This is a genomic window from Salinisphaera sp. G21_0, from assembly GCF_017744115.1.
Lineage (GTDB): Bacteria > Pseudomonadota > Gammaproteobacteria > Pseudomonadales > Endozoicomonadaceae > Endozoicomonas.
In genome coordinates this window covers 1-57671 of sequence record NZ_JAGHQW010000010.1, presented here as the reverse complement: position 1 = coordinate 57671, position 57671 = coordinate 1, and the positions used below count along the sequence as shown (strand labels likewise).

Below are 57671 nucleotides of genomic sequence, written 5' to 3'. Positions count from 1 at the left end.
CAACCGGGGAGCACTGCAAAAGACATTGATGCTGGTTGATCAGCTTATGCCGTCCGGCAAGTAAACATTGTTACAGTCCGGGGCGTAAGTTGGTGTTGGACGACTTGGTGGCCAGCATTGAATCCACCGCAGGATCAATATTCAGACGACTGCCGTCTACAAAATAGTAATCGTTACCGGATTGCAGCCCCTGGATGGACAATTTGCCAAGAATCCGATTCATAACCCTTTGCTGTTCTTCCAGGTCTTCATAGGCAAAGGTCTTAAGAAAGGCCTCTGCCAGAGAACACCCTTCATCCACATAAAATTTCATACGGGTTTCGCAGTTCCTGATATGCTCATCCATGACATTATCGTCCATAACCGAGTATCTACTCAGTATAGAAGAGTGGATTCAGTATCAGCAGCCATTTGACTCCAAATAAAAATGGCTCCACCAGAAGCCATTTTTACAGAAATGCCATGATGATCAGTAATTAACCACCGCACTGATCCGGAACAGACAGTTCGCCACTGGCATCCGTCATCCACTGGTTCAGCTCTTCGAGATCTGTCGGGCTGAGAGTTCCCACAGCCTGTTTGAGCTTCAGTGTATTAACGATAAAGTCATAACGGGTGTTCAGATAGTTACTGATGGAAGAGTAGAGCTGCTGCTGAGCGTCCAGAACATCAGTGATGTTGCGGGTACCCACTTCATAACCACTCTGAGTCGCTTTCAGGGCACTTTCTGACGAGATAATCACCTGACAGCTGGCATGAACCCGGTCCACATCCGAGGTAGCGGTTCTCAGCAGGTTACGGGTATTGGCATTGGTGCCCCTGAGCTGCTGATCGTAATTTTTCTGGGCTTCTTCCAGTTGATAGCCTGCCTGACGGGAAGTAGAGGTGATAGCGCCACCAGCGAAGATCGGTAGATCGAACTGAACGCCAACAACGCTATCAGTACGATCGCCAGAGAAAGTACCTTGTCCTGAGGCCTGGCTGGAATTGTTAGAGCTGTAGTTATAGCTGGCAAACGCATTAACTGTTGGAGCATGACCAGACTTGCTGGCTTTTACTTTGGACTCAGAAGCCGTTAATCCTTCCCGGGCCGCTTTTAACCCCAGGTTATTGGCCAGTGCCATGCTCACCCACTCTTCAGGATTGTTTGGCATTGGCGCAACCACTGGCATTGCCTTTTCCAGCTGGGCAATATCGGTGACATCCTGGTTGACAATGGTCCGCAGCCCTTCGTAGCTGACAGAGACCAGGTTCTCAGCCTGAATGCGGGCTACGCGGGCATTGTCATAAGCTGCACGGGCCACCAGCACGTCTGTTTCTGCAATCAGCCCCACATTGTAACGTTCACGCGCCTGATCCAGTTGCTGCTTTAATGCTCTTTCCTGGGCTTTTGCGGTCATCAGGCTGTCTTCGGACCGGAGCACATTAAAATAAGACTCTGCCACACGCAGGATCAACTGCTGCCGGGCATTGGCAAATACAGCAGAAGCCTGATCCCCGACAGACTTGGCCTGCTCATAATTGAACCAGCTGTTCATATTGAACAGTGGTTGAGTTAATGTCGCGCCCCACCCATGAGAGTTATAGTTTTCATCAGTATCTGAACCATTCGTCAACTCAGAAGATGTCTTGTTATATTGCGTGTTAGCAGACAAACCCAGGGTGGGCAGCAATGCCGAACGGCCCTGGTTAACCGTCTCCTGAACCGCTTTCATGGATGCCTCGGCCGCCGCCAGCTGGGCATCATTCTTCAGCGCCATATTGTATACATCGAGCAGATTGTACTGAGTTGGTGCAGCCTGCACGTTTAATACGGCACCCGCCAGGGCGGCAAGCAGAAACCCTCTACGACTATTTCGTGACATAATCTTGTGATCCTTGGAAAGTTCGCCAGTCATTCTTCACCGGCTAACGGTAGCCTGACTGGTTCCTGGTTGGGGATAAAATCGCTGTAGCAAACTCAGATCAAGGAAATCTACACTAATTTGCACAAAAAATGCAGTAGTGTGACGAATTCCTCTATGGATATTGCTTCTTCAGGGTGAAGGCAGGAGGACGCTATAATAGGTGCTATGAAAAGACATTCGCTGAAACCCAACTACCGTGTCAACCTGATCCGCCTGCAACAGGTTTGTGAAAGTAACTACCTGCGTTTAATGCGTCTGCTGCCTGAGTTATCAGATCAGGAACACTTTCGCCTGCCGGTTAAACACAGAAACAGTTTGGCAAGCGGCGTGGAATGGCTGGTCATTGACGTTTTGGAACGGTCACCATTTACCACTTTGTTAACGCTGCAAATGGAAGCTGACTGGGGGCAATTATTCAACATGCCAAAAGCCGAAGTGCGTCTTTATCACGACGTTAAAATGGCCGAAATTGTCTCCCGAAAAACAAGCCAGATACTACAGCCACGGTACGATTATCCCAATAGTAAAATGCATCAGCCCGATGAAAAAGAGCAGCATAATCAGTTTCTGGCTCAATGGCTTGATTACGCTTTACCTGCCTGTCGAACTTATACAGAAAAGACAGGGTAAACAGTTGTGATCCCGGTTTCGGGTTCATACTCAAAAAAACATCGCCTCCATCAAAACCCCGCACGGCTTCCCAAAACCGGCATTACTCCATTTTCAATCCTGATGTGGCGGGCTATGATGGTGCCCTGTGGTCAAGCTTGATAGGGCTGATACAGAAAACCCGTAGCCTGAGAACATCACATTCTTCCCCGGGAATAGGCACCGCTCAGGCTGGATAACAAAGACACTGATACAAACAGCCGATGAATACCGCCAGAATTCGAGTCCTGCAGATTACCGATCCTCACCTCTTTGCTGATTCCGGCTCGACACTGATGGGAGTAAATACCTCAGCGACTCTGGATGAGGTGCTGACAAAAATACAAAAAGACTACCGGGAACCTGATGGCCTTCTGGTCACCGGAGACCTGAGCCAGGATGACAGTGCCACCTCATACCATCACCTGAAAGAAAAACTGTTAAAAATCAATGCGCCCAGCTACTGGTTGCCGGGCAATCATGATCAGCCCCATCTTATGGCGGCGATAAACCCATCGGCGCTGCAAAAGCAGATTATTCTGGGTGACTGGCAAATAGTCCTGCTGAACACTCAGGTCGAAGGCAAAACACACGGCTATCTCAGGGAAACTGAGCTGGAACGGCTGGCTACCTGCTTGCAGCAGGAGCCGGACAAGCATACGCTTCTGGCTCTCCATCATCACCCGGCCCCCATCAATAGTCGATGGATGGATCAGATCATGCTGCAAAACCCGGAGGATCTGGCCAGGGTTATCACTGGTCACAACACGGTCCGGGGCATCATTCACGGCCATGTGCACCAGGCCAGAACCTATCAATTCTGCGATCTTCCGGTTATGGCAACCCCTTCGACCTGTGTTCAGTTTGCGCCAGAATCGGATGATTTTCTGGCGGATACCAGGCAACCGGGCTTTCGTGTGGTTGATCTGTTGCCAGACGGCCAGATAGAAAGCAGTGTTGTAAGAGTGGGTGATAAACCAATGAAAGTTGACCTGAAATCAAACGGTTACTGACAGGCCATCAACAATCGATGGTCAATTTTCCGCTGAATACTAAAGCACTGCCACAGTCAGCATTACTGAAGGATCTCAGAAATCTTTCAGAATTAATCGATTAGAATCATATAACCATTTTTTATTAAATAGGTCCGTATCCTTTCCTAGATTTATTGTTAGGAGCAGTAAACATAAGGATGTAGTTATGACCAGGATAAAGTCCATGCATCAGGATGATTGGGATGATGCTTTGTGGAACAGCAATCACGAACACAGAAAGGCGAAAGCACGCAAAGCAAGGCACAAGGGGCTTAAATCATCAACCATAAGAAAGGGCATTGAAGACTACTTTGAGAAAAGCAAATTGAAAAACAGTATTTCAGAAAGCTTTCAAGAGTTTGATGATGTTGACGATATCAACCAGCCCAGCTACAAACCCCGCCTCTGAATCATATCACCAGCCCAAAAATGCCACTTATTGAATGTGGCATTTTTTATTTATGGCATCGCCGATAGAAATGGTTCATAAATAAGGCATAACAACAATAGCACCAGTAGTAACGCTTTTCTGAACCAGTTGCCATAAATGTTCTGTGCTGATCAAAAATCGACTTTACGATTATGGGGTAATGACGAATGACAACACCTTCCGAACTCCAATACCTCCATGGCTTTGGTAACGAACATGAAACCGAAGCCCTGAAAGGAGCCCTCCCCATCGGGCAATTCAATCCGCAACGTGCGCCCATGGGGCTCTATGCAGAGCAATTCTCCACAACCGCATTCACCGCACCAAGACATCAAAACAGAAGGACCTGGATGTACCGGATTCGCCCGTCAGCAGCCCAGGGCAAGTATCAGCCAATAGCATCAAACCTGCTTCGCTCTGGTCCTGTAACTGAGGTGCCAGCGCCCCCGGACCCGATGCGCTGGGACGCGCTTGACCTCCCGACAGAAGAAACCGATTTTATTGATGGCCTGGTCACCATGGCGGCTAACGGTGACCTCCACACTCAGACCGGTTCTGCTGTGCACATGTACCTGGCCAACCGGGATATGACCGACCGCTTCTTTTACAACGCCGATGGTGAGCTGCTGATTGTCCCTCAACAGGGAGCCATTCTGGCACGCACCGAGCTGGGCCACCTGCATGTACCTCCCGGCGAGATTCTGGTTATCCCCCGGGGCATCAAATTTCAGATTCAACTACCGGAAGGCACAGCCAGAGGCTACATCTGCGAAAACTACGGTGCGCCACTGACTCTTCCCGAACGTGGACCGGTAGGAGCCAATGGTTATGCCAATGATCGGGACTTCCATTATCCGGTGGCCTGCTTTGAAGATATCGACGGTGAGTTTGAACTGGTGGCCAAGTTTGCCGGAAACCTGTTCAGCTGCCGCCTGGATCATTCTCCCCTGGATGTGGTCGCCTGGGTGGGCACTTCTGCACCCTATAAATACAACCTGTCCCGCTTCAATGTGATCAACACCGTCAGCTTCGACCATCCTGATCCCTCCATCTTCACCGTATTAACCTCTCAGAGTGACACCCCCGGGGTCGCCAATGTGGACTTTGTTATCTTCCCGCCCCGCTGGATGGTGGCTGAAAACACCTTCCGTCCGCCCTGGTATCACCGCAATGTCATGAGTGAATTTATGGGGCTGATTCACGGCACTTATGACGCCAAGGAACAAGGATTTGTACCCGGCGGAGCCAGCCTCCATAACTGCATGACCCCCCACGGACCCGAGGCTGAAGTGTTTGACAAAGCCAGTGCCGCAGAGCTGAAGCCTGTGCGCTACAAAGACACCATGGCCTTTATGTTTGAGTCTCGCTTTATCTATGCGCCAACCCGGTTTGCGCTGGAAAGTAATGCCCGCCAAACCGACTATATTGATTGCTGGAAAGGGCTCAAGAAGCACTTTAGCCGATAAGAATAAATAACTTGCCGTTTTTCTCACATACGCCGGAGACTGAAAGCCCATCATGCTAGCACTCAATGAAACACACGATGTCAACCTGACCAGCTGGGTTACATCAGCCAATAACAAAAACAGTGATTTCCCCATTCAAAACCTGCCCTTTGCCATCTTCCGACGTAAAGGCAGTGGTGAATCTTTTCGGGCAGGTGTCGCCATTGGCAACCAGGTTCTGGATCTTGCCGCCGTTTCCCACACAAGCATTGCTTCAGGACTGTCCAGTGAGGCCCTGGAAACGTGCGGTGATGAAACCCTCAACCGATTTATGGGGCTTGGCCTTGCGCACTGGTCATCCCTGAGATCGGCGTTGTCCAAAGCCCTGCGTACCGGAGCCCCGGAAGAAGCTGAACTGTCGGGCTGTCTGGTTGCCATGGACGAGGTGGAATATCGCCTGCCCTGCCAGATTGGTGATTACACCGACTTTTATACCTCCATCCACCACGCCACCAGCGTAGGCTCACTGTTCAGACCCGATAACCCATTGCTGCCCAACTATAAATGGGTGCCCATTGGCTACCATGGCCGTGCATCGTCTATTGACGTATCAGGCCAGAATTTTCACCGCCCCTGCGGCCAGACCAAAGCGCCCGATGCTGACACTCCCTCTTTTGGTCCCTGTAAACGGCTGGATTATGAGCTGGAAATGGGGATCTTCATTGGCCCCGGCAATGCCCCGGGAGAACCGATCACGCTGGATCAGGCTGATCAACACGTATTTGGTCTCTGCCTGTTTAATGACTGGTCCGCCCGGGATATTCAGGCCTGGGAATACCAGCCACTGGGGCCATTTTTATCCAAGAGTTTTGCTTCCACCGTTTCACCCTGGATTGTCACCCTGGAAGCGCTGGTGCCTTACCTGACCAGCTTTGAACGCCCCGCCAGTGATCCCCAGCCACTGCCTTACCTTGACTCCCGGAAAAACCGCCAGCAGGGTTCCATTGATATTCAGCTCTCTGCGCATCTACTGAGCAGACAGATGGAACAGGCAGGAGATTCACCTGCGAAACTGTCCCAATCCAGCTTTCGTCATTCCTACTGGACCATCAACCAGATGGTGGCACATCATACCGTGAATGGCTGCAACCTCCGGCCGGGTGATCTGTTTGGCAGCGGCACTCAGTCAGGCCCTGACCCGGAAGAAGCGGGTTCCTTGCTGGAGCTTTCCGGAGGCGGGAAAAAACCTCTGACTCTGCCCAACGGTGAGACAAGAACATTCCTCGAAGATGGCGATACCGTTATTTTCACAGGCTGGTGTGAAAAAGCCGGACATGCCCGTATCGGCTTCGGTGAAGTGCAGGCGACAGTTTTACCGGCTCAGGCTGATTTGTCTGCCCGGGCGGATATTGGAGAATAAACACCATGAAACTCTACAGCTACTTCCGCTCATCGGCTGCCTATCGGGTAAGAATTGCCCTGAACCTGAAAGCGCTTGATTATCAACAATCGGCCATCAACCTGCTGAAAGGTGAGCAGAACTCGGAGGAGTATAAAAATATCAACCCCCAGGGACTGGTACCCACATTCACCACCGATAAAGGAATGCTCACCCAGTCTCTGGCCATTATTGAGTGGTTGGAAGAGTCATTCCCGGAACGCTCCATTATCCCCGGAGATCCCTGGAAAAAAGCCCAGCTTCGTAGCCTGGCTTACCAGATCAGCTGCGACATTCACCCGATCAATAACCTCAGAATACTGAAATACCTGCAGCAGGAACTGGCAGTGAGTGACGATGCCAAAACACAGTGGTACAAGTACTGGATTCACACAGGTTTTACCGCACTGGAAGCACAGCTGGATGACCAGCCCTTCTGCTGCTCGGCACAGCCCTCCATAGCCGACATCTGCCTTGTACCACAAGTGTTTAATGCCCTGCGCTTTAAGATAGACATGTCAGACTTCCCAAAAATCCATAAAATCTACCAGCACTGCAATGCGCAGCCTGCATTTATTGATGCGGCACCGGAAAACCAGCCGGACGCTGTGTAAGGGATTATTGTCGCCGCCCGCTTCCCGCCACCCGCTGCCCGCAAAAGCTCAGGTGGTTCAGCTTTTCGGGTAGCGGGAGGCGGGTAGCGTCTGTAGAAATACTCATCCGAAAAAGCGCAACAGTGTCCGAGTCACCAACTCTGGCTTCTGGGCGTGAACCCAGTGGCCCGCGCCCGGTATCACCCGCATAGATGCTGATGGAAAGAGTGCCAGCACCTGCTCACGGTGTTCCGGCAAAATATAGTCAGACTCACCGCCCTTGATAAACAGGGTTTTATTGGCAAACCCCGTATCAGAGTGCTGCCCAACAAGAATTTCCATATAATGCGCCATAATCACAGGCAGGTTCACCCGCCAGCGATAGTGCCCCTGCTCATCACGGTAGAGGTTTTTCAGCAGAAACTGACGCACACCTTGTTCTGGTTCATAAGCTTCCAGAAAACGGTCCGCTTCAGTACGGCTTTTCAGCGTATGCAAAGGCATGGACGACAACCCTTCAAGAATACTGTCGTGTCGCCTTTCCTGATAAGTGACCGGCGCAATATCGATCACAGCCAGCCTGGTAACGCGCTCCGGTGCCATCAAAGCAATGGTCATCGCCACTTTACCGCCCATGGAATGGCCAACCAAATGCACTGTCTCAAGCTGATTATCATCCATATAGGCCAGAACATCTTCCGCCATGACCGGATAATTCATCGCCCCATCATGGGGTGAGCGCCCATGATTGCGCAGATCCAGCCCATGAACACGAAATGATTCAGCAAGACCACGGTTGATCATCCCCAGGTTTTCCTGAGAGCCAAACAGACCATGCAAACTGATCACATCAGCCCCCTGCCCTTGCTGCCTTGCGTACAATTTCATGTTTTCATTGCTTCTCTTATAGGTTGCTGAAAAACGGTAAATACTGATCAGGAATTCTACCTAAACGCCAGTACAACCGCCTCTGCATTTGGTACAAAGATCGTAAATTGAGCTTTGCCAGAAAAGCCAGCGGCTTATTTATGATCATCATCACCGCTGTCCCGGTTCCGGTAAACAACCTAACCTCAAAGCAGGAAATATAAAGCCATCATGAGTGATCAACACTTCAATCTGGATCAATATCTGGAAGAGCTGAAGCCACTGATTAACGTCGATTGCGGAACCTGGACCCCCGCGGGTGTCAGCAAGGTTGCTGATATCATGACCGAAAAATACCAGGGCATCGGCTGGCAGGTTACCCGTCATACCTTTGATGAAAAAGTAGGCCCGGGCCTGCTGGCGACCAATAAGCCGGAAGCCGAAGAGTACGACATCATGCTGATCGGACACCTGGATACCGTTTTCCCGGAAGGCACGGTGGCCGAATGGTCCCTGACCCATGATGGTGAAAAAGCCTACGGCCCGGGCGTGGCTGATATGAAATCCGGCCAGCTCAATATGTTTAAGGCCATCAGCCAGCTGCCAGAAGACGTCGTTGGTCGTCTGAACATCTGCGTCTGTATGAATCCGGATGAAGAAATCGGCTCAATCTACTCCGGCGACTGGCTCAAGGGCATTGCCAGCAAAAGCCGTTATGTACTGGTGGCTGAAGCTGCCCGTGCTGATGGATCACTGGTTAAAGCCCGTAAAGGCATGGCCTCTTACCAGGTAGAGTTCAAGGGCAAAGCGGCGCACGCAGGCAATGAGCCCGAGAAAGGTATTTCTGCCATTACTGAGCTGGCGCACTGGATCACCACTCTGAACCGGGAAACCAACTTTGCAACTGGCACCACCCTGAACTTTGGTGTTGTTAAGGGTGGTTCTGCCGGTAACGTAGTACCTGACTATGCGTCCACGGTCCTGGATATCCGCTTCTGGGATAACGATGACTACGCCCGTCTGGAAAGTAAGATCCAGCACATGCTGGAAAACCCTTCACTGCCGGGCATTGATATCAAGCTGACCCGCGAAGCCCACAAGCCGGCCTTTACCCCGAATGAAGGCAGTGAAAAGCTGATGGCCCTGATTGAAAAAACCGGTCAGGATATGGGACTGAACATTACCTGGCAGGCAGTGGGTGGCGGTTCCGATGCCAACCTGACCGGCTCACTGGGCGTGCCCACGATTGATGGCCTCGGCCCGATTGGCGGTGCCATGCACAGCCGCAACGAGTTTCTGGTGCTGGACTCCATCGAGCCCCGCCTGAAACTGCTGCGCAATGTGCTGATCAACCTGGCGGAAACCATTGGCCGATAACATCAGAAGCCAATAAATCAGGGCTCATCAATAACCGGTGAGCCCACAAAAGTAAAAACAAAAGGAACTAACAGGCATATTTTCGGTCAAAGATTTCAATCTCATTAAATTATGTTTATTGCAATGGACCCTAAAAATACCAGTTTTCAAAACACATACTTCACTCCCCTTGCCTATAACCATCCTCTCTCTGCCACTCATGAACAGATGGAATATAACCAGTGGCTGGTAGGTCATACTCAATTACAGTTATACCACACGGGGTATCAGGTTGCGCCATCCAGCACATCCACCCCGGTTTTACAAAGACAAATGGCACTTAGAAGCCAGACGGAAAGTCATTTACCCCGTAATAAACCAACCTGTCTGCATGCTTTTTTAGAGAGCAGTGCAAATGAGCCCCCCGTCACATGGCTTAACAAGGAACAAGGTATTCTGAAAATAAATGACTGGTACCTGACAGAAGCTCAATGGAAGCAAGATCAACGTCTTAAAGGCGTCCTGAATCCCAGTGAATTACATAATGCTTTATGCCACTCAGAAGATATAACCGCCCTGTCTGGTCAGCAGTACAGACTCTCGTCGTATAAGGCCGACCTGGTTACCAAAAAGACAACTACCAAAGCATTGCGTCATCAGCATGCGCCCTACAATATACCTGAGCGACGTAAAGGGCCAGAACGATCCTTATCTACACACTCTTCGGGTACAGGACTGAACATAACCACACAGACTCAACATGAAATAGCAAGGTCACCACAGTTGTATGCCTGTACTTTTTTGGCAAGACAGGCAGATATTGGCCTATCTGTTCAATGGATTAATAAAGACCGGGGAACATTTAAAGTAATAAATACTGAGCAAGTGAAGAAAGAATGGAGTACACTTCAGCAGCAATTTAACGTAGTTAATGGCGAAACATTACAAGATGCCTTAATAAAAGAAATCAAGAATAATGATGTTGAATGTGTAGGGCTTACCGATTCATATGAAATCATTTTCCAACTTAAGTTCAAACACTACTCAGCTGATACCACCTCGTCAGTAAAGAATAACCAATCCATTGCACAATCCACTTCAAGGCAAGCTACTCCTATTACAACCCCACCTCAAATCACGATATCAACATTGGCAAATACAGGGTGCTCAACACCTGGTATGGCCCAGACCAGGAGCACACTCCCTGAGGCTCGAACAGACGCCAGGAAAACACCATTGAGTGCTCAGTCCGCCAAACAGGCTGATCCGATAAAGCCAACTTACAAAGCACCAACAACAAGAAGCTGCGAAGGCTGCCTGTCTTTTATTTTTTCAAATGCTGATGGGCAGCAAAGCTTTGCAACATGGCATGACAGAGCAGCGGGCGAGCTTATAATCGACATGAAAAAATTGACGACCAAATGGCTATCAACCAATCCATCCGGGTATCGTGAACGAACTGAGTTTGATTTTGTTGCCCGTTTTTTTGCAGTACAGAACTACTGGACCTACGATGAAAGCCGGAATATTTTTTCTTTGAATTTACGACATCCTATGGTCCTGAATGCGTTAAAAGTAACGACTCAGGAACCACTCTGGCAATCATCGTCCGTCCGGGCATCTGACCCATCGGATCTGGCCAGTCACAACAAGCCGTTATCTGCATCTGAAGCAGGAGCCAGTCATCAACCCCCGGTTACGGAAAAAACCAATCTTTTGGCGGCTCAGAAAAACCCGATGCTTGAGTGGATTAAGCAAGATGTGAATGAATACCATAAATTCACCGAATGGTATGATGTATCGAGAAATCAGCTCATACTTAATCCGATTGCGCTGCAAAAGTACTGGACTATCAACCTGAAATTTTTCAGTCTGGAAAATATTCCATCCAATGCAGCCCATCAAAGTATCTCTCAGTTGGTAGAAGAAGGCTTATGCCATTATGACCCTTGCACCAGACTTCTCACCTTAATTTAAATCCTTCGCCCCCGCTATTAATCGACAATATGATGATTAAAACCTCCGTCCTGATAGCTGAGTTACTGACTTCCAGGCTTATTTAATTTATTGTAAATCTCGACAGCCAGAAGATGCATTTCCGGCATGATTTGAAACATTAGCTGTAACTGTTGCAGCAATAAACGGGTTTCAGGCCGCTCATCGGTTAATTCTGCTATAGAAAGACCTCCACGACTTTGCACAGAGATCCCCATCAACTGTTTCTCCAACAATCGCAGATGGTTATCCATAAACTGATATTGTGCCAGCAGCCCTTCGTGAAAAGAGTCTCCAGCCAACAGCATCCGGTGTGCCCCCAGAGTGGAGATGTAACTCAGCATGGCATGGGAAAGGGTCAGGAAGCGAAAGCTCTCATCCTTTGCCCGCTGATAGCGGGCCGGTTCAGTCAGCATATTCATAATGGCGGCATTGAGCCGGGCATCCATATTGTGCGCATGACGACGCGAAAGGCGATAGGCCAATGTATCCCGTTTACCCGTCTGGTACTGCGCCATAACCTGAGCCAGATACTCTCTATGTCTGGCTATGGTCAATGCCATAATCCGATTCAGCCGCCTGGATTCCCAGTCAGGCAGAATAAACACAACCGCAGTGACGGCCAGCAGACAGCCCAGGAGGGTATCCCCCAGACGAGGCATAATCACAGCAAAGCCCAATCCCTGCTGATTAAAACAAAACAACACCAGCAAGGTAATAAACGCTGTGGCCAGATCATAGCGTACGGTACGAAATGCAAAAAACAGAATACCGCTGATCACCATCAGAACCAGCTGACCTTCCTGCCCCGGAAAAAGGTACAAAAGTGGTATGCCGGTCAGGAGCCCGGCAAGCGTACCAACGACCCTCTGGGCAAGTTTCTGCCGTGTAGCGCTGTAGCTCGGCTGACAGACAAACAGGATGGTCAGCAGAACCCAGTAACCGGGTTGCAGGTGCAACCCCAGAATGAGCCCGTAACCCAGTGTCAGCGACGTTGCCAGACGAAGGCCATGTCGGAATAGAGGGCTGTCCAGGCGACACTCATGCCAGATACACAGCAGGTGAGCCTTGATTCCCCTGGGGTTGGAATCAGCCAATATGCGCTCGTCGGCGGATATTTCTGAGTCCGGGTGTCCCACAGATGATATTTGTAATTCCACTGTCGTCAGGTTTTTCAGCAGATATTCCAGCTGAACCAGCAGAGATCGCCACTGAGGGTTTCCCTGTTGTTGCAGATATTTCAGCGACTGCTGCAGCTCATCAAGAACCGCTGCATTCTCGTTATCATGCAGATACTCTTGCCCCATGGCCAGAGAACGGGCTATGGCCCGGCATGCCTTGGCCTGAACTCGCAACATTTTCTGAAAGCGAAAAAGAATATCGCTGCGGGAAAAGTGCTCTGCCAGATCCTGATAGCGATAATGGGAGGAACTCACCCGTTCATGAATATCCTGGGCAAGAAAATATATGTGCAGGAAAGGCTGCGCGCTCACACTGTCCTGTCGGCGGACTCTCTGGAGCAAAGAAGCCTTGGCCTGGTTCAGGCCGTTAACAACACTGACATTTTTTCTGGCCAGCTCCAGGCGCAGAGGCTGAGGGTTCATATTGGTGACGGGATCAAACAGCTGACTTTTACTGTCAAGATAACCCGCCAGCTCTTTAAATATATTGGCCAGGGATTGCTGCACCGGGCGATTAGGCCAGAGAATATGCCAGACCAGAGACAGCAAACCATACCAGAGCGCACCACTGAGCAGCAGCAGCGGCTGCTCCCACAGGCTCTGGCTTGCCCCCGCACCCAGCATGGTGTAAACCGCCAGCAACAGCGAGGCAAAGGCCATACTGCTATACCTTGGCCCCATGGCACCGAGCATGGTAAATCCAAATGTCGAACTGCACAGCCCTGCAGCAAAAAGCAATGGATAATCAAACAGCAGCTCAATGGACAGTGATGCCAGCAGAAAACAGGCCAGCATCATGATCAGCGCTTTAATCCTTCCCCAGAGGTTGTCATCCACTTCAGCCAGGGCAGCGGCAATAACACCCAGAACCATGGGCGTGATGTCATCAGGTGATCCCCGATACCAGGCAGGCAGGGTAACGCCAGTCAGGGCAAAAAAGACTTTTACACTGTAATTAATCCGGTCGTTTGCCCAGTAATTGCGGAAAAAGTGGAAGATATCAGGGAAGAACATGATGGTGAGCTGGTTGCCGGACGATTGATCTAAAGTTTGTGAGCATACCCGAAAAAAGCGTTGAGACTAAGTAACGATGACCGTAACCCCAGAGCAACCACTTTTTGGCACGGGTTTTATGGCGCTTCACTCAGCAGCATCCAGCAAAAAACCGGGAAAAATCACTCAGCCCCTCACTAAAAAAACATAAAACACTAAAAATATGCCATCAGAAAAGAAAAATTATAGAAAAAACGCCTTATTTTCAGACTAAAAAACAACTAAATCATAAAAAACAGGAATTCATCCTGTTTTACTCTGGCCCTGTTTTTTTTTATTGACTGAACCCCGGTTTTACCAGAAATTAGCGCTGCAACGCCAGTTCCGCTCTCTTGTAGACCAGCCTCTGTGAACGATGGTTTGCAGATGTGGAACGGCTGTTTTCTATTTGTCTTGACTGGCATTCAGAGCAGGCAGAGATGGAAGAGTATCCAGACTTCGAAGAAGAATTTGAAAAAGCGGCCAAAGCTAAAAAGCGTTATCGCACCCGCCAGGCCGACTATGAGAAAAAACGGTCGAAAGCGGAGCTTCACCTTGAACGCAAACGGTTGCGGGAGTTACTCGGAGACGAGCACCTGGTCTTTGACCACTGGTAAACTGACCCCCGTTACTGATCAGGATCTCTCCTCTACCCAAGGGCTGCAGTTGGTCAGCCCGCTTTGATTTATATTGCTGTTGACAAGCGATTACCCGGATCTCTTTTGTGACGATGGAATAAGCGACCATGAGCAGAACACCCGGCTCATCGCCAACCATGACATGGCGACAAAGCCAGCAACAGTCGCATGCTCATAGCAAAAAACGAGTACTACTTTTATAACACAGTTTTATGTATCTGCTGGTCTGCGCATATTCAGTAAAAAGCGCTCTGGTAAGCCATACTTTTTCTCAGCCTTTTAATTTGAATCAGTCATGAACCAGGTTTTCAGCCAGAGCGCAGAATGACCTTTTATCAGGAATTACCCAATGCGAATTGCGCTACTTTCCCGTAACGAGCGGTTATACTCATCCCGCCGCATCATTGAGGCTGCAGAAGCCAGAGGTCATACGATCGATGTTATTGATATTTTGAGTTGCTACATGAATATCAATGACAAACACCCCAGTATTCATATGAAAGGGGTGGAGCTGCCTCATTATGATGCTGTGATTCCACGTATTGGTGCCTCCAACACCTTCTACGGGACTGCGGTTATTCGCCAGTTTGAAATGATGAACTGTTACTCACTGAATGAGTCCCTGGCCATTGCCCGCTCCCGTGACAAGTTACGGTCAATGCAACTGCTGTCGCGTAAAGGCGTGGGCTTGCCGGTTACCGGCTTTGCCAGTGGCCCGGGCGATATCCCTGACCTGATCGATATGGTTGGCGGTGCTCCCCTGGTGATCAAATTGCTGGAAGGCACCCAGGGTATTGGCGTGGTCCTTGCCGAGACCCGGAAAGCGGCAGAAAGTGTCCTGGAGGCATTTATGGGCCTGAAAGCCAATATTATGGTCCAGGAATACATCAAAGAGGCCGGTGGTGCGGATATTCGCTGTTTTGTCATTGGCGACAAAGTCATCGCCGCGATGAAACGTCAGGCTCCTGAAGGCGAGTTCCGCTCCAACATTCACCGGGGTGGCAGTGCCAGCCTGGTGAAACTGACCAAAGACGAGCGGGCTACCGCAGTAAAGGCGGCAAAAGCCATGGGGCTGAGGCTGGCTGGTGTGGATATTCTTCGCTCCAATCGCGGCCCCCTGGTGATGGAGGTCAACTCCTCTCCGGGGCTGGAAGGTATTGAGCGGGCAACAGCCAACGATGTAGCCAACTGCATTATCGAATACCTTGAAAATAACTATCGCCGCACCAGTAACACACGAATTACCGGATAAATCCACTTCACCAACCCACCATCACTCTGATTAAAAAAACACCCGAGTGATGCTTTTCAATCCCGGTCTCTTCCTTTCAGGCCTGATGACCGGGGCTGGAGTCTTCCATGGAAAGAGCACAACCCCTAGAGCTATTTGGCCATACCATTTTGCCAGGTACACGACAGCACCTTAATATCCCGGTCGTCCGACTCTACACCGACACGCCCATTGATCTTCGGATTGAGGTTATTCACGGTCGCAAAAAAGGCCCATGCCTGTTAGTGACGGCAGCCATTCATGGTGATGAACTCAATGGCGTGGAAATCTGCCGACAAATCCTCGGCTTTAAAAATCTGGCGAAAATCCATGGCACCCTGATTGTCATTCCCGTGGTTAATCAGCTCGGATTCATCCAGCAAATTCGTTACCTGCCTGATCGCAGAGACCTGAACCGTTGCTTCCCGGGATCCAGCAAAGGGTCTCTGGGCGGAAGGCTCGCCAACCTGATTACTACGGGCATTTTTCCACACGTTGACTACGCCCTGGACCTCCACACCGGAGCCATTCACAGAACCAACCTGCCACAGCTGAGAACCGACCTGACCAACGAGCAATGTCTTGGTCTGGCCAGAGCCTTTGGTGCGCCGGTAATCCTCCACTCATCCCTGAGAGATGGCTCTTTCCGCCATGCAGCCAATGAGTACAACATTCCGGCACTGGTTTATGAAGCCGGTGAAGCATTACGACTGGAACAGGCTTCCATCAAGCTGGGCTTCAAAGGCGTTATGCGTGTCATGCGTCATCTACATATGCTGCCCGGGAAACCCGCCAAAACACCGGCTATTCAGCCATGGGAGTGCAACCAGAGCCAGTGGCTGAGAAGCTCAAGGGATGGGTTGGTGTTACTTCATATCAAACAGGGTCACCTAGTCAAAGAAGGGGACACCATGATGACCATTGTGAATCCGTTTGACGCCAGTGACAGTGAAGGCATCACCGCACCGTTTGATGGCGTTGTTATTGGCCTTAGCCAGCTGCCACTGGCCAATGAGGGCGATGCACTGGTTCATCTTGCCAAAGTCAGCAGTACCCTGGCAGATACCGAGTATGACCAGGAAGTGATTGAAGAAGTGCTTGACCTGGGTGTTGCCCAGCTGCCGGTACCTGAAAATCACGAGTAAACCGTCATTTACCGCCTCAAAACCAGGTGCATCAACACAGCCCCGGCATATCTCAGAGTGGCAGAATAGGAATCAGCACCAGTCCTGGCCACGTGCAGAGCCCTTGTCTGAATAAAGGGATATGCTGGCGGTTTTATTGGCTGCCTCACTTGTGGCAAAGGCGATGTTGCTTTCAGCTGGCAATCAGGATTAGCAGTGGACAGATCATAACCAACGGCCGGACCTGTCGGCCACGTTCGGGCGGCAATACCGAAACCTGCAGGATTGCACCTGGGCAGAATATCAAAATTGGCAGGCATGATTAGCTGTAGTTCAGGCAGGCAGGAATCTTCAGTTTGTACCACTGAGCGCCAGGCCGGAACCGGCGTCAGCCTGTCATTTAACTGCAAGCTATTGTGGTTCAGTTTAAGCACCGGTTGCCAGCGTGCGGCATTGAGTTCCGCAAGGTATTTCTCTTTATAAACTATCCCGATGTAACAGGACTCTGCGTATATGTCCTCCATCGTCAGGTTGGAATGATCTTTATTCATCATTTCCATCACAAAGTTAATAGACAATTTACTTTGCCAGATTGAATCCATATCAACGCACCATTTGCCCCCGTGAACCTGAACCTCAGTAAATACGTAACCATAGCTTGCCATCTGGTCTGCCGAAGGCCATTTCGGAAATTTATCCAGTATGCAAATACCATCTTTGTTGTAATAAGAGCGCACTCTTAGATGGTGCTCAAAGGCTTGCGCATCCCGGAGTTCAGAGAAACCATGGAGCACGATAATATCCCGGTCGGACAGTTCCTTGATTTTTTCCGGCTTCAGGAATGATTCATGGGGTAATTGGTGTCTGAAAAGCAGTCGAGTGCCAGAGTTCAGCGGAGCAACTTTTCGTTTTCCTGAATCAAAAGAGACCAGGCAACAGCCAACATGGTCAACGGTTGCCTGTTCTATGAGATTGTTGCTGGCACCATCACTGGTAAAGGTCTTATGCCCGGAACCATGACGCCAGAATAAATCAGAAGACTGGTGATCCCGAAAAACATTTTTGTCATCGCCACCACCCCAAACTTCATGAAACATTGAGAAATGTGAAGAAATTGGTCCCATTAAAAAACTCCTCAATTTTCTTTCTCCGACTGCTCACCTTTAAAAGGTGTCAGACAGTTCAGGATTTGTCCCAGAATAACTTCATCATTATTCTCAGACTGGAAAAATGTCGCCGCCCGCTTCCCACCACAGCTGCGACCTGCCAATTTGGGTTCTGTTAATGTATTGGCAATGAACAGCGGACATCGTCCAGCACTGAATGATGTATATCAAAAAGCAGGAAGGTCTCACTTTGTATTAAGGTGCCATTGGGGTGACAACTATGTTCACATACACCGAAGGCAATTTTACTAATGTGTACTTTACCGCCGAAAAATCAGGTGCCGTAACACTTGCTCCAGCAAATTTCAGCGTGGCAAAATCGGAATCAGCAGAAGAGTCGGCCAGGTGCGAATCCTCCACAGGAGAAAACGGGTACGATTTGATTGGTTGCTTCACTTGCGGCACAAGCGATATTTCTTTCGACCGGAAAACAGGAATAGTAAAGGATGGATCACAAACAGCAACCGGCCCTGTTGGGGCGGCAAAACCTTCAGGATAGGACCTGGGCAGAATATCAAAATCGGCAGGCATGATCAGCTGCAGTTCGGGCAAGGAGGCGTCTTCAGTTTGTACCACGGAGCGCAAGGCCGAAACCGGCGTCAGCATGTTATTATTCTTCAAGCCTTTGTGGTTCAGTTGCAGAACCGGTTGCCTACGGGCGGCATTGAGTTCAGCAAGGTATTGCTGTTTATCAACATTCAGAGTAAACCTACAGGAATCTGAGTATATATCCTCAATTTTCAGGTCATCAGCATCCTGTCTTTTCATATCGTCTATCGCAAAGTTAGTCCACAATTTACTTTGCCAGATTGAATCCATATCCACGCACGCTTTGCCCTCGGGACCGTGAACCTGAATCTCAGAAAAAACGAAACCGTAACTTGCCATCTGGTCAGCCGAAGGCCATTTCGGGAATTCATCCAGTATGCAAGAGCCATCGTCGTTATAATAAGAGCGCACTCTCAGATGGTGCTCAAAGGCTTGCGCATCATGAAGTTCAGAGAAACCATGGAGCACAATAATGTTCCTGTCGGACAGTTCCTTGATTTTTTCCGGCTCCAGGAACGATTCATGGGGTAGTTGATGTCTGAAAAGCAGTCGAGTGTCAGGGTTCAGCGGAGCAACTTTTCGTTTTCCTGAATCAAAAGAGACCAGGCAACAACCAACATGGTCAACTGTTGCCTGTTCTATCAGACGGTTACTGGCACCATCAGTAGTAAAAGTCTTGTGTCCGGTACCATGACGCCAGAATAACTTGGAAGATTGGCGATCCCGAGCAACATTTTCGTCGTCGCCCCAGAATTCATGAAACATTGAGAAATGTGAAGAAATTGGACCCATTAAGAAAATCTCCTCAGGTTTCTTTCTATGTTTAAAAGGTGTCAGATAACTCACTGACCATACGATAATGAAATAGTTCCCTCCTTGATTCGCCTCTTACTGAACCCGGGCTCTCTCCGCCCCAGAGGCAACCTGCGAATTTGGAATAGTTAATGCGTTGCCAATGACCAACGAGTGGTTATCATCCAGCCAACAGGATGATGTAAATCGAAAAACAGGAAATTCTCACTATGCCCTCGGGTGCAAGGTGCAATTATTAGAGGTGAGGGTTCACGGCGATTTTGCTGATGGGGTACTTTACCGCCGCAAAATCATGCGCCTTAACACTGTCCCGGCAAATTTCAGAGTGGCAGAATGGGAATCAGCACCAGACCTGGCCACATGCAAAGTCCTTAACTGGGAAAAGGGATATGTCGACGGGTAAGATTTGACGGGTTGCCTCAAATGAGGCAGAAGCGATGTTCCTTTCGGTCGGAAAACAGGAACTGTAGAGGATGGATCATAACTAACAGCCGGGCCTGTCGGCCATGTTCGGGCAGCAATACCAAAACCTGAAGGATTGCAATGGGGCAAAATATCAAAATCGGCAGGCATGATTAACTGCAGTTCGGGCAGGCAAGAGTGTTCAGTTTGTACTACTGACCGCCAGGCCGGAACCGGCATTAGCCACTCTTTTTGCTGCAAGTTTCTGTAGTTCTGTTTAAGAACAGGTTGCCTGCGGGCATCATTGAGTTGAGGAAGATATTCCTGTTTTTCAATACAATATTTATCTCGCCGATAATATCCACCTCGCCACAAATATCCATCTCGCCAGGACTCTGAGGCTGCATCCTCAAGGGAATCTGTGTATATGTCCTCCACCGTCATGTGGGTACCATCCCATTGTTTCATATCTTCCATATCATAGCTACTATACACTTCAGGTTGCCAGATTGAATCCATATTAAGGTATGTTGCGCACCCGATGGACTGAATCCCGGCAAATACATAACCATAACTTGCCATTTGGTCTGCCGAAGGCCATTTCGGGAATTTATCCAATATGCAAATGCCATCTTCGTTATAATAAGAGCGCACTCTTAGATGGTGCTCAAAGGCCTGCGCATAATGAAGTTCAGAAAAACCATGGAGCACGATAATATCCCTGTCGGACAGTTCCTTGATTTTTCCCGGCTCCAGGAACGATTCATGGGGTAGTTGGTGTCTGAAAAGCAGTCGAGTGCCAGAGTTCAGTGGAGCAATTTTTCGCTTTCCTGAATCAAAAGAGACCAGGCAACAGCCTGGATGGTCAACTGTTACATCTTGTAAGAGGCTGTTACAGTAAAGATCAGTAGTAAAGGTCTGATGCCCGGTACCATGACGCCAGAATAACTCAGAAGACTTGCGATCTCGATATAAAGAACTATATTGACCCTCTTTGTCTTTCCAGACTTCACGGAACATTGAGAAACACGAAATGGGTCCCATCAGAAAACTCCTCAATTTTCTCTGGCCGTTCGCCATTTAAAAGTGATTGCTAGCTCAATGACCATACAATAATGAAAAAGTTTCATTTTTGACTTCGGGAGTACCTGACTTTCAGTACCGGGTGAGTGATGCCAACAGCCTCGACAACTGCAGAAACAACCGGAGTTTATCGCCATAATCCAGTTGCGCAGCCCGGGAATAACACCGGAATAATCGCCCGAGTGCCCTGGCAAAAAGTCCGTACCTGTACAATTATGCTTGTCGGCGCGGGTTTTATCGCTGCAGCGATCGCGTCCGGTGGTGCTTTTATACCTACCGCAGTTTTTACCACTGTTGGGCTTATTTGCCTGGCAACTGCACTTTGTCAAACCCTTAACCCATCGTCATTAACTCAGCGTAATATTGCGCAGCTTTCGCCAACACCGACAGCAGGCTCACCGGCTCAGGCTGAATCACTTCTTCCCGGTTCACAGGGCTTTGCAGCCAGTAATGACCGCCAGTCCGCTACCCAGCCCATCCGGACAGTCATCACCGGGAACAGCACAGAACTGCCTGCCATTACCGAAACTCTGCAGGACATCCTGAAGGCCCTTGGATCGGTTACGCAAACGTTTCCCAATTTCTCCCGGTTCTGCTCCGCAGAGGTCTCCAAACGTTTCCTGGAGCTGCGCAAAAGATCCAGAGATGTTCCCTTTGAGCAAAATCTCAATGGTGGGGCCTGTGCCAGGGCCAGTGCCGCTAACTTCCGAAATTATGCCCTCTCCAAGCACAGCAATATAAGCTGTCACGAGGCATACTGCGCCATGCCTGGCCAGGCATACCATGCCAACTACATCGACATGCATTACGGTCGTTTCATTGCGGCACAGGGGGCCGTCAACAGAACCCATAACCGTTTCCTGCAGCTGCTGGCAGTGAACGATACGGCCATCTCCGTTGCCCTGGTCACTGAGAATGAACTCAAGAGGCCTGATAACACCCGCATTGGACCAACCGACATTGATCAGCCGAAAACCATTCCTGCACTGGAAATCACCACAACAACAGGAACGGAGACATTGCCTTCCGTATCAGTAAGCCTGGTCGGTTCAATTGATCTGCCAGATATGAAGCTGAGGATTGACCAGCTGGAAATTAATGGCAAACCGCACTTTCGCATCAATGAAATGGGGTGGGTTGATGGAACAGCCAACAATCCGGTGAGGCTGGCAGCCATCACGATGATTGCCGAAACCTTGAGAAAACACCCGGCAGTGCTGGAGCGGGCAAATAATCCGATGGTGGTTAACTGTCACGCAGGGGTAGGCCGGACCGGTACATTTATTGTTGCCAGCGACATCATTCGCCACTACGGGCAAAATCCACAAGAGGACCCACTGGATATAGACAGTAAGATTCTTGCCGCCAGACAGCGCAGATCATTGAAGTTTGTGCAAAACTCCCTCCAATACCAGAACCTGGTCACATTGCAAGAGAACCGAAACGCCATACTACAGGCTATGTTTGAGGCAGGGTTATGCAAACCTCCCCCCTGAAAGGTTCACGCCTGACGAGTCAATCCGCAGGTTGCCCCACGGATAAACCACCAGGAGGCTCGCGGTTAAACGGACACAGCCGCTTTAATATGGGGATGTGCTTGATAATTCACCAGCTCAAAGTCATCAATGGAAAACTCAAACAGATCACGAATGGCCGGATTTAACTTCATCTGAGGTCGCTGGTAAGGTGTGCGGCTTAACTGCTCTTCTGCCTGTTCAAGATGATTCGCGTACAGGTGAGCATCACCAAAGGTATGAACAAAATCACCGGGCTCCAGGTCACAGACCTGGGCAATCATCATCGTCAACAGCGCATAGGAAGCAATATTAAAAGGCACTCCCAGAAAGATGTCAGCGCTGCGTTGATACAACTGGCAGGACAACTTGCCATCCAAAACATAAAACTGAAAGAGGCAGTGGCACGGTGGTAACGCCTGACGCCCCATAGCGGCATTGTCTTTTGGTGAGTAGGCGACATCCGGAAGTACCGATGGATTCCAGGCGTTGATCACCATGCGTCTTGAATCCGGGTTGGTTTTGATCTCATTCAATAGCCACTGAATCTGGTCGACCACTTCACCATTGGCCCCTTCCCAGCTGCGCCACTGTTTGCCATAAACCGGGCCGAGATCACCGTCGTCGGTTGCCCACTCATTCCAGATCCGGACACCGTTTTCCTGCAGGTAGCCGATATTGGTATCCCCTTTGAGGAACCACAATAATTCATGAATGATTGAATTCAGGTGACACTTTTTGGTGGTCACCAGTGGAAAGCCCCGGGAAAGATCAAACCGCATCTGATAGCCAAACACACTGTAGGTACCCGTGCCGGTCCGATCCGCTTTGAACGTGCCATGGTCTTTTACATGGCGCAGGAGGTCCAGATATTCTTTCATCGTTTTTTCGATCCACTATGTTTTTGCTTAAGCTCTGGGCAGTTTCTTTGCTTCGGGCTGTTATTCACCCTGGTCTTTGCCAGCCAGGTGGCGTCATCACTATTCATGCCATTTACCAGTGCATGGTGACGATAACCCCAAACCATAAACACTATACCCATAACGACCATCGGCAAAGACAACAGCTGCCCCATGGTCAGCCAGTCGAAGGCGATGAAACCAAGCTGGGCATCCGGCTCCCGGACAAACTCAACGGCAAACCTTGCCAGCCCATAGATCAGCAGGAACAGTCCGGAAATGGCCATTCTTGGCCTGGGCTTTGCTGAAAACCACCACAGCATGCCAAACAGCACGAGCCCTTCCAGGAAGAACTGATAAAGCTGGGAAGGGTGTCTTGCCATTTGACCGGGATCGGTGGGAAACACCATGGCCCAGGGCACATCGGAGGCCCTGCCCCAAAGCTCGCCGCCAATAAAGTTTCCTATTCGGCCAAGGCCCAGCCCCAAAGGTACCAGTGGGGCAATAAAGTCCGTCACCTGAAAAAAGCGTTTACCCTGAGAACGACCATAGAGCCACATGGCCACAAGCACCCCAAGCAGGCCACCGTGAAAGGACATGCCGCCATCCCACACTTTGAACAGCCAGAGCGGGTCTCTGACAAAATAGTCAAAGTGATAGAAGATGACATACCCGAATCGTCCGCCCAGGATAACCCCGACAGCCCCATAGAAAACCAGGTCACTGACCTGTTCCGGACGCCACAGGCCACCGGATCTCCGGGCACGAAGACCACCCAGCCAGAGCGCCAGTGCGAAGCCTGCGAGGTACATCAGGCCATACCAGTGCACACTCAAGGGGCCAAGGCTGAACGCCACGGGATCTATCTCAGGATACGCAATCACAAACCAGTTCCGATCAGTAAAATACAATTCAAGTGTACCAAGGTAACTGGCTTCTGAGCCAGCCGGAAACAGGATAGATTAACGCCAGATAGCGATGATACTTCCCTGCTGGAGAAGGCCGGAATAAATAAACATGGATCGAAATAACGATAAAAGACTATCTGGACTTCCGGTGTCAAAAGATCATGGCAATTTCAAAGCGGTTCAGACCGGCACAGACACCTACAGTGTGTTTGGCTATCAAATACTCATGACGATTGTTCTTCACCCTCTGGTATGAAAGATTTGCCACGGAGGCACGGAGACACAGAGGTAAAACTTTATCTTGTCTCCGTGCCTCTGTGTCTCCGTGGCAATTTTTCTTTCACGGCAAAAGAAAAGTCGTTGATGTCTTCGCCCATAAACCTGTCTTAATGGCGGGTTAATTTTGAAAATATACTGTCGTCCAGCTGTTTGGCCTGGGTGCCATCCAGTTTATAGCCAGGCAGGCCGGTATTTTTCATCTGAATCATTATATGGCCACCGTAGACCATAAACTGCTCCGTAAGACCGGTAGTACCACAGGTCGACATCGACTGTTCAACTGCTTCAGAGAGCCCGGTTCGATCTTTATTGCTTTTGCAACCGGTGAAAAGGTCCATTCCCATAATGGCGGATAGCTCTCTTAATTTTCCGGAGAAATAAAAGGGGCCTGATTGTTCGGCAACCTGTTGCAGGCCGCCAGGTGTGTTGTACAGCGCCCATAAATCATCAGCCAGCTCCTTTGCCCTGTACTGGTTGCTGGCGGATAGTACTGGCAGCTTTTTTCCCAGTAAGCCGCCGTACTGATGGTTTGAACCGACTAATTGTTGCAGTGCAGCGCCATTGACCTCCATCACCGTTTTCCAGGTGTTGGCATTAGCCATCAGTATTTTGCCAGACAATGATTTTTGCCTGTCTGCCAGGGCCAGTTTATTGCAGGGTGCAACCAGCATGATGGGCCGTGGCCTGATTTTCACGGCAGCGGACCTGCCATCAGCGTAATGGATGGTTAGCGTGCGCTCTTTATTGGACATTTCCATTAACTTTTCGTGCAGCTTTTCAGTCCATTCTTTTTCATTTTCAAGGCCTGCGGCTCTGGCAATACGGCTATCGCGGATATGATCCGGGCTCAGCAAATTCAGGTACAGGCAATCCAGCTGAATGGGTTGGTGATCGGGATTTTCCATGGCATTTTGTAACGCCGGTTTGTGGTTGTGAAGCAGAAGGGCGGTAAAGATTTCATCGAGGCGCTGATCGGTTATGCGATCTACATTCTCTCCTTTTTCCTTGTAGGCATAAGGGCAGCCGACCCGGATATGCCTGGCCGTCTCCTGACCATCAACTTGCATGGTATAGGCCAGCATATTTATTGCATGAGGCGAGTTCCGCTCCATTGAAAGAGCCAATTTGTCATGATAGCCATTTGCGAAAGGGTCTCTGTTTTCAGCATCAGCAGTGTCAGCACGGTCATCGTGGAGACGCATGGACGCTGCCGGAGTGTATTCAAGAGTGACCTGGTGCCATCGATCATGCTGATAAATATGAAGTCGACTGCTGAACGACTCGCTATCCTCTGCCAGAACCTTCATAAGTTCCTGTTCAAATAGATCGGCATTGAATCGTTTCTTTAGCTGCTTGTGCAGTCCGGTGAGTTCTTGAATGGCGTCAGGAACGCACTGAGCCATCTTGCCGGTACTGGTCAGTGCGATTGCCCTTTTACTATCGATAATTGCAGCGATTTCCCCGTCAGCCTTTTTCTTTGCAGACTGCGTGTTGGATAACCGCCTGACCACTTCGGCATAGATATCCACCTGTCTAAGATATTGCTCGCCGCCTCTGAAATCGTATTTGGCGGCATCCCGTATATATCTTTTCAAGCCCGCTATATCATCTTCAATAGCGCCGGTCATTGCTATCAGTCTTGCGCTGAGATGTTCGCTGCCACTGCCAACCAGCTGCCTTGCCTGTTGCAGTGGGCCGCCCTCAATGTATGGCCAGTGTGGCGCTATCCACCCCATATCCGGACCATTTTCCAACAATGAGCGTTGCGTCGAGCGGATGAATGACTGTACTTTTTTCCGGTGTGCCGTTAACTGGTCAGCCAGCTTTTCTATTTTCTCCGGGGTATTTATGGTTGTGATGGCAAGCTCTGCCTCCGGTGTGGATCGGCTTTGCACATCAGCAGGAGATGGTTTGCAGCTATCGGTTGTGATGCATATTGGTGGTTTTTTTATTTCGTTTAGTCTCGATATAAACGGTTCAGGGTTATTGACCCTGGGGAGTAGCTGATTGATATTTTCCAGAATTTCTTTTTTTCTGGAGGGAGGGGGTAGCTCTCTCTGCTGGCTGGCTCTTGAATCTTTTATGTCTTCAGTAAGCTGGATCGCTGTGCTAATCAGTGGTTGCAGGTTATCTATAATCTTTAGTCGGCTGTTGACAGGAATTAAACAGAATGTATCACCTGATGGCATTGTCAGGGTGATTGTTAAATCTTTAGGCAAATTAAGATTTAAGACTAAATTTTTATAACTACATAGAGCTTTTTTGTTGGAGAGATCATTATTCAGATCACCATTGTTTATGGACTCCATTAATGATTTCAGTGCTCTATCAGACTCACTGATATAGTGATTTTCTGAATTTTCCCGATGAATTTTCGCAAGCTCTCCATCCGTTGAGAGCAGTTCTTCCAATTCCTGCTCTGGTACTGGACAGTTTTTTTCATCCATAAGGGGGCTTGTACTAACTGGCTTTATTGTTTCAAAGCTTGTGATCGCTTTTGCTCCCTGCGTCCCATCATCTGCCTGTATGCCGGGCTCTTTCAGACTGACAGGTGATACATCTTTTTGGTATTTTTTTTTAGCTATTTTATTTTCAGGTGGAAGAAAATCATGGGTCAAGCTAATGAAGCCAGGCTTGTTGGGTTCAATGGGGGGGGCCATGGGTAATCCTTTTTAGCTAAAAACCGCAAAGTTCAAAAATTCAATCTCAATACTGAATGTCTGGTATATCGCCATTTTTAACACCAGCTGAACCCTGTTTCCTTCCAGCTTTACAAGCCTGATCCGCTGGCTGCCAAAAAAGAGCAGTTAAGTTTTCAAGTGTTTGGAGTTTTCGCTCAGTCAAAATTTTAAAAAAATGTGCTGGTTATAGTATTGGTATAAGCTCCTTTTTTTGTCGTTTCGGTTGTGTGGATTTGGCAGTTTAGGTGTTAGTTAACGGGCTATTTGATGACTCCATTGTAGTTCTACTGTTTGTTGGAACTGCATCGATTGCTGAAACATTATCGGTTGCTGAAACAGCATCGGGCAAATATCTGTCAATTTCATCTCCGTGGGATTCAACTCCAGTTCTGATACCTTCCAGATTATCTGCCAACATCTCTATATCCGAAAATTGCTCCTCGCTCAGCCTCTTCTTTAAAAAGCCACGCACTGTTAAACCGGGTACAAAGGGGTGATCAATATTAGCACCCAGATTGATTAGTTGATTTATAAACTGAAGGCTTGTTGAATCAAAATCTAGCTGCATGGCAATATGGCATAATGCGGTAAAACCTCTATTGGAGTCCTTGGCATCAACGCAAAGTTTATGACAATCTAATAAACGTCGAATTGTCATTTCGTAGGGATTACGAGTACGGGGATACTCTTTTTTCCATTTCTTGTAACTGCAAATGGCTATTTGCAGAGGTGTTTTTCCTTCGAGGCCGAGAGCATTGACATCTTCTTTTTTTATTAACTTCTTGATAACATACTCACCACCATTGTGAATAGCATAAATAAGTGGCGTTTCATTGTTGACTTTTAAATTATCAATGCCTAGCCGATATATCATTATGTCCAGCAGTTTTGATTGGTCAGCTTGGATAATCGACATTAATAATTTTTCTTTGTCGTTACCTTTAAGATCACTAGCCTTGAGTGCCTGCATCTTTTCTATTAATTTTTCAAGACCTGAACCCCAATTGGAGTGATGTTTACTTAGGCTGCCAATCGATTGTATTAACGACAACAGGTCAATTCTGATATCTTCCGGATTATCTGCCAATGTCTCTATATCAGAAAAATACTTCTTCTTTAACCTCTGCTGTAAAAAGCTACGTACTGTTACACCGTTCTCAATGGGCTGATCAATATTAGCACCCTGGGTAATTAGTTTATTCATTAACTGAATAGTTGATAAAGTAAGCTTTGGCCACAAGGCAATATGGCATAATGCGGTAAGACCTTTAGAGTCCTTGGCATCAACGCAGAGTTTATGATAATCCAAAATCCATTGAATTATCTCTTCGAAGGGGTTATCAAATTCTAAGGGATTCTTGTCCTTCCAATTCTTGTAACAGTCAATGGCTATTTGGAGCGGTGTTTTTCCTTCTAGACCGAGGGCATTGACATCTCCATTTTCTATTAATTTCTTGATAACAAGCTCGTTGCAACCATTCTGAATGACATAAATAAGTGGTATTTCATTGTTGATTTTTAAATTATTAATCCCTAATCGATTTATCATTATTTCCAGCAGGTCTGATTCGTTGAATTTGATGATCAACCTTAATAATTTTTCTTTGTACTTATCTTTCAGGCCACTAGCCTTGAGTGCCAGCATCTCTTTTATTATTTTATCTTCAGCTCCGAACTCACCTGTATAGCGAAGTTTTTTTAAGTTGGCAATCGATAGTAACAACGGGTCATCATATAATTCCTGCCTGATACCATTTCCGACCACCTTGGCAAGATGAAATCCTTTATTTAAAATGTAGGAATATAGATCGCTATCCTTACGAGATTTATCAGGATGAAAATATCTTGTCAACACTCCAATAATATGCGCCATATTTGAATCGTCTGTATTTGGATCAATCTTTAACATGCTGACTAACAGAAACCTGAATATTTTTTTTTCATTATCAGTTATTAGATCATCGTTCTCATATTTCTCTAGAATTGATTCCAGGAAGTTACCGACACCTTCAAGACTCCTTAAAGATTCTTTTGAATGTATCACCTTCGAATTCTGCTTTCCTGCCTTTATCGCCTTTAACGCCTCCAGCACATCATGTGCATCAAGCTTCTCCGGCTCCTCCAGAGCGACTTGTATTTCTTTTGAATCGGCAATATTACTCAATATATTTCTACAGAAATTTTCGGCATGCCTGTTTAATTTATCAAAAAATTCACGGTCTTTAGCAAGAGCTGGTAATACATGAATAATTTCAATATTTCTTTCATTGACAGGTGTGTCATGCAGCCTTTTATCGTGATGGGAAAGACCCTCCTGTTTATAAACTTCCATGAGTTTACTTTTAAAATCGGGTCCCACAGATCTTCCAGTACCGGCATGTATCAGGCCATTTCTGCCATTGGGGTCAAACAGGTAATTTGAAATAAAATCAAGATTTACGTTGTTCATAGTAGTTTAACGGACTTAAATTTTGAGTAATTAATTTTTAGACTTCTGCTGCCACTGAAAGTTCAATCAAGAGAAGTTTTGGGCCAATCCGTTAAAATCCGATCCCGACAAATTGGGTGGGAAGTCAGATCCTTGTTAAGTCGCTAACTGCCAAACTGAAAATTAGCATGAGCACAATCCGAAAAGCTCACTATAATTTTTCAAAATCCTTTAAAAGAAAGCTGAGGTATTGCTATGAATCTTTCCGCCCCTGGCAGCAAACCTGCAATTGATATTGTTGTGGGCTCTGAGTCAAAAATAAAAATTCATGCTGTAGAGAATGCATTTGCTTGCTACAAGGTTAATGTGATTGCGACCAAAGCACGTTCCGGGATAAACAGCCAGCCCGTTGAAAACGAAACCCTTACGGGAGCTGGCAACAGAATAAAAGACGCAAAAGCAAAGTACCAGTCAACAGGTCATAACGCTGATTTTTTGTTGGTGGCTATCGAAAATGGTATTTTCCATGAGCAGGTAAACGGTCAGGAAGTATGGTTAGATAAAGCCGTCGTTATTGTCGAGACATCCGATGGCATACAGTACATCGGGAAAACATCGCCGGTACTATTGCCTGCCGAGTGTGTCGCTATCGCCAGGCAAAGGGGATTTGAAAATATAACGGTAGGCCAGGTTATGGCCGAAGTAGACAGTACGGTTCAGCATGATGACCCCCACTCAAGTTTGCCACCTTTTAAACCCCGTCAGAAATATCTGGAAGAAACATTGGTTGAAATGGCGAGCACCTTAGAGCGGGATAAACGGATAAATCAAGTTTGAAATGCTACGCCAGATTCAGCATTACAACTGGATAATGAACGGATCAGCCGGTGCTAAGCCAAAAACTGCATTCCAACAATAAACAGAAACAGGGCAAACAGCTTCTGTAACTTATCTGCTGCAAGTCCATGAGCAATACGGGCACCAATTCGCGCAAATAGAACACTGGTCAAGACAACTCCAAGGAAAGCAGGCCAATAAACATACCCGGTAGCCAGAGCAGGCAGGCCTGAACTCTTTTCACCGAGCACCATGTTTGATAAAGCCCCCATCACGGCAATAGGGAAGCCGCAGGCCGCCGAAGTACCCACTGCCTGCTTCATTGTCAGGCTGATTCTGCGCAAAAGTGGCACAGACAGAGTCCCACCACCAATGCCAAACATACTGGAGACAGCCCCAATGACAACACCCGCACTCACCAGCATTGATTTCCCCGGCACTCTGACACCTTCATAAACCTTAAACCCGAACCACATTTTTGCTGACACCAGAATCGCAAATACGCCAAGAAGCTTCTGCAACAGGTGCCCACTCAAATTCACGGCGGTATAAACCCCAAGAAAAGCACCGGCAAGAATACCGACACTTAACGTGACAAATATCGCCCATTGAACAGCTCCAGCATCCTGGTGCGCTTTGATGGAGCTTAGCGATGTGACCACCATGGTAGCCAGGGATGTGCCTACCGCCATGTGGCTCAAAACCTCAGGGGACATACCCTGGACGGTGAAGCTGAAGATCAGTACAGGAACAATAATCAGCCCCCCACCAATACCAAACAAACCAGCCATTACTCCGGCACAAGCCCCCAGGACAAGGTAGAGGAGAAAGAGCATTGTTATCCCTTACAAAAAAAATCAGACTGGCAATTATACGACGATAAAGCATTATCAGGTGAGTCTATTTTCAGGGAACGCCGGTTAAACTGCAATGGCACTGACTTAAGCTTAAAAGCCCCGCAAACATGGGGATTGATACAGGTTGAGAGATTTGAATTGGAACCACAAAGCACACAAAGAGCACTAAGAAGAGCTTTTCTTTTCCTTTGTGCTCTTTGTGTGCTTTGTGGTTCAAATCGCAGGGTGCCTAAAGCCTACGTATGGCAAGACTTTCACTCTTAAGTCAGTACCATTGGGTTAAACTGACATTTCAATGATGATAAGCCAATTCAATAAAATTTCTTTTTTGAGATTTTTATGACAATCAACCAAATCTTATGATCAATATTTATACGACAAAATATATTCAAATAGTCGAAAAATTAATCTAGACTGGCTGGATACCTATTAAACAGTTGGCTGTTTTATCCCCACCCCACTCTGTTATTTCACAAATAACTCCTGAAAAATCAAACCGTAAAAGGTATAGACATTCTTACCCATTAGTTCTATAACGTAAATGTACGTACACTTTTTCATTATTGATAATGTGTCGTTCAAAAGGATAGGAAGACTTCTGAAAATCATAATTAAGCAGTACGCCTTACAAGACTCACAACGATCAGGCGAGGGGGAAAACAGATGTCCATATTTGCTCAATACCAGCAGAGATACGAGTCCGTCCAGCAGGAAGAGATGAGTCTCACGGAGTACCTGGAGCTCTGCAAAAAAGATCCCTGGGCTTATGCCAACGCCGCTGAACGTATGCTGAAAGCGATTGGTGAGCCTGAGGTGATTGATACTTCCCGGGATCCACGCTCAAGCAGGATCTTTTCCAATAAACTGATTAAGCAGTATCCGGCGTTCAAAGAATTCTATGGCATGGAAGAAGCCATTGAACAGATCGTCTCTTATTTCAAACACGCCGCACAGGGCCTGGAAGAGAAGAAACAGATTCTCTACTTACTGGGGCCAGTGGGGGGCGGTAAGTCATCCCTTGCGGAAAAATTAAAGCAGCTGATGGAGAGAGTACCGTTCTATGCCATCAAGGGCTCTCCGGTTTTTGAATCCCCCCTGGGCTTATTCAACCCGGATGAAGATGCCGATATTCTCAAAGAAGAGTACGGGATACCAAGCCGGTATCTTAAATACATTATGTCACCCTGGGCCGTTAAACGACTGAATGAGTATGGTGGTGATATCTCCAAATTCAGAGTGGTTAAACTCTACCCAAGTCGTTTGAATCAGGTTGGTATCGCCAAAACCGAGCCAGGGGATGAGAACAATCAGGATATTTCCAGCCTAGTGGGTAAAGTGGATATTCGTCAGCTGGAAGAATATTCCCAGGACGATCCGGATGCCTACAGCTTCTCCGGCGCGCTGTGCCGGGCGAACCAGGGTATCATGGAATTCGTTGAGATGTTCAAGGCACCCATCAAGGTATTGCACCCGCTGCTGACCGCAACCCAGGAAGGTAACTACAACAGTACCGAAGGCCTTGGTGCCATCCCTTATGAAGGTATTCTGCTGGCGCACTCCAACGAGTCTGAGTGGCAGTCTTTCCGGAATAACAAGACCAATGAAGCCTTTATTGACCGGGTTAATATCGTTAAGGTGCCCTACTGTGTAAGAGTCAGTGAAGAGATCCATATCTATGAGAAGCTGCTTGAACACAGCTCCCTCAAGGATGCCCCCTGTGCACCGGATACCCTGAAGATGCTGGCACAGTTCACCACACTGTCCCGTATCAAAGATCCGGAGAACTCATCTATCTACTCGAAGATGAAGGTGTACGACGGTGAAAACCTGAAAGATACCGATCCTAATGCCAAGCCTTTGCAGGAATACAAGGACATGGCCGGGGTTGATGAAGGTATGAACGGTCTTTCCACCCGGTTTGCCTTCAAGATTCTGTCCAAGGTCTTCAACTTTGACCCTTCAGAGGTGGCGGCAAACCCGGTACACCTTATGTATGTTCTGGAACAGCAGATTGAACAGCACCAGTTCCCGGAAGAGGTACATGATCGCTATCTGTCGTTTATCAAAGAGTACCTGACGCCCAAGTATATCGAGTTCCTGGGCAAGGAAATTCAAACCGCCTACCTGGAGTCCTACTCTGAGTATGGTCAGAATATCTTTGATCGCTACATCACCTACGCTGATTTCTGGATTCAGGATCAGGAGTACCGTGATCCGGATACCGGCCATATTCTTAACCGTGCTGCACTCAGCGAAGAGCTGGAGAAAATTGAGAAACCTGCGGGTATTGCCAATCCCAAGGACTTCCGGAATGAAGTGGTGAACTTTGTGCTCAGGGCCCGGGCCAATAATGATGGCAGGAACCCCAGCTGGCTGAGCTATGAGAAGATGCGCACCGTGATTGAGAAGAAGATGTTCTCCAATACGGAAGACCTGCTGCCGGTCATCTCATTCAATGCCAAGGGATCCCAGGAAGACCAGCGCAAACATGCCGATTTCGTCTCACGAATGGTTGCCCATGGCTATACCGAGAAACAGGTTCGCCTGTTATCCGAATGGTATATCCGGGTTCGCAAGTCTCAATAAAAACGACGTCCGTCTGCCATCACCGGCAGGCGGGCATAACTCTTATGCCCTGTATTAGCCAGGGCAACTCTCTATTAAGCGAACATTAGCAACCATCGGGGGAGCGTCTTTATGAGCATCATAATCGACCGACGCCTCAACGGAAAAAAGAAGAGCACTGTCAACCGACAGCGTTTTCTGAGGCGTTACCGCAGCCTGGTCAAAGAGGCTGTACAGGGTGCTGTTGATCAACGCTCAATCACCGACGTTGAAAGCGGCAGCAATATTACCATCCCTAAGAAAGACCTGAGTGAGCCCTTTTTCCATCATGGTCAGGGCGGGCATCATGGCCATGTGCATCCGGGTAATAAAGAGTTTAACCAGGGCGATCGCATTCAGCGACCACCGGGAGGCGGCGGCCAGGGCACAGGGGATGGCAAGGCCAGTGACAGCGGTGAAGGCGCTGATGACTTTGCCTTCCAGATCAATCGTGATGAATTTCTTGAGTACCTGTTTGATGATCTGGAACTGCCCAATCTGGTCAGGAAAGAGCTGAAAGACAGCACAGACTACAAACTAAAGCGCGCAGGCTTTACCACCGCCGGATCGCCGGATCGCCTGAACGTGGTCCGATCACTGCGTGCTGCCCATGCACGGCGGATAGCTCTCTCTGGTAAAGACCGGAAAGTGATCAGAACGCTGAAGCGGGAGCTGCGGGAAATGGAAGTCAGCCCGGATGAAGTTGACCAGCTTCAGGCCCGTCGGCTCCGTGAAGAGATCAATGTACTTAACAAAAAATTGAAGCGCCTGCCATTTATTGATGATTTTGACCTGCGTTTCAACAACATGGCCAAAGTGCCACAGCCTTCCAGCAAGGCCGTGATGTTCTGCCTGATGGATGTTTCCGGTTCCATGACCCGGGAAATCAAGGACATGGCCAAGCGCTTCTTCCTGCTGCTCTATCTGTTCCTGGAGAGAAACTATGAAGCGGTAGAGGTAGTCTTTATCCGGCACCACAGCGAAGCCCGTGAGTGTGATGAGCATGACTTTTTCTACGCCAGGGAAACCGGGGGAACGGTGGTATCCACAGCCCTGCGCCTGGCGGATGAAATCATCACTGACCGATACTCCCCCAACGAGTGGAATATCTACATCGCCCAGGCCTCCGATGGCGATAACTGGGAAGCCGACTCCAGTAAATGTCACGATATTATTCTGGAAAAGTTGCTGCCGGTTTGTCAGTACTACTCCTATGTAGAGATCACCGATCGCCATCACCAGAACCTATGGTATGAGTACAAGACAATAGAGCAGGCACACCCGGGACATTTTGCCATGCAGCAGATCCGCAGCTATGCGGACATTTACCCAACCTTCCGCCGCTTATTTGAGAAAAAGGAGGGAAGTCATGTTGGAAGTTGAAGCACCGGTAAGAACACCGAAAAAAAGAAAAGAACCGCTCTCCACCGGTTCCGACTGGACATTCGAGCTACTGGAGATCTATGACCGGGAGTTCGCCCGGCTGGCCGATAAGTTCAGGCTGGACACCTATCCAAACCAGATAGAGGTGATCAGCTCTGAGCAGATGCTCGACGCCTACTCCTCTGTTGGCATGCCATTGATGTATAACCACTGGAGTTATGGCAAGACATTCCTCAGCAACCAGCAGAACTACCAACAGGGAAGAATGGGGCTGGCCTATGAGATAGTGATCAACTCCAACCCCTGCATAGCGTATCTAATGGAAGAAAACACCATGCCGATGCAGGCGCTGGTGATTGCCCATGCCTGCTATGGTCATAACTCTTTCTTTAAGGGTAACTATCTGTTCCGGCAGTGGACCGATGCCAGTGCCATTATTGATTACCTGCTGTTTGCCAAAAGCTATCTGGCCAAATGTGAAGAGAAGTACGGCATCAGCGCCGTCGAGGACATTCTGGATGCCTGCCACGCCCTGATGAATCAGGGCGTCAATCGCTATGTTCGGGCAACGCCCATGTCTGCGGAGCAGGAAAAGGCGCGCTCACAGGAGCGGGAGGAGTATATTCAGCGCAACCTGAATGACCTCTGGCGAACCATCCCTGTGCGCGAGACTGAACAGGAGAAAAAAACCGTTCGCTTCCCCAAGGATCCGGAAGAGAATCTGCTGTACTTTATCGAAAAGAATGCGCCGCTATTGGAAACCTGGCAGCGGGAAATTATTCGTATTGTGCGTAAGATTGCCCAATACTTCTACCCGCAACGACAGACCCAGGTCATGAACGAGGGCTGGGCAACGTTCTGGCACTACCACCTGATGCATGAAATGTACGACGAGGGCCTGATTACCGAAGGCTTTATTATGGAGTTTCTGCATTCTCACTCCAGTGTCGTATTCCAGCCGGATTTTGATGACCCAAGATACAGTGGCATCAACCCCTACACCCTGGGCTTCAATATCTTCCGGGATATACGCCGAATCTGCGAGAATCCAACGGATGAAGACCGGGAGTGGTTCCCGGACCTGGCCGACACTGACTGGCTGGATGCGGTGCACTTCGCCATGCAGAATTTCAAGGATGAAGGCTTTATTCTTCAGTACCTGTCGCCTAAGGTCATGCGGGATATGCGGCTGTTCAGCATCGATGACAATGAAGTGAACCCTTACCTTGAGGTGGATGCCATCCATGATGACCCGGGCTATCGTCAGCTGAGGGAAAACCTGGCCGCACAATACAACCTGGGGAACCGGGAGCCCAATATCCAGGTCTACAACGTGGATGTCCGTGGTGACCGTTCACTGACCCTTCGTCATTACATGCACAAAGGAAGGCCCCTTGATAAGAACAGCACCAGTGAAATCATCAAACACCTTCACCGCCTGTGGGGCTTTGATGTAAAACTGGAGTGTGTGGACGAAGAAAATATTGTTCAATATGAACATACGCTGCCTAAAGAGAAGCAATCCTCAGAAACTGTTTGAGAATAACGCCCGCCGGGGCGACACTACATCAAGGATGGCAGAAATTTAAGGATAAAAACTCCATTTTGTTCGGTGAATAGTGGGTTTATTCACCGAACAAACCGGAATTCTTAATCCCAATAGTTCTATGCTGGCCAGTTCTGCGTTGATCCACTGCATCGGATTTCAACACTCTGTTATCTGATCATCCGCCTGCTGATCTCCCTTCAATCGCTCAATATAAGCATTCAAATGTGTTAAATGACTGGAAGCACCTCCAAAAAAATTTCACCAACCAATGGAACCAAACCGGTGAATGAAAGTCAGAGTTAATGAATTTGAGAGATATCTCTACCTGTTTTACAAATCTTCCAGACAGATGTGTAAAGATGGATAATTTATTAGCAAATACGCCGTCAAGGGCGATAGCTGGTTCACGTAAGCCATCACCCAGTCAGGGAGATGATAACTCATTTCCAAAGCCAGTGGCTGCAAAGAGCACAGTAGCCATACAGGAAAGTGGTGCCCTGGCTGCTGCAGCGATGCCGAAACAGACGTCTGATTTTAAAATAACGAAAGTAGACAATATAACAAAGTCTGATTGCACCAGTTTTAAAAACAGGTGCTTCAGGAATCTGCTTCCAGTACTCGATCAGAAAACACTGTTAGAGATCATCAGTGAGTTTAGCGATGATGACATTAAACTTATTCTGACGCTTGGGCGTTATCAAGACAACAACGAACACTATTTTAACCAGCTCAAACGGTTCGACTTACCCGATGAATATCATACCAGGGGCCATGAAGAGGGACTCAAAAAATTTAATGCGATGCATCACGCAGAGAGCCCTAAGTTATATGCCTTGTTCAGAGATACATTGTTGGCAGAGGCCAGAGGTAGCAGCCGATTGGAAGATGAATTTGGACTGTACTTTACCCCGTCGTCTGTCTGGTTGAATCCTGTGGCAGAGAAACTGCGATCATTGAACTGCAAGAGAGGTATCGAAGTGATGGGGGGTAAGGGGTATCTCTCTTACTTTCTGAAAAAGTATGGTTTCAGGATGGTGGTAAGTGACAACCACAGCAATTATCAACACCCGGCTGCGGCTTCACCACCGATAGTTGTCCGGAATGAAAACTCACTCGATACAGTGGTGAAATATCAGCATAGATCCGATTTTCTGGTAATCAGCTGGCCACCCCTACCGACATATTTGCCAACGCTTGAAGAGTATTTCTCACAAGAACATCTCGATGATTATCAAATACTCAGGGCATGGGGCATAACCAAGCCTGTACTATTTATCGGCGAAAGGCCAACGCACACCAACAATGCTACAGGAAGTGCAATTTTTCACGAACACCTGCAAATGTATTTTAATGCCTGCAAAATTCCAGAGTACCAGGGACGATGTATCGGCGCTCTTGACGAGGCAATTATCTTCGTACCCAATGGGAAGAAAATGACCACCGTAGAAGATCTTCAACCAATGATGGAAGAGGCATGTAAGCAGCAATAAGCTGATTAATCCATTCCACCATAGAGATCCCTGGGCAAGTTAGTCTGAATTTTCTGCTGATTGCATCAACGACGGCAAAAATAGCCAAATGATGTCCGGGCTTAAATTGCTTACGTTGCTCATATGCGATACAGGCAATTCTGATTTCTGCCGCTCCCCACTCACACTTTGGATATCCTGTGATTTCTTGAGCATTCAGACGGGTCATTTGAACTATTTCCTGTTTTATTAGTCCAAAATCGGAAAGTAACTAAATATCAAATTTATATGCCTCAAAGCTTGCAAAGAATCTTGAGTATTCCGGCCATGGAATCCTCGATCACATTGTTCAGTTCGTTTTTTGAAGATATAACCTCACGCTTTTCTGACTAGTGCCAGAACTGTTTGACAACAGAAGGGCATAAGGTTTTACCTAGCCTTCACAGGAAACAGAAATGAATAACCTATCTCCACCCAATACTCTACTTCCAGCCTCCGATGTTCCGCCGTCAAAAGAGTCTGAGCAAATCGCCCAGGCTTTTGCTGGTCTCAGGGAGGTTAAACCCAGTGATATCGACAATGAACATTCGGAATGCCCGCCAGAAATCGCAAGTTATTCTCTTCAGAAAAGAACCGTTGCCATGTTTTTTGGGGATCGTTTCACACGGCTCAGGGCGATTGCTGACTCTCCTTTCATGGAATTCGCCTTGTTAGCTGATATCAACTTACTCGAGCTGAATGAGTCAGGTTGTTTGTACCCAGTGTACGACAGTACATTTAAAACCAGGAATGAGATACAAATACCCGACACTAGTTCACTTTCAATATCAGGCACAAATAATTCCGGGGCAAGCAGTTCTGAAAAAATTATTAATCGTTACGATAGTATACCTGCAACTACCACCCTACGGGATGAGGTCCTGAAATGTGCTACTGAAGTACTTTCCTACCCCCCTGACCAAAACTGGTCAAAACGTGATGCACATCTAATGACTGGCATAGCACTCACTTCACTGGGACATCTCCATCATCTTCACCCCAATTTCCCCAGCGACAGAAAAACAATCGAACAAAAAATCTCCGAGCTGAACGAATACGTTTCAAGGCTGAAAGCAGCGTATGAATTGGATGACCAAGAAAATACGAACGTTATTTTTGATTGGCCATGGAATCTTCGATCACATCGGTCAGCCCGCGGTTAAAGATATAACCTGACGCTGTTCTGACTGCCACCAGCCCCCATGGAGCCTGAGAGAGCAGGAGAGCATAAAGCTTCACCTGGACAGCATCCCAAGTCTTAACTCAGTCAAAGAGGAAAGCAGGAATGATTAACCTACCGCAAACCGGTACTACCGCTCTTGCAGAATATGTTCCACAATCAAGGGATGAACAAGTCGGCCACGCTTTTGCTGGTAACAAGGAGGTTAAACCCAGTACTACTGGTAATGAATGTTCTAAATGCCCTTCAGAAAGCACAAGCCCTTCCCTTCAGGAAAGAACCGTCGCACTGCCCGTTGGGAATCAGGACACGCAATCTGGCAAGAATGAGAATGTTGCCTCTCCGTTGGTGGCTCCCTGGCTTGCAAGTGATACTGATCAGCTCTTAGACAATCTGGAGGAGGTTATGCAAGCAGCTAATAACCTGCTTTCCACCTCCATCGACCAGAACTTGTCAGAATTCAATGCATTATCGATGAGAGGCAGAGCATACTTGATAATGGGAGATCTCCAGATGATAAACGACACATTCTCTACTCTCTCCGGATCCGCCAGCCATAACAAAAGCGAAACAATTGATCAAAAAATCTCCGAGCTGCAACAATTCGATAAAAAGCTGGAATCAGTGCACAAATAGTTTGGGTGAAAGTCTTATACTGATAAGTGCCATGGATCTTCTGAGAGAATCTCCTGCTCTGCCACAACCATGAGGTGATGCAGTTCATTTTCGTAATCCTCCCAGTGGAGACCTTGGCCTGACTGAACAAGAAGAGATAACCGATGTTGCAGCGTCTCAATTGCAGAGCAGTAACCACTAGCGGGAATGGTCAGTGGCTGACATAATTCCAGGAGGTCGGCCTCTCGCAGATGATTATTTTGTCACAGGAAAGTCATATCTGCATCTCGAAGCGGTTCTTGTCTGGATATTTTGGTACCGGGAGGAGGTAAATGCAGCACTGTCTTCATTCAATAAGGCTTTCCTTTCAAGAACCTCTTCGACTCATTAAGTCCTGTGGAACATGAGAAGTTCCCGGGTCTCCAGCCTGTGTAACCTGTGTAACATGAGAACTTCACAGCTCTCCATTTTATAGCAGCAGTTTGTTGACTATCACTGATATTATCCTTGTATGGTTGTAATTTTCCCTTCAATTTATTGAATTGAAAATGAAGCTCTTTATAGGATTGAGAATGAAGCTCTGCCAACTCTGATTTTTCTTGTTCAAACCGAGCCTCCATTTCTTTTAGCTCCAATTTTGCTTGCTCAAACAGAGCCTCCACTTCTTTTACCTCTTCTTCGCTTGGGCGAGCAGGAAACAAATCCATAGCAATACTTGCTTTAATGAAGAGTTGTTTGACTTTTTCCTGGATAAACTCTCTTTTCTGATCTTCATTTTCCAGCCTTTCTGAAGTAGCAAACTGATAGGCCGAACTGGGTTGACCGACCGGGAGCCCACTGAAGCCCATCGAGCCATCGTCTTCTGCCACAATATTGCCATCACCTGCCTGGGATGCCTCTTTAGTCCCGGTGAACGGCTCTTCGGCAAAATGGCCGTTGACTTCATCAAGCAACTGCTGAACCCCTGACTGGAGCCTGAGGATCAAGCCAGTAACGTTCTTGACCTTTTGCCCCTGGCTGCACCCCTGGCTGTCATCCACCGGTAGAGCGCAGGCACCAGAATCTTTTCCCGGGTTACTCAAGTTGTAGGATCTCGTATCTTGTTGGTACTCTGCCCTTGTGCACATTCGCTCTGCGATACTCTCAAACGCCTCACGGTCTTTGCCCCGCAGGAAACTGTCAATCTCGCTTAAACTGATCATCCAGCGATCAAATTTTACCGGGGCTGCGCTGGCGCTTTCTCCCTCTTGATCGCCATGAAATTGAGGTTGGGTCTCAGCTGTGTTTTGGGCAGAAATTGATGGCATACTCATAGCCAGTTACCCCTTCAACTCCAGGTCAACATTAGACTTCAGAGTTTTGCCACAAGATAAAGTTCAAACATTGGGCTAGACGATTTAATTATTTCCAGGCGATGGTGACAGCCGTTCTTTAAACGTCCTTTATTATGTAATAAATAACTCCCATATCTTCTCCAATAGCAAATTCACAGCCTTATCATGCCGGTTTATGGCAGCGATCCTGAGCGGGGCTATCTCCATCAGGGTTCCATCCTCTTCTTTAACCCCGCAGGCAGAGTACAGCACGCTGAATTCAGGATTGCATACAACCAGATCGTTTTTCCCGGTTCTCTTCCTGCTCTTGTTGATAGATCTGTTTGTTCAGAACTTCGATCTGCGTAAGCATATTTTCAATATGCCTGTTAAGCATCAGATGCTCATTTTCATAGGCTGGTATACCAACGAATTTTATGATCAGTACTTTTGCTGCTTCTGATGACTGAAGATAGAAATCCCTAAGCTCCATCATTTTACCCAAGTGTTGCTCTCTAAGGAGGTCTAAGTGGGAGCATTGCAGAAACTGTTCCTCCAGATATTTAGACTTGCGAAAAAATTCTTTCCAGTAATCACCAAACTCTTTTTCAAGAGGATCTATCTTATTCTTAACTTCACTGTTTGTAGCTGTTTGTTGACTATCACTGATATGACCCTTGCAGGGTTGTAGTTTTTCTTTCAATTCATTGAACTGAGAATGAAGCTCAGCCAGCTCTAATTTTGCTTGCTCAAACCGAGCCCCCATTGCTTCCAATACTCGTTTTTCACTATTGTCGCGTCCAATGGACTGTATATCCTTGCTGCTCCCTATGTTGACGACCTCTTCCAGCTTATCCAAACGGTGATGAAAATCCTTTACCTGAAGCTCCTCAAATTGCTTCCTGACCTCTCTGAATTTTCCAGAAAAATGTTTAAGCCCCAACGTTTCAATACTGTTCAACTCTCCCTTGATCCACTGCATCTGATTTCGACACTCTGTTATCTGACCATCCCCCCACTGATCTCTCATCAATCGTTCCATGTGAGCACTTAAATACGCTAACTTTGTTTCAGTCTCATGCGAAAGGGCATCATAAGAGAGCGTTGGAGCTACCGGCGTTGCCGCTGGATCAGCCGTCGCAAAAGACGATGAAGGCACTGTAGCAGACTGATAAGCCGGATCGGGTTGACCGGCAGGGAGCCCACTGAAGCCCATTGAGCCATCGTCTTCTGCCACAATATTGCCATCACCTGCCTGGGATGCATCTTTAGTCCCGGTAAACGGCTCTTTGGCAAAATGGCCGTTGACTTCATCAAGCAACTGGTGAACTCCTGACTGGAGCCTGAGGATCAAGCCAGTAACGTTCTTGACCTTTTGCCCCTGGCTGCACCCCTGGCTGTCATCCACCGGTAGAGCGCAGGCACCAGAATCTTTTCCCGGGTTACTCAAGTTGTAGGATCTCGTATCTTGTTGGTACTCTGCCCTTGTGCACATTCGCTCTGCGATACTCTCAAACGCCTCACGGTCTTTGCCCCGCAGGAAACTGTCAATCTCGCTTAAACTGATCATCCAGCGATCAAATTTTACCGGGGCTGCGCTGGCGCTTTCTCCCTCTTGATCGCCATGAAATTGAGGTTGGGTCTCAGCTGTGTTTTGGGCAGAAATTGATGGCATACTCATAGCCAGTTACCCCTTCAACTCCAAGTCAACATTAGACTTCAGAGTTTTGCCACAAGATAAAGTTCAAACATTGGGTTAGACGATTTAATTATTTCCAGGCGATGGTGACAGCTGTTCTTTAAACGTCCTTTTTTATGTAATAAATAACTCCCGTATCTTCTCCAATAGCAAATTCACAGCCTTATCATGCCGGTTTATGGCAGCGATCCTGAGTGGGGTTATCGCCATCAGGGTTCCATCCTCTTCTTTAACCTCGCAGGCAGAGTACAGCACGCTGAATTCAGGGTTGCATACAACCAGATCGTTTTTCCCGGTTCTCTTCCTGCTCATGTTGATAGATCTGTTTGTTCAGAACTTCGATCTGCGTAAGCATATTTTCAATATGCCTGTTAAGCATCAGATGCTCATTTTCATAGGCTGGTATACCAACGAATTTTATGATCAGTACTTTTGCTGCTTCTGATGACTGAAGATAGAAATCCCTAAGCTCCATCATTTTACCCAAGTGTTGCTCTCTAAGGAGGTCTAAGTGGGAGCATTGCAGAAACTGTTCCTCCAGATATTTAGACTTGCGAAAAAATTCTTTCCAGTAATCACCAAACTCTTTTTCAAGAGGATCTATCTTATTCTTAACTTCACTGTTTGTAGCTGTTTGTTGACTATCACTGATATGACCCTTGCAGGGTTGTAGTTTTTCTTTCAATTCATTGAACTGAGAATGAAGCTCAGCCAGCTCTAATTTTGCTTGCTCAAACCGAGCCCCCATTGCTTCCAATACTCGTTTTTCAATATTGTCACGTCCAATGGACTGTATATCCTTGCTGCTCCCTATGTTGACGACCTCTTCCAGCTTATCCAAACGGTGATGAAAATCCTTTACCTGAAGCTCCTCAAATTGCTTCCTGACCTCCCTGAATTTTCCAGATAAATGTTTAAGCCCCAACGTTTCTAAACTGTTCAGCTCTCCCTTGATCCACTGCATCTGATTTCGACACTCTGTTATCTGACCATCCCCCCCCTGATCCCCCATCAATCGTTCCATGTGAGCACTCAAATACGCTAACTTTGTTTCAGCCTCATGCGAAAGGGCATCATAAGAGGTCGTTGGAGCTACCCGCGTTGCGGCTGGATCAGCCGTCGCAAAAGACAATGAAGGCAGTGTTACAGACTTATAAGCCGAATCGGGTTGACCGGCAGGGAGCCCGCTGAAGCCCATTGAGCCACCGTCTTCTGCCACAATATTTCCATCATCTGCATGGGAAGCCTCTTTAGTCCCGGTGGTCGGCTCTTCGGCAACATGGCCGCTGACTTCCTCAAGCAACTGCTGCACACCTGACTGTAACCTGAGGATCAAGCCAGTGACGTTCCTGACCTTTCGCTCCTGACTGCACCCCTGGCTATCATCCACCGGTAGAGCGCAGGCACCAGAATCTTTTTCCGGGTTTCTCAAGTTGCAGGAATTCGTAGCTTGGTGGTACTCCGCTTTTGTGCACATTCGCTCTGCGATACTCTCAACCGCCTCACGGTCCTTGCCCCCCAGGAAACTGTCCATCTCGCTTAAACTGATCATCCAGCGATCAAACGTTACCGGGGCTGTGCTGGCACTTTCTCCCTCTTGACCGCCATGAAATTGAGGCTGGGTTATAGCTGTGCTTTGGGCAAGAATTGATGGTATATCCATAGCCAGTTTCCTCTTCGACTCTGAGGTTCAGTATCAGAGTTCAGAGTTTTGCCACAAGATAAAGTTCAAACATTGGATTAGACGGTTTAATTATTTACAAACGATGGTGATAACCGCTTTTTAAACGACATTTGTTAAGTAGTGAATAACTCCCGTATCTTCTCCAATAACAAATTCACAGCCATATCATGCCGGTTTATGGCAGCGATTCTGAGCGGGGTTATCGTCATCAGGGTTCCATCCTCTTCTTTAACCTCACAGGCAGAGTACAGCACTTCCCTGGCTTCTTTGCGCTTTCCATCGTTCAGGAGAATAGTTACAGCACTCAACAACGGTTTCATTATCTCGATATTTCCCTGACTGGCTGCAAGATACAACGGTGTTGCTCCGTCTGCCCGGGTTTCCATTAGTGGCACCATAATGGCAGCCCCCCTTTCCTCCCTCGGAAACACTGTCAACACTTGCATTAATTGCTTCACGCTTTGGTTATGCCCGCCCAGAACAGCACTCAAGAGCGGGAAGGCCTTAATCAGCTGATACCCGACAGCTGCGGCCAGTCGTGATCTTTTGAATGTGACGACCGCACCTATCATTGCTTCGAAGGCAACAATTTGTTGTTCTGATTCCTGGTAGTTATTCGCAGTACTCAGGAATTGCTCCACAACTTTTTGATCGAAGGCATCTACCACAGCAGTGAAGGCTTTCCGCATTGCTGTTGCTGGCAGTCTGCCCACTGCATCCAGTAATTGCCCCACAACCTTATGATCCCCTTTGAAAGCAGCCCAGTGCAGCGGTGTTCCAACATATGAGTCCACGGCATGAAACACCTTCTGAATGGCATGAGCCCTTTCAGGTTCCGTCATTCCGTCCAGGGTATTCAGCAATTGCTCCACAACCTTCTGTTGACCACTTTGAGCAGCGACGTGTAGCGCTGTTTCCCCGTATTTGTTGGAGAGAGTCATTACCGTCGTGACTGCCTGGCAACGTTCAGATTCAGGCCAGGTCTCCAGAATTTTCAGCATCCGGGCGACAATGGTTGTTTGCCCGTTCCGGGCAGCACTCAAAATGGGGAAAGCCTTCAGAAGTTCTGCTAACTGCTCCTGCCCTTTGCTGGCCACACAGGTATAGGAAAACCCGGTTTCAACGTCCTCAGCCAACAACTGGGTAACGATCTTATAGTGGCCATGGTGAGCAGCTATATGAAGCGGTGTTCTGCCGAAACTGTCTGCCGCACTCAGCACCGCCCTGGTAGCTTCCGGCTTTAGACCATTCAGGACATTCAGTAACAAGGCTACCACTTTTTCGTGCCCGGCTTGTGCAGCTCGGCAGAGCAAATTTTTACCGCCCTGGTCGACCACATTCAGAACCAGCATGATGGCCTCAGACTTTGCGGGTTCCTTCAGTGTATTCAGGTTTTTTAGTATCTCCTCCAGAACCTTGGTTTGCCCCTCCCGGGCATCGTCGAGAAGTGTGATTTTCATATTCTTGCTGGCAATTAACAGCCTCAGGCACGCCTCATGGCCGCTTTTGGCTGCGTAATGCAGGGGGGCAAGCCAAAGTCATCCTTTGCATTCACCAAAATACCGGGAACGCCCAGTAAAGCCTTGGCGCACTCGGCGTGGCCGTAGCGGGCAGCTGCGCACAGGGGCGTCCTGCCATTGTCATCCTTTGCATTCACCAAAATACCGGGAACGCCCAGTAAAGCCTTGACGCACTCGGCGTGGCCGTAGCGGGCAGCTGCGCACAGTGGCGTCTCGCCAGCGATATTCTTCATATTGATCACAAAGTAGGGAATGGTCGTTAACAATCGTTTCAAGCTCTCAATGTTGCCATTTTCCGCAATCCAGTGCAGAAGCATTTTAGCAGTCATAATTTGATTATAAGTAAGAAGGGGTTCAACATATGTTGCTTTGGGTTTCAACGTATCAAAAGGCAATGACCGTTGTGCAGAAACCTCAGAAGCCTCATTCGATGTACCTGGTTGAGCTGCCGGAAGCTTGCTTGAACCCGGTTGATCAAAGTCCTCTGGAATGATGGAATCAAGCCTTGCTGTTTGTGCCGATTTCTGCAGAGCATCCCGCAGCAAAACCGCGACTTCCCGGTGGTTTTGTTGCCTGGCAAGCTGGAGCGGGGTCTGCCCGCCATCGTCAGTGGCGCTCAGAAGCCTTTGAACGGCTGCGGGCCTTTCGGTTTCCGGCAGCCTTTCTACAGCTTTCAGCAACTGCTCCACCACCTTGATATGACCTCCCAAGGCAGCCAGATGGAGCGGAGTTCTCCCCGATCGGTCAGCCGTATTGATAACGGCCATGATGGAACCACCACCGGGCCTTTTTCCCTCGGGCAGTCTATCCAGAGCAATCAGCAACTGCTCCACGGCTTTCTCATGCCCTTCCTGGGCAGCGACACCGAGGGGGTATAGGTATACCCGAACCTTGTCCGTTATAACTGATGGTGCTGCCCGGTAAGCCAACGCCGGTTCTGCCGCCAGTAAATCCTGTAACAAGTCAATCTCGTTGTTGCGACAAGCAGCCAGTATCGGGGCTTCATTCAGAGGCTTTGACTGATCTACATAATTGCTGGTGTTATAAAGGGGGCGAATATTTCTTGTTTCGATTGATTGGCCAGCACCCGACTCCATACATTCACTGGACCCGGCTATGGCAGGGATGGTTGCTGGCCTTACCGGGCTACCGTCGTCAGATGAATCGTTATAGCTTGCACCGGACAACCTGGCCTGATGGACAGTATAAGGTGGCGTATTCATGGCTATCATGACAAGCCACAGAGGATTTAGTTCCGGCTATAAACGTTGGATATTTGTAATTCAAGCATGAAAGGTTTCGTTGGGGGCTGATTATTACCGCAAAGATAGCGCTGCATACCCTTTCAACTGAAGCTGTTTTCTTGACAAATGACGCCTGCAGAGATGGAATTTTACTTCGATAAAATAAGTCACTGGACGCATAAAACCGAACTGGATTTTCCGCCCGGATTTTACTCTATCCACACAGTTAACCCGTTACCGATTTTTGTACCACAAACTGGTGCTCACAGCGGAACCTCATCAAGGGATGGATTCAGGATTGCATACAACCAGATCGTTTTGCCGCATTCTCTTGCTCTATCTCCAGCCTTTGGTTCAGAAATGCGATCTCCATACGCAAATATTCAATAATATCCTTAATCTTTAGACGTTCTTTTTCACAAGCTGGTATGATAAAAAGAGTTTCCTTCAGTTCTTTTGCTGCTTCTAAGGACTTACGATAAAAATCCCTGAGATTGCTCATTTTAACTATGCGTTGTTCCGTAGGGTGGCCGTGACTTTTCAAGACCTGTTCCTCCAGATATTTAGACTTACGACCATATTCTTTCCAGTAATCATTAAACTCTTTTCTAAGAAGATCTATCTTATTCTTAACTTCGCTGTTTGTAGCAGCAGTTTGTTGACTATCACTGATATTACCCTGACAAGGTTGTAGTTTTTCTTTCAATTCATAGAATTGAGAACGAAGCTCTGCCAGCTCTAATTTAACTTGCTCAAACCGTGCCCCCATTGCTTCCAATACTCGTTTTTCCATATTGTCACGTTCAATCGACTTTATAGCCTTGCTGTTCCCTATGTTGACTTCTTCCAGCTTATCCAAGCGGTGAAGAAAATCCTTTACCTGAAGCTCCTCAAATTGCTTCCTGACCTCCCTGAATTTTCCAGAAAAATGTTTAAGCCCCAACGTTTCCAAACTGTTCAGCTCTGTCTTGATCCACTGCATCTGATTTCGACACTCTGTTATCTGACCATCCCCCCGATCCCCCATCAATCGTTCCATGTGAGCACTCAAATACGCTAACTTTGTTTCAGTCTCATGCGAAAGGGCATCATAAGAGGTCGTTGGAGCTACCCGCGTTGCCGCTGGATCAGCCGTCGCAATAGACGATGAAGGCAGTGTAACAGACTGATAAGCCGGATCGGGTTGGCCGGCAGGGAGCCCACTGAAGCCCACCGAGCCATCGTCTTCTGCCACAATATTGCCATCACCTGCATGGGAAGCCTCTTTAGTCCCGGTGGTCGGCTCTTCGGCAAAATGGCCGTTGACTTCCTCAAGCAACTGGTGCACTCCTGACTGGAGCCTGAGGATCAAGCCAGTAACGTTCTTGATCTTTTGCTCCTGACTGCATCCCTGGCTGTCATCCACCGGTAGAGCGCAGGCACCAGAATCTTTTTCCGGGTTACTCAAGGCGAAGGATTTCGTACCTTGCTGGTGCTCCGCCCTTGTGCACATACGCTCTGCGATACGCTCAACCGCCTCATGGTTCTTGCCCCGCAGGAAACTGTCAATCTCGCTTAAACTGATCATCCAGCGATCAAACTTTACCGGGGCGGCGCTGGCGCTTTCTCTCTCTTGGTCGCCATGACATTGAGGTTGGGTCACAGTTGTGCTCTGGGCAGAAATCGATGGCATATTCATAGCCAGTTATCCCCTCGACTCTATGGTTCAACATTAGAGTTCAGAGTTTTGCCACAAGATAAAGTTCAAACATTGGGTTAGACGGTTTAATTATTTACAAACGATGGTGATAGCCGCTTTTTAAACGACATTTGTTAAGTAATGAATAACTCCCGTATTTTCTTCAATAGCAAATTTACAGCCTTATCATGACGGTTTATGGCAGCGATTCTGAGCGGGGTTATCGCCATCAGGGTTCCATTCTCTTCTATGACCGTGCAGGCAGAGTACAGCACTTCCCTGGCTTCTTTGCGGTTTCCATCGTCCACGAGCGTTGAGACAGCGTCCAACAACGGCTTCATTATCTCAGTATTTCCCTGGCTTGCTGCAATATATAACGGAGTTGCTCCGTCTTCTGGCCGGACCTGCTTCAGCACCGCCATAATGGCAGCCCCCCTTTTCTCTCTCGGTAACGCTGTTAACACTTGCATTAACTGCTCCACACTTTGGCTATGCCCGCCCAGAACAGCATCCAAGAGTGGGAAGGCTTGAATCAGCTGATCCACGATTTCCCCTTGGCCATTATCGACAGCTGCGGACAGTGGCGTTCTATTGAGTGTGTCGACCGCACATACCATTGCTGCGAAGGCAGGAATTTTTTCTGCTTCCGGGAAGTTATTCGCAGTATTAAGGAAATTCAGGAATTGCTTCACAACGCTGCACTGACCTCTGAAAACTGCCCAATGAAGCGCAGTAGCCCCTATTTGGTCAGCGGCATTCACCGAAGTAGTGAAAGCTTTAAGCTTGTCTGTTGCTGGCAGACTGCCCACAACATTCAGTAATTGCGCCACAGCCATATGATCCCCATTGTAAGCAGCCCAATGAAGCGCGGTGGCCCTTTTTTGGTCGGCAGCATTCACCATAGTAGTGAAGGCTTTTAGTCTGTCTTTTTCTGGCAGCCTGTCCACAACATTCAATAATTGCCCTACAACCTCGTGATTCCCATTGTAAGCAGCCCAATACAGCGGTGTTGCTCCATGTGCGTCGTCCACGCCATGCATCACCTTCTGGATTGCATAAGTCCTTTCAGGTTCCGTCATTCTGTCCAGAGTATTCAGCAATTGCCCCACAACCTCGTGATGCCCATTGAAAGCAGCCCAATACAGCGGTGTTGCTCCATGTGCGTCTACGGCATGCATCACCTTCTGGATTGCAACAGTCCTTTCAGGTTCCGCCATTCTGACCAGGGTATTCAGCAATTGCGCCAAAACCTCCCGTTGATCGCTCTGGGCAGCCACGTGGAACGCTGTTTGCCTTTTTTTGTTGGAGATAGTCAGTACTGTAGTGACTGCCTGACATCGTTCAGATTCAGGCCAGGTCTCCAAAATTTTCAGTATCCGGGCGACAATGGCTGTTTGCCCGTTCCGGGCAGCACTCAAAATGGGGAAAGCATTCAGTACTTCTGCTATCCGCTCCTGCCCTATTCTGGCCAGTCGGGTATAGGAAGGCCCGGTTTCACCGTCTTCACAGATATAATCGATAAGCCTGAGGATTGCATAATTCCTTGATACGCGTTCTGGTGTTTCTGGCAGCCATCTCATGGTTGCCAGTATCTTAACCACTAGCGTGTCGTAACTTTCCAGACCAGACACATCCAGCTCCAATAGCTCGTCTTCTCTGGCATGATGAAGCACTGCCATTACAGCATTCAGCCTCGCTGCTTCTGGCAAGGTATTCAGGCGCATAAGGTCATCGTTGAAAAGCTCGAGGTCAGTTTGTGTACCCCCTGTTTCATCCACTTTTCTACATCCAGGAGATAGGAGATCTTTTTAACTGTGTAAACTTGATATGGGAAAGCTGCTCTGGTCAGAATCCTTACGATATTGAAATGCCCGCGAGCGCGAGCTTGCGAGGCAGGTGTTTTCCCAAACAGATCAGCAGTGTTTACCAAGTCAGCGATTGCCACCCCTGTTTTTGCCCACCAAAGAGAAAGCGGTAACTCTGCGTCTTCCAGTCTATGCCAAGCAGCCAGCAACTCGGTAATAATCTTATCGTGGCCAAAAGCAGCAGCCATATAAAACGGTGTTCTGCCGAATCTGTCTGCCGCACTCAGCACCGAAATTGTAGCTTCAGCCTTTTTGTCTTCTGAAAGACCATTCAGAGCATCAAGGAACAAGTCTACAATTTTTTTGTGTCCGGATTGTGCAGCCCGGCACAACAAAGTCCTACCATCCCGATCGGCCACATTCAGAACTAACATAATGGTCTCAGACTTTGAAGGCTCTTTCAGTCTATTCAGGGGGCGTAATATATCAGCCAAAACCTTGGTTTCTCCGTTTTGAGCAGCGTCCAGAAGCGTGATTTTTATTGCTTTGTTAGCAATCAACAATTTCAGGCAAGTCGGCCAGCCTTTTCTGGCTGCGCAATACAGAGGTGTCCAACCGGCGTTATTCTTTTCTGTAGCCAGAATGCCGGGAGCGTTCAGTAACTCCTTGACGCACTCATCTTGGCCGTAGTAGGCAGCAGCGCAGAATGGCGTAAAGCCTGCAATATCCTTTTCATTGACCAGAATACCGGGAGCGTTCAGTAATTCTTTGACGCACTCAGCCTGGCCGTTAAAGGCAGCAGCGTACAAGGGCGACCTGCCATCATTATCCTTTTCATTGACCAGAATACCGGGAGCGTTCAGTAATTCTTTGACGCACTCAGCTTGGCCGTTAAGGGCAGCAGCATACAGGGGCGTCCTGCCATCGTTATTCTTTTCATTGATCAGAATACCGGAGGCATTTAGTAACTCTGTGACGCAGGTAGTTTGGCCGTTAAAGGCAGCAGCGTACAGGGGCGTACAGCCATCATTGTTCTTTTCATTGACTCGAATACCGGGAACTCTCAGTAACAATAAGACGCATAAGACGCGGCTGTAGAAGCCGTAGCCATAGCAGTTATGGACAGCGAAGTGCAAGGGTGTAAAGCCATCGTTATCCTTTTCATTGACCCGAATACCGGGGACTCTCAGTAACTCTTTGACGCATGAGAGGTAGTCGCCATATAAGCCGTTGTAGCCTCTGACAGCGAAGTGCAAGGGCGTACAGCCATCGTCATCCTTCGAATTCACCCGAATGCCAGGGCAGTTCAGCAACAACAGTTTCAGGTGCTCAATTCTGCCCTCTTTCGCAGCCAAGTGCAGTAGCTTCGAAGCAAATTTCAGTCGCAAATTCAGAATGTTCCAGTCATCCTTTTCGATAGCACTCTCGAAAGGGGTCTTGCCATGAGTATCTTTGGCATTCCAAAGCTCATGAAATGCTGTACACCTTTCGGTTTCCGGCAGCCTATCCAGAGCATTTAGCAACTGCGCCACCACCTTGCCATGCCCTCTCCAGACAGCCAGGTGGAGCGGGGTCCTCCCCCACCTGTCGGCACTATTTAAAACAGCCATAATAGACCCATAAGGCTTTTTATCCTCAGGCAGTCTACCTGGAGCAGTTAGTAGCTCCTCCACGACTTTCTCACGCCCTTCCTCGGCAGCAACACAAAGGGGGGGTACCCAACGCAAGTGGTCTGACAAGGAAACCCGGTTATAGTGGCAGGCGGCCATTATCGGGGGGGCATTCAACGGGTTTGACCGGTCTGCATGATTGATGGGGACAGCGACAGGGGGGCTGGCGGTGGGCTTTCTGCTTGTTCGTGTTAATGGGCAGGGTGTCTTTTTGTCCTTGTTATCTGGGAGATGAATGGTGCTTTCGGTGTCACCATGTTGATATAATACCAGATTGAAAGTCTCTTCAAGTAAAGCCCTTCGTGCATCTCTTGTTACGATCGATTGGCCTGCACCCGAATCCATCCTTTCAATGGACCCGCTTATGACAGGAGGGGTTACTGGCCTTACAGGGCTTCTAACGTCAGATGGAGCGGTATAGCCTGCACCGGAAAGACTGGCCTGTTGGGCAGTGTAAGGTGATGTATTCATTGGTATCATGGCAAGCCACAATGGATTTAGTTATGGCCATAGTCGTTGGATATTTGTATTAAAACTCAAGTATGAAAGATTTCGCGGGTCACTGCTCATTACAGCAAAGACGGCGCTGCATACCCTCTAGGAGGCTGTCCGAGAATAGACTGCCCTACTGCGGTGTCAGCAAATTGGTCTAAAAAGTCGGAAATTTTTAGTAAATAGAACCACTATTCACTAAAAATTTCCGACTTTTTATCCTCAATTTTCTGCCATCCTCGCTACGGGCGCTATTCTCGGACAGCCTCCTAGTCTGATGCCTTTTTTTCTTGAAAATGACTGCTCACCGAGATGGCATTTTACTGTGATAAAACATATTACTTGTTGTATGAAACCGGACTAGACTTTCAGTCCGGTTTTACTCTATCCACATATTTTAACCGAGTACTATTTTTTGTAAAACAAACCAAGTCTCATAGCAAAACATTATGAGGGACTGAATTCAGGATTGCATACAACCAGATCGTTTTTCCTTGGCCTTTTCTTGCTCAAGCCGATCGATCCCTTTTTTCATAACTTCTATCTGCGTAGTCATATGGTTAATAATTCCAGTAAGAGTCAGACACTCTTTTTCACAACCTATTACGCCAGGGAGCTTTTTGTACCTAAGGGCTTTTGCTGTTTCTAATGACTCTTCATAAAATTTCAGAAGATCCATTTTTTTACCTTTGCGTTGTTCAATAGGGTGATCTGGACCATCACATTTCAGAACCTGTTCCTCCAGATCTTTAGCTCTGGGACCATATTCTTTCCAGTAATCATCAAACTCTTTTTTTAGAAGATCTATCTTATTTTTATCTTCACTGTTTGTAGCAGTAGCTTTTTGACTATCGCTTATATTATCCTTGTATGGTTTTAGCAGTTCCTGCAAATCATTGAAATCAGCACGAAGCCCTTTTCGTATAGTGTCATAATTACTGCCGCTCAATCCTTCAAGCTCCTTTCTTGCTTGATCAAACAGATTCTTCATTTCTTCCACCTCTTTTTTTATCTCTTCTTTTGGGCGACCCCGGAAAAAGTCTATAGCGTTACGCACTTTTTCGAAGAGTTTTTCTACTTTCTCCTGAACAATCTCTCCTTTTCTTTCTTCTATTTTCTGCAGCCTATGGCACAAATCACGGTGTGTATCCGTTAAATCATTTAGTTGAGCCTTGTTGTCACGTATTTTCCCACACTGAGCTATTGCCTTATCAAGATACCCCTTTGCTTCCGATGCACGCTCTTCATTAAAGCCGTACGGGTCTTTTTCTGAAGCAGTAATCAAAGCATCAGCAGCATCCAGATTTTCGATAATGTCACCTGCCAGGCCAGTGTTTGAAGATTTTGCTTTTGATAGCGATACCGGCTCACCCACATTGGTCAGGTTTAACTTGGCCAGCCTGCCCTTCAGGACCTGTAACCTCCCACTCTCATGCTCCTCCATCTTCAAACTGTTCATTAATCTTTTGAGATCATGTAATTGATCTTCAGCTTGCTCCAGCATGTCTTCCTTGAGGGCAGCACCCTTCTCGTTATTATGTTCCTGAGTTTTTATTAACTGTTCTATGTTCTCAAGCTTCTGCCGCTTAACTGTTGCTTTGCTGGTATTTAATGAATTCCTGAGCTGACTCTTTTTCTTTAACAATTCAGTTCGCTGAGATCTTGCAGGCAGGCTATCAATCATCGTGCCTATTTTGCTTAAACGGCCTTCTATATCATTAAAGAATTTGATGATTTGGTCAGAATCAGGCAAGTCTCTGTGTTCGAAATCTTTAAGGTCAGTGTCTAATGATTTAATATCATTGTGAATCATTAAATGCCTTTTTACTTCGTCCAATTGGTTACTTAATGCTTTCTGGCGCTCTACCAGTCGTGAACGCTCTTCATAACCGGCAAGTTCAAAGTCATCGAAGCGTTTGGATAACTGTGCAATGTCCCGTTCAATTGACTGTATATCCTTGCTGCTCCCCATGTTGACCCCTGCCAGCTTAACTTCCAGCTCATCCAAACGATGATGAAAATCCTTTACCTGAAGCTCCTCAAACTGCTTACTGACCTCTCTGAATTTTCCGGGAAAATGTTGAAGCCCCAACGGTTTTAAATTGTTCAGTTCTCCCTTGATCCACTGCATCTGATTTCGACACTCTGTTATCTGATCATCCCCCCACTGATCCGCCATCAATCGATCCATATGAGCACTCAAATACGCTAACTTTGTTCCAGTCTCAGCTGACAGGGCATCATAAGAGGGCGGTGGAGCTAACGGCGTTGGTGCTGGATCAGCCATCGCAAAAGACGATGACGGCAGGTTAACAGGCTGATAAGCCAGGTCGGGTTGCCTGGCAGGAAGGCCACTGAATTCTGGCGAGCCATGGTCTTCAGCGACAATTTTGTTACCATCACCTGCATGGGATGCTTCTTTAGTCCCTGTGGTCGGCTCTGTGGCAAAATGGCCGTTGACTTCATCCAGCAACTGCTGCACCCCTTCAGCGATGGAGCTTTCTGATTTTTTGATCAGGCCGCAAAAACTCTGCCCTAAGGGCCGATCCAGACTACCACTGCTTGCCTCAGTCTGGAGCCTGAGGATCAGGCCAGTAACGATCTTGACCTTTTGCTCTTTGCTGCGTCCCTGGCTGTCATCCACCGGTAGCCCGAATACACCAAAATCTTTTTTCAGGTTACTCAAATTGAAGGATTTCGTACCTTGCTGGTGCTCTGCCCTTCTGCACATACGCTCTGCGATATTCTCAACCGCCTCACGCCCCTTGCCCCGCAGGAAACTGTCAATCGCGCTTAAACTGATGGTCCAGCGATCAAACTTTACCGGGGCTGCGCGGGCACTTTCGCCGTGATGGCCGCCATATAATTGAGGTTGGGATACAGCTGTGTTTTGAGCAGAAATTGATGGCATATTCATAGCAAGTTACCCCTCGACTCCAAGATTCAATATCGGAGTTCAGAGTTTTGCCACATGAAAAAGTTCAAACCCCGGATTAGACGATTTAATTATTTCGTGACAATTTCTCACCAAAGGCCATGGTTTTGATGTTATATACGACGGCTGCTTTTTGTTTCCAGAGTCGTATGATTAATGCAGAACTGATGCCGTAACGCCACCCGGATTTTTCGTTTAATCGTTTCAGGCTCCGCGCCATTCAGCAGGATACGGCCTTCAAAGAAGATCTTTTTATCATCCAGCTGCCAGACGTGCATGCGCCCTACTCTTTTTACCCCCTCAATGCTTTCCAGGGCCGCCCTGATCTGTTCAATATCAATGCCGCCCGGAACGCCCTGCATAAGAATAATAATGCAGCGCCTCAACAGAATCGCGCCATTAAAGATCACGTAAACAGATATCCCGACGGTTGCTATCACATCAAAAATATAGAGCTGGTAGTTGATGATCAGCACACCCGCTACAATGACTACCAGAGAAGCAACCGCATCGGACGCACTGTGAATAAATACCGCATTGATATTGATATCGCTTCTGGCTCCAGCCTTGAAAGTCAGCAGCGATGTCGTGATGTTAACCAGAAGGGCAACACCGGCAACCAAAAGTACAATCCAGCCATCAACTTCCCTGGGGTAGAAAAACTTACCTGCGGCCTCAAAGATCAGATACCCCCCCACCACCAGTAAAAATACACTGTTTATTAAAGCTCCAAGAATATCTGCTCTTTTGTATCCGTAGGTCATGCGTTTATCTGCTGACTTGCAACCTATTCGCCTGGCAATGACAGCAACCAGTATTGCACAGGCATCACCCAGGTTATGCAGCGAGTCTGCGATCAGGGAGAGGCTTCCGGCAACACCTCCCCCAACGACCTGAACACCACTCAGGAAGAGCTTGATAAACAGGGCAAGGCTCAGCTTTCCATCACCAACGGAATCATAGTCTTCATGCTGGTCCATGGAGGTTTACTCACCATATCCAGAGGTCTTAATTGTAGTCTTTTGTGCTGATACAGCTGAAAATAACCACAGCCTCCTCTCTATAAAAAGTCACCTGTCGCACCTTATTGACCAGCGTGTGTGAGCATAGACGTTGCTCAATGCACAATGCCCCACCATAAAAAACCTGAAAAAGCCTGATATATCAGCAGATAAAGCCTAAAGGGGACTATTACAAACACAATTTATGATGTTATATTGTTAGTTCCCTTTTCTGGCAGTCTGCGGTTCAGCTCCATTTATCGGGATGGATTTCAGCACTGATAAAGGGAAATCGGGTAAGGGCTGGTCTTTCTCCAACCCTCCCCACAGCACCCGGCATGCGGGTCCGCACCGGGCGGTTCAACAATGATGGTGAAACCTGATCCATAAGTCTTTCAATGAAACAAGCCCAATTTT

The 57671-nt window shown here is 47.9% G+C and carries 43 protein-coding genes (1 of these 43 running past the window's edge); 21 read left to right on the top strand and 22 right to left on the bottom strand.

The genetic code is table 11. From position 1 onward, the window contains the following. Positions 1 to 64, top strand: partial view of a lipid IV(A) 3-deoxy-D-manno-octulosonic acid transferase gene (waaA, locus tag J7439_RS06805; RefSeq protein WP_209201080.1) — the 3' end only. The gene continues 1226 nt to the left of window position 1, outside the view; 64 of the gene's 1290 nt are visible here — the last part of the coding sequence; the start codon falls outside the window, past its left edge; the stop codon is at positions 62 to 64. Between the two features lie 6 nt (positions 65 to 70). On the opposite strand, the gene J7439_RS06800 is transcribed toward waaA, so the two are convergent. Together J7439_RS06800 and J7439_RS06795 are read right to left on the bottom strand one after the other, a co-directional pair. Beyond that, entirely contained in the window at positions 71 to 361 is a 291-nt protein-coding gene (locus J7439_RS06800; RefSeq protein ID WP_209201079.1) for a hypothetical protein, read from the bottom strand. A 115-nt stretch (positions 362 to 476) separates the two neighbouring features. Next, positions 477 to 1865: a TolC family outer membrane protein gene (locus J7439_RS06795; RefSeq protein WP_209201078.1), complete on the bottom strand. Its 1389-nt coding sequence runs from the start codon at positions 1863 to 1865 to the stop codon at positions 477 to 479. A gap of 207 nt (positions 1866 to 2072) precedes the next feature. On the opposite strand from J7439_RS06795, the gene J7439_RS06790 reads away from it, so the two are divergent. From J7439_RS06790 to maiA, 6 genes are all read left to right on the top strand, one after another. Next, the gene (locus J7439_RS06790) at positions 2073 to 2537 is read left to right on the top strand and encodes a DUF1249 domain-containing protein (RefSeq protein ID WP_209201077.1); all 465 of its coding nucleotides are present in this window, start codon (positions 2073 to 2075) and stop codon (positions 2535 to 2537) included. Between the two features lie 242 nt (positions 2538 to 2779). Then, positions 2780 to 3568, top strand: coding sequence for a 3',5'-cyclic-AMP phosphodiesterase (gene cpdA, locus J7439_RS06785; RefSeq protein ID WP_209201076.1), 789 nt, complete (start codon positions 2780 to 2782; stop codon positions 3566 to 3568). Positions 3569 to 3755: 187 nt separating this feature from the next. Beyond that, positions 3756 to 3998 (top strand): hypothetical protein, encoded by a 243-nt coding sequence (locus tag J7439_RS06780; RefSeq protein WP_209201075.1) that lies wholly within the window; start codon positions 3756 to 3758, stop codon positions 3996 to 3998. 188 nt (positions 3999 to 4186) lie between these two features. Next, a complete protein-coding gene (gene hmgA, locus J7439_RS06775; protein WP_209201074.1) occupies positions 4187 to 5485 on the top strand; it encodes a homogentisate 1,2-dioxygenase in 1299 nt (432 codons plus the stop codon). A 52-nt stretch (positions 5486 to 5537) separates the two neighbouring features. Continuing rightward, positions 5538 to 6884: a fumarylacetoacetase gene (gene fahA / locus J7439_RS06770; protein WP_209201073.1), complete on the top strand. Its 1347-nt coding sequence runs from the start codon at positions 5538 to 5540 to the stop codon at positions 6882 to 6884. Positions 6885 to 6889: 5 nt separating this feature from the next. Beyond that, positions 6890 to 7516: a maleylacetoacetate isomerase gene (gene maiA / locus J7439_RS06765; protein WP_209201072.1), complete on the top strand. Its 627-nt coding sequence runs from the start codon at positions 6890 to 6892 to the stop codon at positions 7514 to 7516. 102 nt (positions 7517 to 7618) lie between these two features. Here maiA and J7439_RS06760 read toward each other — a convergent pair whose 3' ends face one another. After that, on the bottom strand, positions 7619 to 8383 hold the full coding sequence (locus J7439_RS06760; protein WP_209201071.1) for an alpha/beta fold hydrolase: 765 nt from the start codon (positions 8381 to 8383) through the stop codon (positions 7619 to 7621). A gap of 210 nt (positions 8384 to 8593) precedes the next feature. Here J7439_RS06760 and J7439_RS06755 point away from each other — a divergent pair, with 210 nt between their 5' ends. Further along, positions 8594 to 9739: a M20 family metallopeptidase gene (locus J7439_RS06755; protein WP_209201070.1), complete on the top strand. Its 1146-nt coding sequence runs from the start codon at positions 8594 to 8596 to the stop codon at positions 9737 to 9739. Positions 9740 to 9850: 111 nt separating this feature from the next. Then, entirely contained in the window at positions 9851 to 11695 is a 1845-nt protein-coding gene (locus tag J7439_RS06750) for a hypothetical protein (protein WP_209201069.1), read from the top strand. A gap of 62 nt (positions 11696 to 11757) precedes the next feature. On the opposite strand, the gene yccS is transcribed toward J7439_RS06750, so the two are convergent. After that, positions 11758 to 13908: a YccS family putative transporter gene (yccS, locus tag J7439_RS06745; RefSeq protein ID WP_209201068.1), complete on the bottom strand. Its 2151-nt coding sequence runs from the start codon at positions 13906 to 13908 to the stop codon at positions 11758 to 11760. A 407-nt stretch (positions 13909 to 14315) separates the two neighbouring features. Here yccS and J7439_RS06740 point away from each other — a divergent pair, with 407 nt between their 5' ends. The 3 genes from J7439_RS06740 (at position 14316) to J7439_RS06730 (ending at position 16979) form a co-directional block, all read left to right on the top strand. Beyond that, complete coding sequence (locus J7439_RS06740; protein WP_209201067.1) at positions 14316 to 14543, top strand: hypothetical protein; 228 nt, start codon at positions 14316 to 14318, stop codon at positions 14541 to 14543. 370 nt (positions 14544 to 14913) lie between these two features. After that, on the top strand, positions 14914 to 15816 hold the full coding sequence (gene rimK / locus J7439_RS06735; RefSeq protein ID WP_101747669.1) for a 30S ribosomal protein S6--L-glutamate ligase: 903 nt from the start codon (positions 14914 to 14916) through the stop codon (positions 15814 to 15816). A 107-nt stretch (positions 15817 to 15923) separates the two neighbouring features. After that, a complete protein-coding gene (locus tag J7439_RS06730; RefSeq protein WP_209201066.1) occupies positions 15924 to 16979 on the top strand; it encodes a succinylglutamate desuccinylase/aspartoacylase family protein in 1056 nt (351 codons plus the stop codon). 8 nt (positions 16980 to 16987) lie between these two features. On the opposite strand, the gene J7439_RS06725 is transcribed toward J7439_RS06730, so the two are convergent. From J7439_RS06725 to J7439_RS06715, 3 genes are all read right to left on the bottom strand, one after another. Continuing rightward, a complete protein-coding gene (locus tag J7439_RS06725) occupies positions 16988 to 18082 on the bottom strand; it encodes a hypothetical protein (RefSeq protein WP_209201065.1) in 1095 nt (364 codons plus the stop codon). Positions 18083 to 18319: 237 nt separating this feature from the next. Next, the gene (locus tag J7439_RS06720; RefSeq protein ID WP_209201064.1) at positions 18320 to 19465 is read right to left on the bottom strand and encodes a hypothetical protein; all 1146 of its coding nucleotides are present in this window, start codon (positions 19463 to 19465) and stop codon (positions 18320 to 18322) included. Between the two features lie 297 nt (positions 19466 to 19762). After that, positions 19763 to 20932 (bottom strand): hypothetical protein, encoded by a 1170-nt coding sequence (locus tag J7439_RS06715; RefSeq protein WP_209201063.1) that lies wholly within the window; start codon positions 20930 to 20932, stop codon positions 19763 to 19765. A gap of 254 nt (positions 20933 to 21186) precedes the next feature. Between J7439_RS06715 and J7439_RS06710 the strand changes: the two genes are divergently transcribed. Next, positions 21187 to 22467, top strand: coding sequence for a protein-tyrosine phosphatase family protein (locus tag J7439_RS06710; protein WP_209201062.1), 1281 nt, complete (start codon positions 21187 to 21189; stop codon positions 22465 to 22467). A gap of 65 nt (positions 22468 to 22532) precedes the next feature. On the opposite strand, the gene J7439_RS06705 is transcribed toward J7439_RS06710, so the two are convergent. Continuing rightward, entirely contained in the window at positions 22533 to 23366 is an 834-nt protein-coding gene (locus J7439_RS06705; protein ID WP_209201061.1) for a thymidylate synthase, read from the bottom strand. Next, complete coding sequence (gene lgt / locus J7439_RS06700; RefSeq protein ID WP_209201060.1) at positions 23363 to 24268, bottom strand: prolipoprotein diacylglyceryl transferase; 906 nt, start codon at positions 24266 to 24268, stop codon at positions 23363 to 23365. Before lgt ends, J7439_RS06705 begins: the two co-directional genes overlap by 4 nt. A gap of 133 nt (positions 24269 to 24401) precedes the next feature. Here lgt and J7439_RS06695 point away from each other — a divergent pair, with 133 nt between their 5' ends. Continuing rightward, positions 24402 to 24548: a hypothetical protein gene (locus J7439_RS06695; RefSeq protein ID WP_209201059.1), complete on the top strand. Its 147-nt coding sequence runs from the start codon at positions 24402 to 24404 to the stop codon at positions 24546 to 24548. Positions 24549 to 24678: 130 nt separating this feature from the next. On the opposite strand, the gene J7439_RS06690 is transcribed toward J7439_RS06695, so the two are convergent. Then, the gene (locus tag J7439_RS06690; RefSeq protein ID WP_209201058.1) at positions 24679 to 27231 is read right to left on the bottom strand and encodes an inositol phosphate phosphatase SopB; all 2553 of its coding nucleotides are present in this window, start codon (positions 27229 to 27231) and stop codon (positions 24679 to 24681) included. A 262-nt stretch (positions 27232 to 27493) separates the two neighbouring features. Then, the gene (locus J7439_RS06685; protein ID WP_209201057.1) at positions 27494 to 29701 is read right to left on the bottom strand and encodes an ankyrin repeat domain-containing protein; all 2208 of its coding nucleotides are present in this window, start codon (positions 29699 to 29701) and stop codon (positions 27494 to 27496) included. A 234-nt stretch (positions 29702 to 29935) separates the two neighbouring features. Between J7439_RS06685 and J7439_RS06680 the strand changes: the two genes are divergently transcribed. Beyond that, complete coding sequence (locus tag J7439_RS06680; protein WP_209201056.1) at positions 29936 to 30517, top strand: DUF84 family protein; 582 nt, start codon at positions 29936 to 29938, stop codon at positions 30515 to 30517. Between the two features lie 53 nt (positions 30518 to 30570). Here the strand turns inward: J7439_RS06680 and J7439_RS06675 are convergent, their stop codons facing one another. After that, positions 30571 to 31353, bottom strand: coding sequence for a sulfite exporter TauE/SafE family protein (locus tag J7439_RS06675; protein ID WP_209201055.1), 783 nt, complete (start codon positions 31351 to 31353; stop codon positions 30571 to 30573). Between the two features lie 684 nt (positions 31354 to 32037). On the opposite strand from J7439_RS06675, the gene J7439_RS06670 reads away from it, so the two are divergent. From J7439_RS06670 to J7439_RS06645, 6 genes are all read left to right on the top strand, one after another. Beyond that, a complete protein-coding gene (locus J7439_RS06670) occupies positions 32038 to 33960 on the top strand; it encodes a PrkA family serine protein kinase (RefSeq protein WP_209201054.1) in 1923 nt (640 codons plus the stop codon). Positions 33961 to 34071: 111 nt separating this feature from the next. Then, positions 34072 to 35361, top strand: a complete 1290-nt coding sequence (locus J7439_RS06665; protein ID WP_209201053.1) for a YeaH/YhbH family protein — start codon at positions 34072 to 34074, stop codon at positions 35359 to 35361. Continuing rightward, the gene (locus tag J7439_RS06660) at positions 35348 to 36901 is read left to right on the top strand and encodes a SpoVR family protein (RefSeq protein ID WP_209201052.1); all 1554 of its coding nucleotides are present in this window, start codon (positions 35348 to 35350) and stop codon (positions 36899 to 36901) included. The genes J7439_RS06665 and J7439_RS06660 overlap by 14 nt, the downstream gene beginning before the upstream one ends. A 368-nt stretch (positions 36902 to 37269) precedes the next feature. Next, complete coding sequence (locus tag J7439_RS06655) at positions 37270 to 38400, top strand: hypothetical protein (RefSeq protein WP_209201051.1); 1131 nt, start codon at positions 37270 to 37272, stop codon at positions 38398 to 38400. A gap of 434 nt (positions 38401 to 38834) precedes the next feature. After that, positions 38835 to 39581 carry a hypothetical protein gene (locus tag J7439_RS06650; protein WP_209201050.1) on the top strand — a complete coding sequence of 249 codons (747 nt, stop codon included), beginning with the start codon at positions 38835 to 38837 and terminating at the stop codon, positions 39579 to 39581. 122 nt (positions 39582 to 39703) lie between these two features. Next, entirely contained in the window at positions 39704 to 40234 is a 531-nt protein-coding gene (locus J7439_RS06645; protein WP_209201049.1) for a hypothetical protein, read from the top strand. A gap of 329 nt (positions 40235 to 40563) precedes the next feature. On the opposite strand, the gene J7439_RS06640 is transcribed toward J7439_RS06645, so the two are convergent. The 10 genes from J7439_RS06640 to J7439_RS06595 form a co-directional block, all read right to left on the bottom strand. Further along, a complete protein-coding gene (locus tag J7439_RS06640; protein ID WP_209201048.1) occupies positions 40564 to 41253 on the bottom strand; it encodes a hypothetical protein in 690 nt (229 codons plus the stop codon). A 553-nt stretch (positions 41254 to 41806) separates the two neighbouring features. Then, positions 41807 to 43207 (bottom strand): hypothetical protein, encoded by a 1401-nt coding sequence (locus J7439_RS06635; RefSeq protein ID WP_209201047.1) that lies wholly within the window; start codon positions 43205 to 43207, stop codon positions 41807 to 41809. Between the two features lie 280 nt (positions 43208 to 43487). Then, the gene (locus tag J7439_RS06630) at positions 43488 to 44888 is read right to left on the bottom strand and encodes a hypothetical protein (protein WP_209201046.1); all 1401 of its coding nucleotides are present in this window, start codon (positions 44886 to 44888) and stop codon (positions 43488 to 43490) included. Between the two features lie 134 nt (positions 44889 to 45022). Next, positions 45023 to 46432, bottom strand: coding sequence for an ankyrin repeat domain-containing protein (locus J7439_RS06625; protein WP_353623013.1), 1410 nt, complete (start codon positions 46430 to 46432; stop codon positions 45023 to 45025). Then, a complete protein-coding gene (locus tag J7439_RS06620; RefSeq protein WP_209201044.1) occupies positions 46393 to 47652 on the bottom strand; it encodes an ankyrin repeat domain-containing protein in 1260 nt (419 codons plus the stop codon). The genes J7439_RS06625 and J7439_RS06620 overlap by 40 nt, the downstream gene beginning before the upstream one ends. Before the next feature lie 313 nt (positions 47653 to 47965). After that, entirely contained in the window at positions 47966 to 49120 is a 1155-nt protein-coding gene (locus tag J7439_RS06615) for a hypothetical protein (protein ID WP_209201043.1), read from the bottom strand. Between the two features lie 365 nt (positions 49121 to 49485). Further along, complete coding sequence (locus J7439_RS06610; protein ID WP_209201042.1) at positions 49486 to 51075, bottom strand: ankyrin repeat domain-containing protein; 1590 nt, start codon at positions 51073 to 51075, stop codon at positions 49486 to 49488. After that, on the bottom strand, positions 51066 to 53297 hold the full coding sequence (locus J7439_RS06605; RefSeq protein WP_209201041.1) for an ankyrin repeat domain-containing protein: 2232 nt from the start codon (positions 53295 to 53297) through the stop codon (positions 51066 to 51068). Before J7439_RS06605 ends, J7439_RS06610 begins: the two co-directional genes overlap by 10 nt. 484 nt (positions 53298 to 53781) lie before the next feature. After that, complete coding sequence (locus J7439_RS06600) at positions 53782 to 56004, bottom strand: coiled-coil domain-containing protein (RefSeq protein WP_209201040.1); 2223 nt, start codon at positions 56002 to 56004, stop codon at positions 53782 to 53784. Between the two features lie 362 nt (positions 56005 to 56366). Further along, positions 56367 to 57233: a cation diffusion facilitator family transporter gene (locus J7439_RS06595; protein ID WP_209201039.1), complete on the bottom strand. Its 867-nt coding sequence runs from the start codon at positions 57231 to 57233 to the stop codon at positions 56367 to 56369. Positions 57234 to 57671: the final 438 nt, after the last annotated feature.

Coding starts and splice junctions, on each gene's coding strand:
- J7439_RS06800 (WP_209201079.1), bottom strand. CDS start 361: ATGGACGATAATGTCATGGATGAGCATATCAGGAACTGCGAAACCCGT.
- J7439_RS06795 (WP_209201078.1), bottom strand. CDS start 1,865: ATGTCACGAAATAGTCGTAGAGGGTTTCTGCTTGCCGCCCTGGCGGGT.
- J7439_RS06790 (WP_209201077.1), top strand. CDS start 2,073: ATGAAAAGACATTCGCTGAAACCCAACTACCGTGTCAACCTGATCCGC.
- cpdA (WP_209201076.1), top strand. CDS start 2,780: ATGAATACCGCCAGAATTCGAGTCCTGCAGATTACCGATCCTCACCTC.
- J7439_RS06780 (WP_209201075.1), top strand. CDS start 3,756: ATGACCAGGATAAAGTCCATGCATCAGGATGATTGGGATGATGCTTTG.
- hmgA (WP_209201074.1), top strand. CDS start 4,187: ATGACAACACCTTCCGAACTCCAATACCTCCATGGCTTTGGTAACGAA.
- fahA (WP_209201073.1), top strand. CDS start 5,538: ATGCTAGCACTCAATGAAACACACGATGTCAACCTGACCAGCTGGGTT.
- maiA (WP_209201072.1), top strand. CDS start 6,890: ATGAAACTCTACAGCTACTTCCGCTCATCGGCTGCCTATCGGGTAAGA.
- J7439_RS06760 (WP_209201071.1), bottom strand. CDS start 8,383: ATGAAATTGTACGCAAGGCAGCAAGGGCAGGGGGCTGATGTGATCAGT.
- J7439_RS06755 (WP_209201070.1), top strand. CDS start 8,594: ATGAGTGATCAACACTTCAATCTGGATCAATATCTGGAAGAGCTGAAG.
- J7439_RS06750 (WP_209201069.1), top strand. CDS start 9,851: ATGTTTATTGCAATGGACCCTAAAAATACCAGTTTTCAAAACACATAC.
- yccS (WP_209201068.1), bottom strand. CDS start 13,908: ATGTTCTTCCCTGATATCTTCCACTTTTTCCGCAATTACTGGGCAAAC.
- rimK (WP_101747669.1), top strand. CDS start 14,914: ATGCGAATTGCGCTACTTTCCCGTAACGAGCGGTTATACTCATCCCGC.
- J7439_RS06730 (WP_209201066.1), top strand. CDS start 15,924: ATGGAAAGAGCACAACCCCTAGAGCTATTTGGCCATACCATTTTGCCA.
- J7439_RS06725 (WP_209201065.1), bottom strand. CDS start 18,082: ATGGGACCAATTTCTTCACATTTCTCAATGTTTCATGAAGTTTGGGGT.
- J7439_RS06720 (WP_209201064.1), bottom strand. CDS start 19,465: ATGGGTCCAATTTCTTCACATTTCTCAATGTTTCATGAATTCTGGGGC.
- J7439_RS06715 (WP_209201063.1), bottom strand. CDS start 20,932: ATGGGACCCATTTCGTGTTTCTCAATGTTCCGTGAAGTCTGGAAAGAC.
- J7439_RS06710 (WP_209201062.1), top strand. CDS start 21,187: ATGCTTGTCGGCGCGGGTTTTATCGCTGCAGCGATCGCGTCCGGTGGT.
- J7439_RS06705 (WP_209201061.1), bottom strand. CDS start 23,366: ATGAAAGAATATCTGGACCTCCTGCGCCATGTAAAAGACCATGGCACG.
- J7439_RS06695 (WP_209201059.1), top strand. CDS start 24,402: ATGGATCGAAATAACGATAAAAGACTATCTGGACTTCCGGTGTCAAAA.
- J7439_RS06690 (WP_209201058.1), bottom strand. CDS start 27,231: ATGGCCCCCCCCATTGAACCCAACAAGCCTGGCTTCATTAGCTTGACC.
- J7439_RS06685 (WP_209201057.1), bottom strand. CDS start 29,701: ATGAACAACGTAAATCTTGATTTTATTTCAAATTACCTGTTTGACCCC.
- J7439_RS06680 (WP_209201056.1), top strand. CDS start 29,936: ATGAATCTTTCCGCCCCTGGCAGCAAACCTGCAATTGATATTGTTGTG.
- J7439_RS06675 (WP_209201055.1), bottom strand. CDS start 31,353: ATGCTCTTTCTCCTCTACCTTGTCCTGGGGGCTTGTGCCGGAGTAATG.
- J7439_RS06670 (WP_209201054.1), top strand. CDS start 32,038: ATGTCCATATTTGCTCAATACCAGCAGAGATACGAGTCCGTCCAGCAG.
- J7439_RS06665 (WP_209201053.1), top strand. CDS start 34,072: ATGAGCATCATAATCGACCGACGCCTCAACGGAAAAAAGAAGAGCACT.
- J7439_RS06660 (WP_209201052.1), top strand. CDS start 35,348: ATGTTGGAAGTTGAAGCACCGGTAAGAACACCGAAAAAAAGAAAAGAA.
- J7439_RS06655 (WP_209201051.1), top strand. CDS start 37,270: ATGGATAATTTATTAGCAAATACGCCGTCAAGGGCGATAGCTGGTTCA.
- J7439_RS06650 (WP_209201050.1), top strand. CDS start 38,835: ATGAATAACCTATCTCCACCCAATACTCTACTTCCAGCCTCCGATGTT.
- J7439_RS06645 (WP_209201049.1), top strand. CDS start 39,704: ATGATTAACCTACCGCAAACCGGTACTACCGCTCTTGCAGAATATGTT.
- J7439_RS06635 (WP_209201047.1), bottom strand. CDS start 43,207: ATGAGTATGCCATCAATTTCTGCCCAAAACACAGCTGAGACCCAACCT.
- J7439_RS06630 (WP_209201046.1), bottom strand. CDS start 44,888: ATGGATATACCATCAATTCTTGCCCAAAGCACAGCTATAACCCAGCCT.
- J7439_RS06620 (WP_209201044.1), bottom strand. CDS start 47,652: ATGAATACGCCACCTTATACTGTCCATCAGGCCAGGTTGTCCGGTGCA.
- J7439_RS06610 (WP_209201042.1), bottom strand. CDS start 51,075: ATGCGCCTGAATACCTTGCCAGAAGCAGCGAGGCTGAATGCTGTAATG.
- J7439_RS06605 (WP_209201041.1), bottom strand. CDS start 53,297: ATGAATACATCACCTTACACTGCCCAACAGGCCAGTCTTTCCGGTGCA.
- J7439_RS06595 (WP_209201039.1), bottom strand. CDS start 57,233: ATGGACCAGCATGAAGACTATGATTCCGTTGGTGATGGAAAGCTGAGC.